Annotated in this window: 46 protein-coding genes, 1 tRNA gene and 1 riboswitch (1 of these 48 running past the window's edge); of the genes, 26 read left to right on the top strand and 21 right to left on the bottom strand. The window is 69.0% G+C overall.

Going from position 1 to position 57,671, the window contains the following annotated elements:
* The 5 genes from VFV19_19240 to VFV19_19220 all read left to right on the top strand — a co-directional run.
* Positions 1–1,965, top strand: the 3' portion of a protein-coding gene (locus VFV19_19240; protein ID HEX4826443.1) for a PEP/pyruvate-binding domain-containing protein. 342 nt of this gene lie to the left of the window's left edge; the window shows 1,965 of its 2,307 coding nt (coding positions 343–2,307); the start codon falls outside the window, past its left edge; it ends in the stop codon at positions 1,963–1,965.
* A 6-nt stretch (positions 1,966–1,971) separates the two neighbouring features.
* The gene (locus VFV19_19235) at positions 1,972–4,635 is read left to right on the top strand and encodes a protein kinase (protein ID HEX4826442.1); all 2,664 of its coding nucleotides are present in this window, start codon (positions 1,972–1,974) and stop codon (positions 4,633–4,635) included.
* 110 nt (positions 4,636–4,745) lie between these two features.
* The gene (locus tag VFV19_19230; protein ID HEX4826441.1) at positions 4,746–4,970 is read left to right on the top strand and encodes a hypothetical protein; all 225 of its coding nucleotides are present in this window, start codon (positions 4,746–4,748) and stop codon (positions 4,968–4,970) included.
* Positions 4,971–5,013: 43 nt separating this feature from the next.
* Positions 5,014–6,153 (top strand): radical SAM protein, encoded by a 1,140-nt coding sequence (locus tag VFV19_19225; protein ID HEX4826440.1) that lies wholly within the window; start codon positions 5,014–5,016, stop codon positions 6,151–6,153.
* 133 nt (positions 6,154–6,286) lie between these two features.
* Complete coding sequence (locus VFV19_19220) at positions 6,287–7,807, top strand: M64 family metallopeptidase (protein ID HEX4826439.1); 1,521 nt, start codon at positions 6,287–6,289, stop codon at positions 7,805–7,807.
* Between the two features lie 9 nt (positions 7,808–7,816).
* On the opposite strand, the gene VFV19_19215 is transcribed toward VFV19_19220, so the two are convergent.
* From VFV19_19215 to VFV19_19195, 5 genes are all read right to left on the bottom strand, one after another.
* Entirely contained in the window at positions 7,817–9,064 is a 1,248-nt protein-coding gene (locus VFV19_19215; protein ID HEX4826438.1) for a Glu/Leu/Phe/Val dehydrogenase, read from the bottom strand.
* A gap of 109 nt (positions 9,065–9,173) precedes the next feature.
* Positions 9,174–10,136, bottom strand: coding sequence for a Gfo/Idh/MocA family oxidoreductase (locus VFV19_19210; protein HEX4826437.1), 963 nt, complete (start codon positions 10,134–10,136; stop codon positions 9,174–9,176).
* Positions 10,133–11,143 carry a rhomboid family intramembrane serine protease gene (locus VFV19_19205; GenBank protein ID HEX4826436.1) on the bottom strand — a complete coding sequence of 337 codons (1,011 nt, stop codon included), beginning with the start codon at positions 11,141–11,143 and terminating at the stop codon, positions 10,133–10,135. The genes VFV19_19210 and VFV19_19205 overlap by 4 nt, the downstream gene beginning before the upstream one ends.
* Positions 11,144–13,174, bottom strand: a complete 2,031-nt coding sequence (locus VFV19_19200; GenBank protein ID HEX4826435.1) for a 3-hydroxyacyl-CoA dehydrogenase/enoyl-CoA hydratase family protein — start codon at positions 13,172–13,174, stop codon at positions 11,144–11,146.
* A gap of 31 nt (positions 13,175–13,205) precedes the next feature.
* Positions 13,206–13,541 carry a hypothetical protein gene (locus VFV19_19195; protein ID HEX4826434.1) on the bottom strand — a complete coding sequence of 112 codons (336 nt, stop codon included), beginning with the start codon at positions 13,539–13,541 and terminating at the stop codon, positions 13,206–13,208.
* Between the two features lie 24 nt (positions 13,542–13,565).
* Here VFV19_19195 and VFV19_19190 point away from each other — a divergent pair, with 24 nt between their 5' ends.
* From VFV19_19190 to VFV19_19180, 3 genes are read left to right on the top strand one after another with little or no spacing between them, the layout of a single operon-like run.
* Positions 13,566–14,423 carry a 3-hydroxyacyl-CoA dehydrogenase family protein gene (locus VFV19_19190; protein HEX4826433.1) on the top strand — a complete coding sequence of 286 codons (858 nt, stop codon included), beginning with the start codon at positions 13,566–13,568 and terminating at the stop codon, positions 14,421–14,423.
* Positions 14,416–15,294: an amidohydrolase family protein gene (locus VFV19_19185; GenBank protein HEX4826432.1), complete on the top strand. Its 879-nt coding sequence runs from the start codon at positions 14,416–14,418 to the stop codon at positions 15,292–15,294. Before VFV19_19190 ends, VFV19_19185 begins: the two co-directional genes overlap by 8 nt.
* A 26-nt stretch (positions 15,295–15,320) precedes the next feature.
* A complete protein-coding gene (locus VFV19_19180) occupies positions 15,321–15,713 on the top strand; it encodes a hypothetical protein (protein ID HEX4826431.1) in 393 nt (130 codons plus the stop codon).
* A gap of 4 nt (positions 15,714–15,717) precedes the next feature.
* On the opposite strand, the gene VFV19_19175 is transcribed toward VFV19_19180, so the two are convergent.
* From VFV19_19175 to VFV19_19165, 3 genes are read right to left on the bottom strand one after another with little or no spacing between them, the layout of a single operon-like run.
* Entirely contained in the window at positions 15,718–16,194 is a 477-nt protein-coding gene (locus VFV19_19175; GenBank protein ID HEX4826430.1) for a GNAT family N-acetyltransferase, read from the bottom strand.
* Positions 16,191–17,627, bottom strand: a complete 1,437-nt coding sequence (locus VFV19_19170; GenBank protein HEX4826429.1) for an NAD(P)(+) transhydrogenase (Re/Si-specific) subunit beta — start codon at positions 17,625–17,627, stop codon at positions 16,191–16,193. Before VFV19_19170 ends, VFV19_19175 begins: the two co-directional genes overlap by 4 nt.
* A gap of 3 nt (positions 17,628–17,630) precedes the next feature.
* The gene (locus VFV19_19165; protein HEX4826428.1) at positions 17,631–19,235 is read right to left on the bottom strand and encodes a Re/Si-specific NAD(P)(+) transhydrogenase subunit alpha; all 1,605 of its coding nucleotides are present in this window, start codon (positions 19,233–19,235) and stop codon (positions 17,631–17,633) included.
* Positions 19,236–19,339: 104 nt separating this feature from the next.
* Here VFV19_19165 and VFV19_19160 point away from each other — a divergent pair, with 104 nt between their 5' ends.
* Genes VFV19_19160 through VFV19_19140 form a run of 5 tightly spaced genes read left to right on the top strand, consistent with a single transcriptional unit; the run spans position 19,340 to position 25,379 of the window.
* Entirely contained in the window at positions 19,340–20,233 is an 894-nt protein-coding gene (locus tag VFV19_19160) for a TIGR01777 family oxidoreductase (GenBank protein ID HEX4826427.1), read from the top strand.
* On the top strand, positions 20,230–21,573 hold the full coding sequence (locus VFV19_19155; protein ID HEX4826426.1) for a pitrilysin family protein: 1,344 nt from the start codon (positions 20,230–20,232) through the stop codon (positions 21,571–21,573). Before VFV19_19160 ends, VFV19_19155 begins: the two co-directional genes overlap by 4 nt.
* Positions 21,549–22,799, top strand: a complete 1,251-nt coding sequence (locus VFV19_19150) for an insulinase family protein (GenBank protein ID HEX4826425.1) — start codon at positions 21,549–21,551, stop codon at positions 22,797–22,799. The genes VFV19_19155 and VFV19_19150 overlap by 25 nt, the downstream gene beginning before the upstream one ends.
* A gap of 4 nt (positions 22,800–22,803) precedes the next feature.
* Complete coding sequence (locus tag VFV19_19145; protein HEX4826424.1) at positions 22,804–24,849, top strand: urocanate hydratase; 2,046 nt, start codon at positions 22,804–22,806, stop codon at positions 24,847–24,849.
* Positions 24,846–25,379 (top strand): superoxide dismutase family protein, encoded by a 534-nt coding sequence (locus VFV19_19140; GenBank protein HEX4826423.1) that lies wholly within the window; start codon positions 24,846–24,848, stop codon positions 25,377–25,379. The genes VFV19_19145 and VFV19_19140 overlap by 4 nt, the downstream gene beginning before the upstream one ends.
* Here VFV19_19140 and VFV19_19135 read toward each other — a convergent pair.
* From VFV19_19135 to VFV19_19110, 6 genes are all read right to left on the bottom strand, one after another.
* A complete protein-coding gene (locus VFV19_19135; protein ID HEX4826422.1) occupies positions 25,366–25,959 on the bottom strand; it encodes a sortase in 594 nt (197 codons plus the stop codon). The genes VFV19_19140 and VFV19_19135 overlap by 14 nt on opposite strands.
* Positions 25,956–27,854, bottom strand: coding sequence for a VIT domain-containing protein (locus tag VFV19_19130; protein ID HEX4826421.1), 1,899 nt, complete (start codon positions 27,852–27,854; stop codon positions 25,956–25,958). The genes VFV19_19135 and VFV19_19130 overlap by 4 nt, the downstream gene beginning before the upstream one ends.
* 4 nt (positions 27,855–27,858) lie before the next feature.
* Positions 27,859–28,731 carry a tetratricopeptide repeat protein gene (locus tag VFV19_19125; protein ID HEX4826420.1) on the bottom strand — a complete coding sequence of 291 codons (873 nt, stop codon included), beginning with the start codon at positions 28,729–28,731 and terminating at the stop codon, positions 27,859–27,861.
* 151 nt (positions 28,732–28,882) lie between these two features.
* Positions 28,883–30,241 (bottom strand): sigma-54 dependent transcriptional regulator, encoded by a 1,359-nt coding sequence (locus VFV19_19120; GenBank protein ID HEX4826419.1) that lies wholly within the window; start codon positions 30,239–30,241, stop codon positions 28,883–28,885.
* 10 nt (positions 30,242–30,251) lie between these two features.
* Complete coding sequence (locus tag VFV19_19115) at positions 30,252–31,784, bottom strand: ATP-binding protein (GenBank protein ID HEX4826418.1); 1,533 nt, start codon at positions 31,782–31,784, stop codon at positions 30,252–30,254.
* On the bottom strand, positions 31,781–32,599 hold the full coding sequence (locus VFV19_19110; protein ID HEX4826417.1) for an SDR family oxidoreductase: 819 nt from the start codon (positions 32,597–32,599) through the stop codon (positions 31,781–31,783). Before VFV19_19110 ends, VFV19_19115 begins: the two co-directional genes overlap by 4 nt.
* A 116-nt stretch (positions 32,600–32,715) precedes the next feature.
* Here VFV19_19110 and VFV19_19105 point away from each other — a divergent pair, with 116 nt between their 5' ends.
* From VFV19_19105 to VFV19_19090, 4 genes are all read left to right on the top strand, one after another.
* Positions 32,716–33,837, top strand: coding sequence for a PDZ domain-containing protein (locus VFV19_19105; GenBank protein ID HEX4826416.1), 1,122 nt, complete (start codon positions 32,716–32,718; stop codon positions 33,835–33,837).
* 156 nt (positions 33,838–33,993) lie between these two features.
* Positions 33,994–35,205, top strand: a complete 1,212-nt coding sequence (locus VFV19_19100; protein ID HEX4826415.1) for a pyridoxal phosphate-dependent aminotransferase — start codon at positions 33,994–33,996, stop codon at positions 35,203–35,205.
* The gene (locus tag VFV19_19095; GenBank protein HEX4826414.1) at positions 35,202–37,553 is read left to right on the top strand and encodes a hypothetical protein; all 2,352 of its coding nucleotides are present in this window, start codon (positions 35,202–35,204) and stop codon (positions 37,551–37,553) included. Before VFV19_19100 ends, VFV19_19095 begins: the two co-directional genes overlap by 4 nt.
* A gap of 24 nt (positions 37,554–37,577) precedes the next feature.
* Positions 37,578–38,711: an HEXXH motif-containing putative peptide modification protein gene (locus VFV19_19090; GenBank protein ID HEX4826413.1), complete on the top strand. Its 1,134-nt coding sequence runs from the start codon at positions 37,578–37,580 to the stop codon at positions 38,709–38,711.
* Here VFV19_19090 and VFV19_19085 read toward each other — a convergent pair.
* Positions 38,668–39,591 carry a M23 family metallopeptidase gene (locus VFV19_19085; protein HEX4826412.1) on the bottom strand — a complete coding sequence of 308 codons (924 nt, stop codon included), beginning with the start codon at positions 39,589–39,591 and terminating at the stop codon, positions 38,668–38,670. The two genes, VFV19_19090 and VFV19_19085, sit on opposite strands and share 44 nt — an antisense overlap.
* A gap of 15 nt (positions 39,592–39,606) precedes the next feature.
* Between VFV19_19085 and VFV19_19080 the strand changes: the two genes are divergently transcribed.
* The 3 genes from VFV19_19080 to VFV19_19070 are packed head-to-tail and all read left to right on the top strand — an operon-like array spanning position 39,607 to position 42,560.
* Positions 39,607–40,533 (top strand): thioredoxin fold domain-containing protein, encoded by a 927-nt coding sequence (locus tag VFV19_19080; GenBank protein HEX4826411.1) that lies wholly within the window; start codon positions 39,607–39,609, stop codon positions 40,531–40,533.
* A gap of 37 nt (positions 40,534–40,570) precedes the next feature.
* Positions 40,571–41,638 (top strand): alanine--glyoxylate aminotransferase family protein, encoded by a 1,068-nt coding sequence (locus VFV19_19075; protein ID HEX4826410.1) that lies wholly within the window; start codon positions 40,571–40,573, stop codon positions 41,636–41,638.
* 1 nt (position 41,639) lies between these two features.
* Complete coding sequence (locus VFV19_19070; GenBank protein ID HEX4826409.1) at positions 41,640–42,560, top strand: hydroxyacid dehydrogenase; 921 nt, start codon at positions 41,640–41,642, stop codon at positions 42,558–42,560.
* A gap of 21 nt (positions 42,561–42,581) precedes the next feature.
* On the opposite strand, the gene VFV19_19065 is transcribed toward VFV19_19070, so the two are convergent.
* Entirely contained in the window at positions 42,582–44,318 is a 1,737-nt protein-coding gene (locus VFV19_19065; protein ID HEX4826408.1) for a tetratricopeptide repeat protein, read from the bottom strand.
* Between the two features lie 53 nt (positions 44,319–44,371).
* Between VFV19_19065 and VFV19_19060 the strand changes: the two genes are divergently transcribed.
* Entirely contained in the window at positions 44,372–45,496 is a 1,125-nt protein-coding gene (locus VFV19_19060) for a DNA topoisomerase IV subunit A (protein ID HEX4826407.1), read from the top strand.
* Between the two features lie 70 nt (positions 45,497–45,566).
* On the opposite strand, the gene VFV19_19055 is transcribed toward VFV19_19060, so the two are convergent.
* From VFV19_19055 to VFV19_19045, 3 genes are read right to left on the bottom strand one after another with little or no spacing between them, the layout of a single operon-like run.
* Complete coding sequence (locus VFV19_19055) at positions 45,567–46,127, bottom strand: YqgE/AlgH family protein (protein ID HEX4826406.1); 561 nt, start codon at positions 46,125–46,127, stop codon at positions 45,567–45,569.
* 4 nt (positions 46,128–46,131) lie between these two features.
* Positions 46,132–47,520: a hypothetical protein gene (locus VFV19_19050; GenBank protein ID HEX4826405.1), complete on the bottom strand. Its 1,389-nt coding sequence runs from the start codon at positions 47,518–47,520 to the stop codon at positions 46,132–46,134.
* A gap of 6 nt (positions 47,521–47,526) precedes the next feature.
* Positions 47,527–49,770 carry a TonB-dependent receptor gene (locus VFV19_19045; protein ID HEX4826404.1) on the bottom strand — a complete coding sequence of 748 codons (2,244 nt, stop codon included), beginning with the start codon at positions 49,768–49,770 and terminating at the stop codon, positions 47,527–47,529.
* 71 nt (positions 49,771–49,841) lie between these two features.
* Positions 49,842–49,938, bottom strand: a riboswitch (TPP riboswitch).
* A 121-nt stretch (positions 49,939–50,059) separates the two neighbouring features.
* Here VFV19_19045 and VFV19_19040 point away from each other — a divergent pair.
* From VFV19_19040 to VFV19_19030, 3 genes are all read left to right on the top strand, one after another.
* Positions 50,060–50,134: transfer RNA gene (locus VFV19_19040), tRNA-Cys, on the top strand.
* A gap of 22 nt (positions 50,135–50,156) precedes the next feature.
* The gene (locus VFV19_19035; GenBank protein HEX4826403.1) at positions 50,157–51,257 is read left to right on the top strand and encodes a hypothetical protein; all 1,101 of its coding nucleotides are present in this window, start codon (positions 50,157–50,159) and stop codon (positions 51,255–51,257) included.
* 244 nt (positions 51,258–51,501) lie between these two features.
* Complete coding sequence (locus VFV19_19030) at positions 51,502–53,514, top strand: fibronectin type III domain-containing protein (protein HEX4826402.1); 2,013 nt, start codon at positions 51,502–51,504, stop codon at positions 53,512–53,514.
* A gap of 78 nt (positions 53,515–53,592) precedes the next feature.
* Here the strand turns inward: VFV19_19030 and glgP are convergent, their stop codons facing one another.
* A complete protein-coding gene (gene glgP / locus VFV19_19025) occupies positions 53,593–55,779 on the bottom strand; it encodes an alpha-glucan family phosphorylase (protein ID HEX4826401.1) in 2,187 nt (728 codons plus the stop codon).
* Positions 55,780–55,869: 90 nt separating this feature from the next.
* Between glgP and VFV19_19020 the strand changes: the two genes are divergently transcribed.
* Both VFV19_19020 and efp read left to right on the top strand, forming a co-directional pair.
* Positions 55,870–56,634, top strand: a complete 765-nt coding sequence (locus tag VFV19_19020) for a 3'-5' exonuclease (GenBank protein HEX4826400.1) — start codon at positions 55,870–55,872, stop codon at positions 56,632–56,634.
* 3 nt (positions 56,635–56,637) lie between these two features.
* The gene (gene efp, locus VFV19_19015) at positions 56,638–57,210 is read left to right on the top strand and encodes an elongation factor P (GenBank protein ID HEX4826399.1); all 573 of its coding nucleotides are present in this window, start codon (positions 56,638–56,640) and stop codon (positions 57,208–57,210) included.
* Here the strand turns inward: efp and VFV19_19010 are convergent.
* On the bottom strand, positions 57,191–57,671 hold a 481-nt coding region (locus tag VFV19_19010; GenBank protein HEX4826398.1), incomplete at its 5' end, for a tRNA (adenine(22)-N(1))-methyltransferase TrmK. The genes efp and VFV19_19010 overlap by 20 nt on opposite strands.

Raw genomic sequence — 57,671 nt, 5'->3', positions numbered from 1 at the left:
AGCCTGGAGACGATCGCGAACCTCCCTGGCGTGTCGTTCGAGGTCCTCGCCGAGGCGCTGCGGCGGTTCTGCCGCCTGCCGCGCGGCGACGAGCGCCTGGCGCCGGCGCGCACGACCCAGCTCCGCGTCGCCCTGATCCGCAACTTCATCAGCGACCAGCTCGAATTCATCGGTGTCGCGAAGAACTACCTCCGCGTGACCGATTTCGAGTGGATCCTCGATCGCATTATCGGGTCTTCGAAGGGGCAAGGGCGCATCGGCGGCAAGGCCGCCGGACTGTACCTCGGCTATCGCATCCTCCAGGGCGAGCGGGAGGAGCACGGCCGGGATCCGATCGCCCAGGTCCACCTGCCCGAGTCGTGGTTCGTCCGGTCCGATCTCATCGAGACGGTGATCCGCATGAACCGGCTGGACGAGTGGCAGAGCCAGAAGTACAAGCCGACGGAGGAGATCAGGAACGAGTACCCGCTCATCCGGCAGATCTTCCAGAACGCGGAGTTTCCCGAAGAGCTGGTCCAGCGCCTCGATCGCGTCCTCGAGACCGTCGGCCACCATCCGCTCATCGTGCGCAGCTCGAGCCTCCTGGAAGACCGGTTCGGCGCGGCGTTCTCGGGGATGTACGCGAGTGTCTTCCTCGGGAACCAGGGGACGCGGACCGAGCGGTTGAAAGCGCTCCTCGCGGCCGTTGCCGAGGTCTTCGCGTCCACCCTCGCGCCGAACCCGCTCAGCTATCGCCGCCGCCACAACCTCATCGACTACAACGAGGACATGGCGATCCTGATCCAAAAGGTCGTCGGGCGGCCGCACGGCCGCTACTTCTTCCCCGACGTCGCCGGTGTGGGCTTCTCGCGGAACGAGTACCGCTGGTCGCCGCGCCTGAAGTCCGAGGACGGGCTCGCGCGGGTCGTCTACGGCCTCGGCACTCGCGCCGTCGACCGCACCGGCAACGACTACTCGCGTCTCGTCGCGCTCGGAGCGCCGATGCTCCGGCCGGAGGTCACACCGGAGCGCCAGGCGCGCTACGCGCAGCGGATGGTCGACGTCATCGACCTCGCCGCGGATCGCTTCACGACCGTGCCGCTGACGAGCGTCCTCGAGGAGGGCGCGGAGCCGCCGGGCCTCGACCAGGTCGCGTCGATCCGCACCGAGGACGGGCTCGTCGAGCCGACCGGCAGCCTCGCGGGCACGCCGGCGTCGCGCATTTGCCTGACCTTCGACCGCCTGCTCGCGCGGACGCGGTTCGCCGCGATCATGCGCGACCGCATGCGCCGCCTGGAAGACGCGTACGGCACGCCGGTCAACGTCGAGTTCGCGCAGGTCGAGGACCGCTTCTACCTCCTCCAGTGCCGGCCGCTCGTCCAGGTCGCCGAGGAGGAGGCCCGGCTCCCGCGCGGGATCCCGCGCGAGCGCGTCGTCTTCTCGTCGCGCGGCCTCGTCCGCTCGGGCGAGGTCCCCCGCATCGACACCGTCGTCTACGTCGATCCGCGCGCCTACGATGCCGCCGGCTTCGAGAAGCGCGCGGCGATCGGCCGCGCCGTGGCGCGCGTCAACGATGCGCTCGAGGGACGGACGTTTCTCCTCATGGGCCCCGGGCGATGGGGCACGAACGATCCCCAGCTCGGCGTCCGCGTCCACTACGCCGACATCAACCACTGCGCCGTGCTCATCGAGATCGCCCACCGAAAGGGCGAGTACGTGCCCGAGGTCTCGTACGGCACGCACTTCTTCCAGGACCTTGTCGAGGACGGGATCTACTACCTCGCCCTCCACCCGGACGAAGGCGCCGACACGCTGCGCGAGAGCTTCTTCCTCGACGCGCCGAACGCGCTCGCCTCGGTGTCGCCGCAAGACGCCGATCTCGCGCGCGGCCTCCACGTCGTCCACACCGCGGACGCGGCGCCCGGGCGCGTCCTCCGGCTCGCGATGGACGGCGAGGCGGGGGAAGCGATGTGCTGGCTGGAGTAGGATCGGCTGCAGGAGGTCTCTCATCTGACCGCTGACGGCGGGAACGACCCCCGGCTCCCTCGGCCGGGCGATCGCGTCCAGCACTACGAGGTCCTGTCGGAGATCGGCTCCGGCGGGATGGGAATCGTTTTCCACGCGCGTGACGTCCGGCTCGGCAGGGACGCGGCGCTCAAGTGCCCGTGGCCGCACCTCGCTTCCGACCCGGTCAGCCGTCATCGGTTCCTCCGCGAGTCGAAGGCGGCGTCTCGCATTACGCATCCGACGATCGTCCCCGTCTTCGAGGTCTTCGAAGAGCGCGACCTGCCATGGATCGCGATGGAGTGGGTCGACGGCGCCACGCTGACGGATGTGTTGTCCGGCGGCGAGCCGCTTCCGGTCGACGAGATCATCGTGCACGCCGAGGATCTCACCGACGCGCTGCGAGCGGCGCACGCGAAGGGCGTCCTGCATCGCGACATCAAGCCCGGCAACGTTCTTATCGGCAAGGATGGCCGGGCTCGGCTAACCGACTTTGGGCTAGCTCGGTTTTTCAGCGCGGAGGGGGAGGCGAGCCAGCAATCGACGAACAGCTCGCAGCTCACGAAGGAAGGAAAGATCGTCGGCACCATCGCGTACATGTCGCCCGAGCAGCTCCTCGGCGCGGAGCCGGACCCGCGCACCGACATCTTCGCGTTAGGAGTGATTCTCTACGAGATGTGCACGGCCAAGGCGGCCTTCTCGCCGACGCCGCAGTGGGACGTCTATCAAGCGGTCCAGCGCAAGGAGCCGGTCGCGATCGGACGGCTCAACTACGCGGTGCCTCGTGCGCTCGAGCGGATCATCCGCAAAGCGATCGCAAGGCGTCCGGAAGAGCGCTACCAGGACGCCCGAGACATGCTCGCCGACGTGCGGGCCCTGAAGCGGCGCCGAGCATCGGGTGATTTCGATCCCGAGGAGGAATTCGGTTCGCGTCGACGGGCGTCATGGACCGTGATCTTGGCGTCCAGTGGAGCGCTGGCGCTCGCGGTGGCGGCGTGGATCGCGTGGCATCGTGGCGACCCTGCGCCCGTGGTTCTCGGGACGCCGCGCCAGATCACGTCAGCGCCGGGGACGGAGCACGATCCGGCGATCTCGCCCGACGGAACGCTCATCGCCTACGCCTCGGACGAGGGCGGCGGCTCACACATTTGGCTCATCGATGCCCACGGTGGTAACCCGCTGCGTCTCACCGGCGATCCCGCCGCCGACCGACGCCCAACATGGTTTCCGGACGGCTCCGCTCTGGCTTTCGTCTCTGATCGCGGCGGACGTGACGCCGTGTGGAAAGTCCCAGCGCTCGGGGGGTCGCCAACCCTCGTCGTCCCTGATGCCGACGGACCGGCGGTCTCACCCGACGGAAGAAGGATCGCGTTCATGCGGACGCCCGCGAACGGCGACCCGCGCATCTACCTCGCGCCGGTCGCGGCGCCGGAGGCGGCCAGTCCGCTCACCAAGGATGGCGTCGGGCAATGGGGGCAATTTGACCCTGCATGGTCGCCAGACGCCACGAGGATCGTGTTCGCCGATTCCGCGCACATCTGGATCGCGGACCCGACGGCGCACACGGCGCGCCAATTGACAGATGGCGTCGTGGCCGACACACGTCCTGCGTTCTCCTCCGACGGAACGCACGTTTACTTCGGATCGATGCGCGACGGCACGCTTGCGCTCTGGCGTGTTTCCGCGAACGGCGGTTCCCCGGAGAGACTGACCTACGGCACCGGACCCGAAACGACTCCCACGATCGACCGTGCCGGAAGGCGCATGGCTTTCACGAGCTTCAACAGCGACGCAGACGTCGGACTGCGTAACATGATTACCGGCTCGCAAGTCCGGCTGAGCTCTCCCGCGTATGAAACCGCACCCGCGATCGCTCCCGATGGCACTCGCGTTTATTTCTGCTCAGGCCGTTGGGGCGGTGTCATGGGCCTTGCCGCTCAATCGATCGCCGATGGGAAGCCGACCGGTCCCGTCGAGCGGCTGACCGAATGGAACGCCGCGCTTCCGCGCGTCTCGCCCGATGGGCGATGGCTTGCGTTCTGGAGGATCGTCGACGGCCAGCGCGACATTTGGCTGATGTCGTCGCGCGGCGGAGAGGCCATTCGCTTCACGGATGACCCGGCTGCGGACATCCAGCCCGCGTGGTCGCCGGACGGTGCCAAGCTCGCGTTCGTCTCGGAGCGCGGGGGAACTCCGCACATCTGGGTCGAAGCGGTGGCAGAAGGGCGGGCGATCGGTACGGCAAGCCGCGTCACATCCGGCCCCGACTTCGACTCATCACCCGAATGGTCGCCCGACGGACGGTCGATCTCGTTCGTGCGGAAAATCGACGGGATCGGTGAAATCTTCGTCGTGCAGATCGACGGAAGAGCTCTGCGCAGGGTCACCCACGGTGCGGACGCCCAGCGGCTGCGCTGGCTCGCCCCGCCCTCCGGGCTCTTCGCGTCCGGCGTCTGGGGTGGCTCGACGTTCGACGTTCGCAGGGTCGACCTTGGCACTGGACGCGCGGCAGCCCTCTCGCCACCCCTGACGGGTACAGATCCATCGAGCGCCCTCTTCGATTTGGATCGCAACGGGCGTATGCTCGTGAGCATGATCTCCGAGACGCGTGGGGACGTCTGGATCCTCGAGGCGCCGCCAGGAACCTTCTGACGTCGTTCGCATCGACCAAGGATTCGCTACCACCGTTAAGAGGTTTTTCAACCGAATCCGCGCTTCTGCGCGGCCGGGTGTGTGGCCCGCTTGGGCCATGGAGGACTGTCATGGAGAAACAAGCGAAGAAGAAAGCCGCGCGGCCTGGCACCACGAGACGCAGCGGGTCATCCGCGTCGAAGAAGAAGGCCAAGCATCTGAAGAGAGTGTTGAAGGAAGCAGCGGCAATGCTCAAGGGGGTTTCGAAACAGCTCGAATCAAACAAGTCGGGTGACTCTCTCGGCGGTCCGATGCGCTGGGTCGGCGGAGACTGTCCGCCGCCGATCAAGGACTGATACGGCAACGCCGATGCAGGGTCCGCACCCCAGCATTTCGCGCGTGAAAACGGTCGACGTGATTCTCACGTCGCGCTGCGACCTGAAGTGTGGGTATTGCTTCCAGGACGACAAGAAGGCCAAGAGCATGGAATGGGAGACCGCACAGGCGGCGCTCGACCTCGCACTCGGGTCGTCCGAGCCTCGCGTCCAAATCGTGTTCTTCGGCGGCGAGCCGATGCTCGAGTTCGACACGATTCGGCGTGCCGTCGACTACCTGAAGGCGCGGCGCAAACCCACCCAGCGCGTGCAACTGTCCCTTCTGACCAACGGCATGTCGATGACATCCGAGGCGATCGAGTTTCTGAGCTCCAACGCGTTCGACGTCCAGCTCAGCTTCGACGGTGTGCCGCAGATGCAGATCTTTCGCGGGAAGGGAACGCATCGAGTCCTGGACGCGCTCCTCGACGAGATGCGCGAGCGCGCCGGACCCTGGTACGAGGATCACGTGAGCATCGCGATGACTCTCGTGCCACGGACGATTCCTTGGTTCGCCGATTCGGTCGAGTACTTTCTCGCGAAGGACGTGCCGGAGCTGGGCGTCTCGGCGAAGGTGACGCCCGATCCGTACTTCAAGCCGGAAATGATCGAGGATCTTCGCGCCCAGTTCCGACGTGTCTTCCGTGCTTCGGTGAGGCACTACGCGAGAACCGGCCGCGTGCCTCTGGTCGCCTTTCGGAAGTCCGGTCGGGCCAGGCGCGTTCCGCGGCCCAAGCGGATCACCATGTGCGGCGTGATGCGCGGCGAGCGGCTCGCGGTCGACGTCGACGGTCAGACGAACGGCTGTCTCATGTTCGCGGAGTCGTATCAGTCGTTTCCGTCCCCCGGACTTCGCGAGCGATTGGCCCCGCTGCGCCTCGGCGATGTCCGGACGCCCGAAGTTTCCCAGCGGCTCCCGATGTTCCCCGACGCGGTTCGTGCCGCGGGTCTCTTTCACGACAAGCAGTCGAAACGTTCGACCTACGGAAAGTGTGCCGAGTGCCGGTACCTCGCGCGATGCTCCCTTTGCCCGATGTCGATCGGTTATGCCAACGGCGGTTCCGACCTCACGACCGTGCCGGATTTTCTCTGCGCGTACAACCTCGTCTCGCTCTCGTATCGCGATCGTTTTCCTTTGTCCCGACCTCCGTGGGAGGGTCAGTGACATGGCTTCCAATCCGATTCTCGCGCTCTTGGTGAGTGAAGGCGATCCCGCGTTCAGTCTCTTGGCGGCGGCACGAGCGGAACGGGCACCGGGCGGAGTGCAGCCGCGATCTCCACGGGTCACGGATGCGAACTTGGCCGCGCTGTCCGCAGGCGTGAAGGAGCTCGTGGCAGCGGTCATCGACGTCGCTGGCAACGTGATCGCCAGCTATGGCTTCAGCCCGCGCGACGCCATCTACCACGAGTCACCGCGTGACGATATGCCGGACGCCCTGCAGAGGTGGTATGGCCCTGTCGCGAGCGAATTCCGGAAGCTCTACATTCCGGTTCCTCCCGGTGGCCGATTCGTGCTGCTCTTCCGAGCCCTGGTTAGGGGCGGCGGTGTCCTTGCGAAGTTCGTTCAGAGAACCCCCGTCATGTTCGGTCACCTCGAATACGGCGCTGGGCCGCCTCCGGCGGCGCCTCCCCCGATCGTACTCGGCGGCCTTGGCGTGATGCCGGGCCTCGTTCCGCTCGAATTCAGGCCAAATACTCCGCCGCCGGCGCTCGCCGTCACGATCGGCACTCCTGCGCCGCATGGCCACGTCAAGAACGTCCAGTCGCTCGACCCAGGTCGGAAGCCGAAGTCGTCATTCGACGTCGTGATCATGGGGGACGGATTCCACACGAACCAAGACCTCCGCGAATTCGACACGCTGGCCAACGCGCTCGTACACGGCTTGCGTGACATGCAGCCGTTTCGCAGCCGAGCAAGTACTCTCAGCTTTCACAAGATCACGGTCGTTTCCGATGAGTCCGGAATCACCGACGAGACGCCGACGGGCGTCGGAAAGCGGAACACCTACTTCTATTTCAAGACTGACACGAAAACTCGGTACGTCATCGGGACGCCGTACCCGCAGATTGTTATGGACGTCGCGGGCAAGATCGCGCCATGGACCCATATCGATCTCGTCGTCGTCATTTGCAACTTGAATCTCGATACAGCGCACGCGTGGCGCGACCAACGAATCGTCGCATGCTCGAAATCGCACAAGGAGAGCGTCCATCGGTTCCTCGTCACGGCGGCGCACGAGATGGGACATGTCGTCGCGGGCCTTGCCGACGAGTACATCTGCTGCGACGCCTACGACAAGGTCACGCCGATCCCGAACTTGGCGACGAAGGAGGACCGCGCGGCCAAGACCGAACCTTGGCGCGCCATCGCAGCACGGTCGGATTTCATCGACAACAACCCGAAGAATGACTTCAAGGTCGTTCAGCTTTACGGCGATCCCGATCCGCCGGACGATCAGCTTCTCTCGCTCGGGGCGTTCTGGGGTTGCGAATTCACGAGCGTCGAGGACCACACCAAGTCGTGCCTCGGGAATGCCGACCAGCGCGGCGCCGACTTCTACCGGCCGATGGGTCGCTGCCGGATGCGCGACATGGTGTCAGACTATTGTCCCGCATGTGCGGCGGCGATGGCAGAGGCCCTCGATAGTCCGCGACTCCTCGTGGTCGAGGGAAAGAAATTCCACGCTGCCAAGGCGAAAACACATCGGTCGAAGTCGGCGAAGAAGAAGTCCAAACCGAAGATGGTAAAGCGGCGGGCACAGAAAAAGGGGCCGAAGAGATCTCCGGCCCCCAAGAAGCACAAAGCCAAGACGAAGTAACCGGGACGATCAGGCCCAGCCCCTCAACCTCACCGCCTCCGCCACCCGGCTCACCGAGACGAGGTACGCCGCGAGCCGGTTGTGGACGTTGTACCGGCGCGCCATGTCGTGGACGGCGTGGAACGCGGCGGTCATCTTGGTGTCGAGGCGCTTGTGCACCTCGCCTTCCTCCCAGTAGTACTGGTAGGCGTTCTGCACCATCTCGAAGTAGGAGACGGTCACGCCACCGGCGTTGCAGAGGAAGTCGGGGATCACGTAGACGTTCGCGGCGTGCAGGATGACGTCCGCTTCCGGGGTCGTCGGTCCGTTCGCCAGCTCGGCCTGGATCTTGGCCTTGATGCGGCCGGCGTTCTCGGACGTGATGACGTTCTCGAGGGCGGAAGGGAACAGGACCGTCACGTTCAGCTCGAGAAGGGCCTCGTTCGTGATCGGCTTGCTGCCGGGGAAGCCGACGACGGAGCCGGTCTGCTCCTTGAACTTCTGGACCTCGGTCGCGTCGAGGCCGTCCATGTTGACGATGCCGCCGCGCGAGTCGGAGACGGCGACGATCTTGAGGCCGAGCATCTCCTGGCCGAGCTTGTGCGCGAACGAGCCCGCGTTGCCGTAGCCCTGGATCGCCGCGCTCGCGCCCTTGAGCTCGATCTTGAGCGCCTTCGCAGCCTCACGGACGCAGAAGATGCCGCCGCGCGCCGTCGCGTCGCCGCGGCCCTTCGAGCCGCCGAGGGCGAGCGGCTTGCCGGTGATGACGCCGAACTCGTTGTGGCCCTTCATGAACGAGTACTCGTCCATCATCCACGCCATGATCTGCGGCGTCGTGTAGACGTCGGGCGCGGGAACGTCCTCGAACAGGCCGATCATCCGCCCGATCTGCCGGACGTAGGCGCGCGAGAGCCGCTCGAGCTCGGCCGGGGACATCTCCTTCGGGTTGCAAATGATGCCGCCCTTGCCGCCGCCGAGCGGGATGTCGACGACGGAGGTCTTCCACGTCATCCAGGCCGCGAGCGCGCGGACCGTGTCGACCGTCTCGTCCGGGTGGAACCGGATCCCGCCCTTCGTTGGGCCGCGCGAGTCGTTGTACTGGACGCGGAACCCGTGGAACACCTTCGTGGTGCCGTCGTCCATCTTGACCGGCAGCGTAACGTGCATCTCGCGCACCGGCCAGCGCAAGAACTCGTGGATCGCGGGATCCAGCTTCAGGATCCTTGCCGCCTCGTCGAGCTGGCGCTGAGCGATGTGGAACGGGTTGTGATCGGTCATCGGACGCTCTCCAATTGCGGCCATAGCGCGTTCTCCTCAGACGATAGCGGAGCGTCTCATCCGCTTGGTGGTCTGAGATGATCCACCCCGCCGCGAAGGACCGTCAAGATCAATCCCGCCCAATCCGGGCGGGAATCGAAGCATACGCGAGATCGCACGCGCGCACTGCGGCGGCGCCGTCCCGGGCGGTCACGGGCATCGGCGCGTCCTCCCGCAGACAGCGCACGAACGCGGCGAGCATCGCGGCCACCGTCGGGACCGGAGGCCAGACCCCGAGCGGCAGGACCGTCCGGCCCTCGATGCGGGCCAGTTCCCGGTGGACGAAGTCGGCGCGGACTTGCGCCTGCTCGCCCACGATCTCGATCCGGCCGCTCCTGCCGCCGGTGGTGCGTGCATTGTCGACGGTCGCGAGGAGGCCGCCGGGCTCGAGCGTGACGACGGCGGCGAGCTCGTCCTCGGTGTCCCGGGTCACGACGCGCCGTGACGCGCCCGTGACCGAGACGATCTCCGCGCCGGTCAGGAACCGCAGGAGGTCGAACGAATGAACGGCGGTGTTGAGGATCGTTCCGCCCCTCCCCGGTGTGTCGATCCACGAGCGTCCCGCCGGCTCGAAGCGCTGGCTGAGGGCGAGCATGCGGAGGCGGCCGATCCGGCGTGCTTCGTCGCGCACGGCGGCGATCAGCGGATCGAAGCGCAGCGTGTGCGCGACCATGAGCGGCGTTCCCGTCCGCTCCGCGGCGAGGGCGATGCGCTCGGCCGAGGCGGCATCGGGCGCCAGCGGCTTCTCGACGAGGACCGGACGGCCCGCCTCGAGGCACGCGATCGCCACCGGCGGATGCAGGTCGGGCGGGAGGGCGATCGCGACCGCGTCGAGCCCCGGAAGAGTCGCCAGCTCGTGCGGGTCGTGCGCGAAGGCGACGGCGTTCTGGAGCGCGAAGAGCGATCCCTCGCGGCGGTCGCTCCTGGAGACGGCGCCGAGCGCGGCGCCCGGAACGTCGCCGGCGAGCAGGTGATCGGCGTAGCGGCGGCCGTGGATCCCGAGCCCCGCGAGGCCGATCCGGAGCGGCCTCAATGGAAAAAGCGAGGGGGCAGAAGCCCGACGTCCCGCACCCCGAGCTTCGACATGAAGTAAAACGACGCGAGCACTGCGGCGATCGAGAGCCACGCGAGAATGATCCAGACGCCTTCCGTCGCGCGGCTGCGGAACGAGCCCGACGGAACGATCAAGGCGAGCGCGCACCCCGCGAGGAATCCACCGAGGTGGTTGAGCCAGTCGATGCCGGGCAGGAAGCTCATGCCCACCATGAGAACCGTGTTCTGAAGCATCACGGATTTGAGACGCGAGCCGTAGGCACCGCCGAGGCGCCAGCCGTGGACCAGAAGAAGGCCGAGGAGGCCGCACAGGGCGCCGGAAGCGCCGACGGTTTGGACCGGGCGAACGAGCTGGCTCATCGCGCTGCCGGCGATGCCGGTCACGACGTAGATGGTCGCGAGGCGCTCGGTCCCGAATTCCTCCTCGACGAGCGGGCCGAGCCTGACGAGCGCTAGGGAATTGAACAGGAAGTGGAGCAGGCCTCCGTGGAGGAAGACCGGCGTGATGATCCGCCACCACTCGTGAAACTGAGTCGTCAGAGGGCTGAGGCCGGAGCCGTAGAGAACGAGCGTCGGGAGGTCGAAGCGCAAGAGCCGGGTGAACGGCGGGCCGGGGTCGTATCCGTCGGCCGTGAAGGGACGGAGGAGACAGAGGGCGAACATCAGCGTGTTCGCGAGCAGGATCGCGGCGGTCGTCGCGGTCGCTCCGGGGATCAAGTTCTCGATGACGCGGGTGATCCCGGGCGCGCGCACGTCGGCGAGCGTCGCCCCGCACTCGGTGCAGCGGCGCACGTGCCGCGGGACGAGCGCTCGGCACGACGGGCACATCTTGTAGGCGACCTGGGTGGAGCGGACGACCATCTCGGCCTTGAGGCCGGACTCGCCCAGCTCGCGCCGCCGCCGGTTCCACTTCCACCGCAGGCGGGTGCCGTTGAGGCCGAGCGCGTCGAACGCCCGCGCGAGCAGCTCGACGAGTTGATCGAGCAACTAACGCCCCTGGAAGACCGGCGCCTTCTTCCCCAGCGTCGACAGTCCCTCGTACGCGTCCTTGGTCGAGAAGATCTCCTCGAGATGGGCGAGCTCGAGCGCGAGACCGTCCTCGAGCGGGAGCGAGGCCCCGCTCTCGATGAGCTTGCCGGCGAGGCGGAGGGCGATCGGCGCCTTGAAGCCGACACGCTTCATCGCCTTGCCGAGCGCCTCGTCGCCGCCGGTATCGGCCTTGCCGAGGCGGAGCGTCTCGGCGTCGTTCCCGGCGAAGAACGCCTCGAGTGCGAGGTGGCGCGCCGACAGCGACGCCTTCGGCGAAGGCGAAGCCCCGCGGACGATCGCCTGGCGGCAGGCGGCGTCGAGCTCCTCGTGGGGGACGACGGCGTCGACGAAACCGATCGCGGCCGCCTCGTCCGCGGTGAGCGTGTGGCCGGACATGACGAGCCAGCGCGTGAGACCGATCCCGATGCGCCGCGTCGGGCGCTGCGTCCCGCCGAGGCCGGGGTAGATCCCGATCCCCGTCTCGGGGAACGCGAAGCTCGCCCGCGGCGTCGCGATGAGGGTGTCGCACGCGCACGCCAGCTCGAGCCCGCCGCCGAGCGCGAGCCCATGGAGGCGCGCGACGACCGGCTTGGGACAGGCGTCGATGTCATGGAGGAGCGCATGCCCGGCGCGCGTGAAGTCGACGATGCGCTTGAGATCGCCCGACTCCATGTTGCGCACGAAGAAGCGGATGTCGGCGCCGGCGATGAACGCCTTGCCGGCTCCCGCGATGACGATGCCCTTGACCTTCGGATCGGCAGCGGCCGCCTGGAACGCCTCGTGGAGCTGCGCCACGACCTTCTCGTTGAGCGCGTTCATCGCGTCGGGCCGGTTGACGGTCAGCGTCGCGACGCCGTCCTTCACCTCGCTCTTGACGAGCTGGAAGGTGAACGGCGTGCGCGAGCGCCACTGGAGCGAGAGCATGCCGGGGACGGCCACCCCCCACGCGCCCCCGAACTGGCCGACGAGATCGCCGGCCTCCATGATGCCGAACTTGTTGATCATCTCGAACGGCCCGCGCGGCCACCGGAGGCCGACGCGCGCGCCGATGTCGGTGTCCTCGATCGTGCCGACCTCCTCGTCGACGAGCGACGTCGCGACGAGGAACGTCACCGCGAGAAGGCGAGCGGAGACGGCGTCGGCTTTCGAAGGATCGGCCGTCCCGGAAAGGTCCCACAGCTTCCCGGACGCGACCTGCGACTTCAACAGCGCGGCCGGCTCGTAAAGAGGACCGAACGCGCGGCCCAGCGTCTCCGCGGCGTGAAGCGCGATCGGCACGCCGGTGACGTTCATCAGCTCGAACGGGCCCATGCCGACGCCGAACGTCGTCTTCGCCGCCGCCTCGATCGTCGGGATGTCGCCGGCTCCTTCCTCGAGCAGGCGCACGGCCTCGTTGAGCCACGGCACGAAGAACCGGTTGACGATGAACCCCGACGCGTCGGCGGAGCGGATCGGCGTCTTGCCCATCATCTCTTGCGCGGTCCACGCCAGGTCGAACGCCTCGGGCGACGTCGCCTCGCCGGCGATCACCTCGACGAGGCGGTTCTTCGCGGGGTGGTAGAAGTAGTGGAGCCCGAGGATCCGCTCGGGATGCTTCATCCCGCGCGCGAGGTCGCTCACCGCGAACGACGACGTGTTCGTCGCGAGGAGCGCATCGGGCCGGCACACCTCCTCGAGCCGCGTGAAGACCGAGCGCTTCACCTCGAGGTCCTCGAACACCGCCTCGATCACGAGATCGATGTCGGCGAGACGCGACCAGTCGGACGTGCCCGAGATCCGCTCGCGAATCGCCTTCGCGTCGTCGGGACGGAACACCTTGCGCTCGACTCCCTGCTTGAGCGTCTCGTCGATGATGCCGAGGCCTCGCGTGACCTTGGCGTCGTCGAGATCGACGAGCACGACGGGGAATCCCTCGGTCGCGGCCTTCTGGGCGATGCCGCTCCCCATGTTGCCGGCGCCGATGACGGCGATCTGACGGATCTTCTTCATGGAAATGAACCCTCGAGCCGAAGACCGCAGTCTAGCGCACGGACGCGATCGCGACGACGACGCCCACGAAGAGCAAGACCGCCGCCGCCCATCCGGTCGGACGGGGCTTGCCGGAAAGCCCCGCGAGCCACGCCGCGAATCCCGAGACGAGAAGTGCGATCGCGACGAACGCCCCGTAGGCCGGCAAGGTCGCCGCGCCGACCGCACCGACCGGCGCACCGACCGCGGCCATCCAGCCACCGCGCCTCGCGGTGCGCTTGGCCTCGACGAGGCGCCCTTCCGCTTCGAGCCGCCCGGCGCTCAGAACCATCGCCACGCCGAAGGCGAGCAGGAGAAGGTGCGCGAGGAAGGCGCCGAGGTCTTTCACCGGGCCGTACGTTACACTCCGCAGATGGAGATCAAGACAATCGCCGTCATCGGCGCCGGAACGATGGGACGCGGCATCGCGCAGGCCGCTGCGGCGGCCGGCTACGACGTCAAGATCGTGGATGCGGACGCGCAAGCGCTGGCGCGCGGCCTGAACGCAATCCGCGATGCGCTTCAAACGCTCGTCGACAAGGGCAAGATCGAAACGGCCGAGCGCGACCGCATCGCCGAGCGCATCGCGCCGGCAGGAACGCTCGCCGAAGGCGCCGACGGCTCCGACCTCGTCGTCGAGGCCGCGCCCGAGTCGCTCGATCTCAAGACGAAGATCTTCGGCGAGATGGACAAGGCCGCACCGAAGGGCGCGATCCTCGCGAGCAACACGTCGTCCCTTCCCATCGGCAAGCTCGCCGCCGCGACGAAGCGCCCCGATCGCGTCGTCGGCATGCACTTCTTCAATCCCGTCCCCGTCATGGCGCTCCTCGAAGTCGTGCGCGCGGAGCCGACCTCCGACGCCACGGTCAATTCCGCCGTCGAGGTCGGCCGCAAGATGGGAAAGGACCCGATCGTCGTGCGCGATACGCCCGGCTTCGCGACGAGCCGCCTCGGCGTCCTCCTCGGTCTCGAGGCGATACGGATGCTCGAGCAGGAGGTCGGCACCGCCGAGGACATCGACAAGGCGATGACGCTCGGCTATCGCCACCCCATGGGGCCGCTCCGCCTCACCGATCTCGTTGGTCTCGACGTGCGCCTCGCGATCGCGGAGCACCTCCATCGCGAGCTGAAGTCCGACGCGTTCCGCGTCCCCGACCTCATGCGGCGGATGGTGGCGGAGGGCAAGCTCGGCAAGAAGTCGGGGCAGGGGTTCTACCGTTGGGATGCGTGACGCCGTGATCGACGGCTACCGCGTCTGTGATGTCCACGTCCACATTCAACCGTGGGAGATGCATCCTCCCTCGGTCGCCGCGGCGATGGAGCACGGCAGGGGCGACCTCGGCCTCATCGCGTCGTTCATGGCGAAACCCAAGGCGTTTCTCGAGCACATGGACCGCTCCGGCATCGAGCGCGCGGCGATCATCAACTACGTCGCGCCGGACGTCATGGGGTTTACAGCAGAGGTCAACGATTGGTGCGCACGCTGGTGCGGCGAAGCGCCCGATCGTCTCATCGCGTTCGGCTCTGTGAACCCCCGCTTCACTGACGATCCCGCGGGCGAGACCGAGCGCGTGCTCGATCTCGGCATCCGCGCGCTCAAGATCCATCCACCGCACCAGCTTTTCCAGGTGAACGCCTATCGCACCGGCGGCGAAGGCTCAGGCATCGGCGATGTCTGGCGTGTCGCGCAGGAACGTTCGGTGCCGGTCATGATCCACACCGGGACGTCGATCTTTCCCGGCGCACGCAACACCTACGCGGACCCGTTGCCCGCCGACGACGTCGGCGTCGACTTCCCGAAGCTGAAAGTCATCCTCGCGCACGCGGGGCGTCCATTGCACGGCCGCACTGCGATGTTCCTCGTACGGCGGCATCCCAACTTCATGCTCGACCTATCGGGAATACCGCCGAAGCGGATGCTCGACTACGTGCCGCGCCTTACTGACCTCGCCGGTCGTTGTTTGTGGGGATCCGACTGGCCGAGCCCGGGCGTCGAGGATCTGCGAAGGAACGTCATCGATTTTCTCGCGCTCGATCTTCCCGATGACGCTCGGCGCGCCATTCTTTGGGAGAATTCGGCGCGGGTCTTCGACAGCCGGTGATCGCCGCAACCAGATACGTCGCCATCGTGGCCATGCTCGTCGCGCTCATTCCGAAGCTTCCTGCTTCACCGCTCCCGGAGTTCAAAGTGGGACAGTGTTGGGCTCTGAGGGCTGACCCTAAGTACCGCGGCGCAGAGCTCGTGGTGGTCAAGATCGACCCCGAACCGGTGCTCGGCGAGGTCATCTTCGTGGATATTGAGAACCTGCATGGCCAAGAGGAAAGCCCCTCGACGCTCAGCTTCATCCCTGTCTCGCGGAGCGCGCTGCGGATGAGCGTCGATCGCGTCACGAGACAGCTGCCGAACGCGCCCATCTACTTGGAGTCCCAGTACCGGCGGTGGAAGACCACCTACGTCGAGGGGAAGCGCTTCGTCGTGACGGAACCGCTCGAGGAGCTCCTCAAGAAAGCGTGGCCGTGATGCGCTACTCCGCCAACTCCTCGAGCGCCTCACCCGCCAACCGGAACACCGTCCACTCGCTCATCGGCTCCGCTCCCAGCTTCTTGTAGAAGCCGATCGCGGGCTCGTTCCAGTCGAGGACGGCCCATTCGAGGCGGCCGTAGCCGCGCTGGTGCGCGATGCGGGCCAGCGTGCGGAGGAGCGCGCGGCCGATGCCGTGGCCGCGGTAGGAGGGGCGCACGAAGAGGTCCTCGAGGTAGAGGCCCTGCTTGCCGAGGAAGGTCGAGTAGTTGGGGAAGAAGAGCGCGAAGCCGGCGGGCTCGCCGTTCCAGTGCGCGAGCACGACCTCGGCGCCGGGGTGGTCGCCGAAGAGCGTCTTGGCAAGGTCGTCCTCCGTCGCGACGACGACGTGGGCGAGCTTCTCGTACTCGGCCAGCTCCTTGATGAAGGCGAGGATCAGCGGGACGTCGCGCGGAGCGGCCGCAACGATCGTGAGGCTCAACTCTGGCCTTGCACCGCGGCGAGGAGCTTCGTCACGCTCTGCTTGGCGTCGCCGAAGAGCATGAGCGTGTTGTCGCGGTAGCAGAGGGGGTTGTCGATACCGGCGTAGCCGGCGGCGAGGCTGCGCTTGAGCATGACGACGCGGCCGGCCTTCCAGACCTGGAGGACCGGCATGCCGTAGATCGGGCTGCCGGGATCGTCCAAGGCCGCGGGGTTCACGATGTCGTTGGCGCCGATGACGAGCACGACGTCGGTCTCGGGAAGGTCCTCGTTGATCTCGTCCATCTCCTTGACGATGTCGTACGAGACACCGGCTTCGGCGAGGAGGACGTTCATGTGTCCCGGGAGGCGGCCTGCCACCGGGTGGATCGCGTAGCGGACGGTGACGCCCTTCTCGGCGAGCGCGTCCGAGATCTGGCGGACCGCGTGCTGCGCCTGGGCCACTGCCATGCCGTATCCGGGAACGATGACGACCGACTTGGAGCTGGTCAGCAGCTCGGCGACGTCCGGTACGTTGGTCTCATGAGCGGTGCCGCCGGTTCCGGCGGCGACGGCCGCTGCAGGCGCATGAACCTCGGCGCCGAAGCCGCCGAAGATGACGTTCCAGATCGAACGGTTCATCGCGACGCACATGATGTAGCTGAGGATCGCGCCCGAGGCGCCGACGAGCGCACCGGTGATGATCAGGAGGTCGTTCGAGAGCATGAAACCGGCGGCGGCCGCGGCCCACCCGGAGTAGCTGTTGAGCATCGACACGACGACGGGCATGTCGCCGCCGCCGATCGCCGCCACGAGGTGGATGCCGAGGAGGAGCGCGAGCGCGGTGATGCCGAGGAGCGGCATCATCGCCTTCGACGGATCGTGCGTCGTGAGCATCATCGCCGTCAGGAGGACGCAGCCGGTCACGAGCGCCAGGTTGAGGAGATGCCGGCCGGGGAGGAGGAGCGGCTTCCCGCCGATGCTGCCTCTGAGCTTGAGGAAGGCGACGATGGAGCCCGAGAACGTCACCGCGCCGACGAGGACGCCGATCGCGATCTCGAGCTCGTGCGCGGTCGCGACGGCGGCTTCGCCGCCGGCGCGCATCTTCGTGACGATGCCGACGAGGACGGCGGCGAGGCCGACGAAGCTGTGGAGGATCGCGACGAGCTCGGGCATCTGCGTCATCGCGACGCGCGCCGCGAGGACGGCGCCGATGACGCAGCCCACGCCGATCGCGGCGGCGAGGAGCGCAGCCGTGCTCGGTGAGGGGAGCGCAGGCGCGCCGCTTCCCGGGATGTAGAGCGCCATGAGCGTGACGACGACCGCGAGCAGCATCCCGATGCTGCCGAGCATGTTGCCGCGCCGGCTGCTCTCCGGCTGGCTGAGCCCCTTCAAGCTGAGGATGAAGAGGAAGCTGGCGACGATGTAGGCGACGTTCGGAAGCGTGGCGGTCATCGTCTACCTCCGGAACATCTTGAGCATGCGCGAGGTGACGAGGAACCCGCCCGCGATGTTGATGGAGGCGACGAGGACCGCGACCGCGGCGAGCAGGCTGCCGGTCCCGACCGTGGGGCCCGCCGTCAGCAGCATGCCGCCGATGACGATGATCCCGCTGATCGCGTTCGTGACCGACATGAGCGGCGTGTGGAGCGCGGGCGTCACATTCCAGACGACGTGCCATCCGACGACGCACGCGAGGAGGAAGACGGTGAGGTGGGGGATGAGATCGCCCGGTGCGTAGAGGCCGAGAAGCGCGAGCAGGACCGCCGCGACGAGGGCGAGGATGCGGCCCGCCCACGGCGAGCTGGGCTTCGCCGCCGCCGGGGCGTGCGCGGTCGCGGCGGGCGTGGCGGCCTTCGGCTGCGGTGCTGCGGCGCGGACCTCCTGCTTCGGCGGGGGCCAGAGCAGCTCGCCGCTCTTGAGGACGATCATCCCGCGCTGGACCTCATCGTGGAGGTCGATCTCGAAGCGCCCCTCGTGGGTCATGTCCTCGAGCAGGTTGACGATGTTGTTGGCGTAGAGCTCGCTCGCCTGGCGCGAGAGGCGGCTCGCGAGGTCGGTCGCGCCGATGATCGTGACGCCGTAGCGCTCGACGACGCGGTCGCGTTCCGTGAGGGCGCAGTTACCGCCCTGCTCGGCGGCGAGGTCCACGATGACCGATCCGGTCTTCATCGCGACGACGGCGCCCGAGGTGATGAGCTGAGGCGCCGGCTTTCCGGGGATGAGCGCGGTCGTGATCACGATGTCGGCGTCCTTCGCGTGACCGGCGAGGAACTCCTGCTCGGCGGCGAGGAAGGCGTCGCTCATCTGCTTCGCGTAGCCGCCTTCGCCCTCGCCCTTCTCCGACATCTGGAAGGTGATGAACTGGGCGCCGAGGCTCTCGACCTGCTCTCTCACCGCCTCGCGCGTGTCGAACGCCTTGACGATCGCGCCGAGCGACTTCGCCGTGCCGACCGCCGCGAGCCCGGCGACGCCTGCGCCGACGATGAGAACGGTCGCGGGGCGGATCCGCCCGGCTGCCGTGATCTGCCCGCCGAGGAAGCGGCCGTAGTACGAAGACGCCTCGATGACCGCGCGGTACCCGGCGACGTTCGCCATCGCGGAGAGCGCGTCGAGCTTCTGCGCGCGGCTGATGCGCGGCACGGCGTCCATCGCGAGGACGGTCGCCTTGCGGCGCGCGAGCTGCGCGACGAGGTCCTTGTTCTGCGCCGGCCAGATGAACGAGATGAGACCGACGCCTTCACGCAGGCGCTCGATTTCGTCCGGCTCGGGCGCGCGGACCTTGAGGATGAGATCGGCCTTCGCCCACACCGTCGACGCGTCGGGAACGACGGTCGCGCCGACTTCTTCGTAGGCCTGGTCGGTGAACGCGGACTCGACCCCCGCGCCGGTCTCGACGAGGACGTCGAAGCCGAGCTTGATGAGCCGCACGGCGGCGCGCGGCACGCAGGCGACGCGGCGCTCGCCCGGATGGCGCTCCTTCGGGACGCCGATCTTGAGGCGCGGTGTCGGGGCGGTGGATGTCGGAGCGGGCTTCGCCGCGGTCTCGACGGCATCGGGCACGAGCGGGCCTCCCTGCGATCGTATCGGCCGCGCATGGTAGACGATGCACCGCGGTCGCGGCCACGCGCGTCCCGGGGCAGCGCGGTTACGATATGTCGAGGAGGATGAGGAACTTGCGTGTGGCGCTCACAGGGGCCTCCGGACTGGTCGGGTCCGCTTTGGCCTCGTTCTTCGCCGCTCGCGGCGATGCCGTGGTCCGGCTCGTGCGCCGTCCCGCCGCCGGGGCGAACGAGGTCGCGTGGGATCCGGATGCGGGCCGGATCGACGGCGCGAAGCTCGAGCGGCTCGATGCGGTCGTCCATCTCGCCGGTGCGTCGATCGCGAAACGCTGGACCGCGCGGCGGCGCGCGGCGATCCTGAATTCGCGCGTCGAGGGGACGCGCCTCCTGGTGCGGACGCTGGCTTCGCTGACATCGAAGCCGGCGGTCTTCGTCTCGGCGTCGGCGATCGGTTACTACGGCGACAGCGCGGCACCGGTGGACGAGTCCTCGCCGCCGGGTGCGGGGTTTCTCGCGGAGGTCGTGCGCGCGTGGGAGGCGGAGACGGCGCCGGCGCCGGCTGCCGGGATCCGTACCGCCGTCACGCGCTTCGGCATCATCCTGGCGGAAGAGGGCGGCGCGCTCGCCAAGATGCTCCCCGCGTTCCGGCTCGGCCTCGGCGGCCCGATCGGAAGCGGTCGCCAGGGCTTCTCGTGGATCGAGCTCGACGACATCGTGCGCGCGATCGATCACGTCGTCGGCGATGCGGCGATTGCGGGCCCGGTCAACCTCGTGGCGCCGGAGCCCGTGCCGCAGCGTGTCTTCGCCGAGGCGCTCGGCCGTGCCCTTCATCGCCCCGCGCGCCTGCCGCTCCCGGCCGCCGCCGTGCGTATCCTCTTCGGCGCGATGGGAGAGGAGACGCTTCTCGGCGGCGCATTCGTGAGGCCCGCCGTGCTCCTGCGCAGCGGCTTCGTCTGGAACGCGCCGCGCCTCGACGCGGCCCTCGCGGGGCTGCGATGATCGGAGCCCTTCTCCTCGCGGCGGCCGCCGCGGCGGCCCCGAGGCTCCATCCGGTCGAGACGACCCTCGAAAACGGCCTCGTCGTCACGATCGTTCCCGATCCGACTATGCCACTCGTCGCGACGCAGGTCTGGTACCACGTCGGCGCGGCGAACGAGGGGAAGGCGGAGCGCGGTCTCGCGCACCTCTTCGAGCACCTCATGTTCGGCGCGACCGCGACCTACGCGCGCGGCGACTACTCGCGCTTCGTCGCGTCGGTCGGCGGCGACGAGAACGCGTACACGACTCCGGACGAAACGGTCTACGTCGCCGAGGTGCCGCCCGCCGCCTTTGCCGAGGTGTTGAAGCGCGAGGCCGACCGGATGCGCGGGCTCGTCCTCTCGCAGGCGAACCTCGACAACGAGAAGCGGATCGTCGTCGAGGAGCTGCGCCTGCGCACCGAGAACGATCCCGTGGCGCGCCTGCTCGTCAAGGCGCAGGAAGCGCTCCTCGGCGATCACCCCTACGCCTACGATCCCTCCGGATCGAAAGAAGACGTGCAGGCCGCGACCGTCGACACCTGCCGCGCCTTCTACGATCGCTATTACCACCCGAACCACGCGCAGGTCGTCGTCGCCGGCCCTGTCGACGCCGCCGCGGCGCTCGAGACGATCCGCGCGGCGTTCGGTCCGCTGCCGGCCGGAGGTGCCGCCCCCGACGAAATCCCCGAGCTGCTCCATCACAAGTTCCCGAGCGCGCTCGACCTCAAGGAGGACATCCCCCCGGTCGAGGTCGCGCTCGTCGGCGTCCCGCTCCCCGCGGCCGACGCTCCCGACGCGCCCGCGGTCGAGGTCCTCGTCGCGATGCTGACCGGCCTCGCCGTCGATCCCGTCCGTGACGAGATCGTCTCGCAGCGCAAGAAGGCGCTCGAGGCGGGGATCCAGAGCCTCGCGCTCCGGCGCGGCGGAGGCCTCGTCTTCTTCTCCGCGAGCCTGCCGTACCGGCGGAAGAAGACCGCAGAGCGGCTCCTCGACGACGCCGTCGCGAAGCTCGGCAAGCTCGCGTGGCTCGACGAGGGGACGCTCCGAGCGGCGAAGGCGAAGCTCCTCCTCGCGCGCGCCCGCGACGGTTACCGTGCCGAGAACGTCGCGCAGGAAGCCGGGCAGGCGCTCTGGTGGGAGGGATCGACCGCGCGCGCCTTCGATCGCAGCGCCCGTCTCGAAGCGGTCTCGCGCGAGGACGTCGCCGCTGCATGGCGGCGGTACGTCGAGAGCGCTCCCAAGATCCGCGTCTACGTGAAGCCCGAGCACGTTCCCGTTCTCGTGAGGATGTTCGGATGGCTCTACCCGCTCTTCTCCTAGCGGCGGCGCTCGCGCCGTTCACGCTCGGTGACGGCACCGAGGGGGTCCTCGTCGAGGACCATCGCGAGCCGGTCGTCACGATCGTCGTCGAGCTGCCGGCGGGACGCTTCTCGCCGTGGGCGGCGAAGCACCACGCGGTCGAGGCGTTCGAGCTCATGGACCGCGACCCGCAGCGCGCGCTCGGGAGGAGGGCCGACGCGCTCGCGGTCGCCCTCTCGCTCGACGTCGGCGCCCGCGCATCGACGCTGCGGGTGACCTGCCTCAAGGCGAACCTCGACCAGGCGGTCGCGCTCGTCCGCGATGTGCTCGCGAACCCGTCCTACGACAAGGACGAGCTGGTGCGCGCGAAACGCGAGCAGGAGATCCTCTGGCGCGGGCGCACGACCGACGTCGGCTTCCGCGTCCGCCAGGCGGCGGCCCGCGCTCTCTACGCCGAGGGGGATCCACGATTGATCCCCTACGAGAAGCCGCAGGCGATCGAGACCGATCCCGCCGCGCTCGCGCAGACGCGCGATGCGCTCCTGCGCCTTCCCGGCCGGATCGTCGGCGTCGCCGGCGACGTCACGGCCGAGGAGGCGTTACGCCTCGCCGCCGGTCTTCTTCCACCTCCCGTTCACGAGGCGCCGGAGGATCTCGCGCCGCGTTATCTCCCACTGCGCGAGGCGCCGCCGGCGGCCTCGAGCGACGTCAAGGTGCGCCGTCTCACGCAGGTCTACTTCCTCGACGCGAGGGACTCGATCCCCTGGGACGATGTACGACGGGCCGCGTTCCGCATCGCCGACCACGTCCTGGCCGGCCACTTCTACGCGCGCCTGTGGGTCGCACTTCGCCACGAGGCCGGAGACACCTACGGCGTCGCCACGGTCGACGAAGGCGGCCCGAAGACCGGCCTCTACGGCGCCGCCACGTACACGCGCGTCGCGAACTCCGCCGCGATCGAGGCGAAGCTCCGTGCCGCGATGGAGAAATTCGCGAAGGAGGGGATCACCGAGGCGGAGCGCGCCGACGCCGCCGGCTACCTCCTCGGCCACCGCGCCTTCGACCGGCAGGCGCCGGAGCAGATCCTGTCGCGCTTCCTGAGCGAGCGGCGGGCGGGCCTCGCCCCCGGCGCCCTGGACGCGATCGACGATCGCGCCGCGGCGCTCCCGCTCGACGAGGTCAACGCGTTCATCCGCGCGTACTATGACCCGGCCAAGTTCACGATGATCCGTGCCGTGCCGGAGTAGCGCTATGATCGAGGGAATGGGCACGGGAACCGCGCGCTCTTTCGCCGAGCAGGTCGCCCTGGGAATTCCGGACGATCTTCCCGAGCGGCCGCACGACGACCCGGCGGTCAACCGCGCGCCGCGTCGCAAACAGGTGCTCACCGCCCCCGAGAAGCGCCTCGCGCTCGCGAACGCGCTCCGCTACCTGCCGCGCCGCCTCCACGCCGCGGCGGCTCCCGAGCTCGCGGCCGAGCTTCGGGAAGACGGCCGCATCACGATGCGCCGCTGGCGGCCGCACTACGCGATGCACGCGCGCCCGATCGACGCTTATCCGGCGAAGAGCCGTCAGGCGGCGGCGATCATGCTCATGGTGCAGAACAACCTCGACCCGGCGGTCGCGCAGCACCCGTACGAGCTCATCACCTACGGTGGCAACGGCGCCGTCTTCCAGAACTGGGCGCAGTATCGCCTCGCGATGAAGTACCTGTCGGAGATGACCGACGAGCAGACGCTCGTCCTCTACTCGGGCCACCCGCTCGGCCTCTTCCCGTCGCATCCGGAGGCGCCGCGCGTCGTCGTCACGAACGGGATGGTGATCCCCAACCACTCGCGCCCGGAGGACTACGAGCGCTTGAACGCGCTCGGCGTGACGAGCTACGGGCAGATGACCGCCGGAAGCTTCATGTACATCGGGCCGCAGGGGATCGTCCACGGCACGACGATCACGCTCCTCAACGCAGGGCGGAAGTACCTCGGTACCGGCGAGGCCGGCCTCGCGGGTCGAACGTACGTGACGTCGGGCCTCGGCGGGATGAGCGGCGCGCAGGCGAAGGCGGCGGTCATCGCCGGTGCGGTCGGCGTCGTCGCCGAGGTGAACCCGAAGGCCGTGAAGATCCGCCACGACCAGGGCTGGGTCATGGAGGTCGAGCGCGATCTCGACACGCTCCTCAAGCGCGTCGAGAAGGCGAGACGTGCCAAGGAAGCCGTCTCGATCGCCTACGTTGGCAACGTCGTCGATCTCTGGGAGCGTCTCGTCAAGGAGAACGTCGCGGTCGACCTCGGCTCGGACCAGACATCGCTCCACAATCCTCTCGGCGGCGGTTACTACCCGGCCGGGATGAGCTTCGACGACGCGCAGGAGCTGATGCGTACGGATGCTCCGGCGTTCGAGCGCGCGGTCAAGGCGTCGCTCGTCCGCCACGTCGATGCGGTGAACGCGCTCGCCCAGCGCGGCATGCGCTTCTGGGACTACGGCAACGCGTTTCTCCTGGAGGCGTCGCGCGCTGGCGCGGCGGTCACGAAGGCCGACGGCAGCTTCGTCTACCCGAGTTACGTGGAAGACATCATGGGACCGATGTGCTTCGACTACGGCTTCGGCCCATTCCGCTGGATCTGCACGAGCGGGAACGAGAACGACCTCGCCACGACCGACGCGATCGCCGCGGAAGTCTTGTCGGCGATGGCGGCCGAGGCACCGCCGGAGATCCGCCAGCAAACGCTCGACAACCTTCGCTGGATCAAGCAGGCCGCGGAGAATCGCCTCGTCGTCGGAAGCCAGGCGCGCATCCTCTACGCCGACGCTGAAGGACGGCGGCGCCTCGCCGTTGCCTTCAACGATGCCGTCGGTAAGGGCCGCGTGAAGGCACCCGTCGTCCTCGGCCGCGACCATCACGACGTCTCGGGAACCGACTCGCCGTACCGCGAGACCGCCGACATCCGCGATGGATCGAATCTCACGGCGGACATGGCGGTCCACAACGTCATCGGCGACGCGTTCCGCGGCGCGACGTGGGTCTCACTCCACAACGGCGGCGGCGTCGGGTGGGGCGAGGTCGTCAACGGCGGCTTCGGAATGGTGCTCGATGGAACGCCGCAGGCGAAACGCCGCATCGAGAGCATGGTCCCGTGGGACGTCAACAACGGGATCGCGCGCCGCGCGTGGGCGCGCCACGACGGAGCCGAATCCACGATCCGCCGCGCGATGGCGGACGATCCGCGCTTGAAGGTCACGATGCCCGAGCACGCCGACGACACGATCGTCGATGCGGCGCTCCGAGGAGACACTCCATGAAGACTCTCGTCACGTCGATGGTCGTCGCGCTCGTCCTCTCCGGAAGCGCGGCGCTCGCCAAGGAGAAGCACCACGAAGGCGGGAAGGCCGATGCCACCGCGAAACTCGAATCGAAGAGCGACTCGAAGGCGATGGGAACGGTGACCTTCAAGTCCGAGGGCGGCAAGGTCCACATGAAGGTCGAGATGACCGGCCTCACGCCCGGCGAGCACGCAATCCACATCCACGAGAAGGGGGACTGCTCGGCGCCCGACGCGTCTTCGGCCGGCGGCCACTGGAACCCGACGACCGAGAACCACGGCAAGTGGGGGACGGCGCCGTTCCATCACGGCGACATCGGCAACCTCACCGCCGACGCGAGCGGCAAGGCGACGCTCACCTTCTCGACCGACCTCTGGACGATCGGCGACGGAAAGCCGTCCGACATCGTCGGCAAGGCGGTCGTCGTCCACCTGAAGGAAGACGACTTCAAGACGCAGCCCTCCGGGAATGCGGGTGGGCGCGTCGCCTGCGGGGTCATCTCGAAGTAAGAGGGGACAGCTTCCGAAACTCCGCAGTGCGAGTTTCGGAAGCTGTCCCCTCTGGCTCGCAGTGAACGACGTACCGCCACGGTGAGTGCAGCAGCCCATCGAACGGCCAGCAAGTGACGAGCGAGAGACCGTCGCCGCGAAGCGCAGTGTCGTAGCGCACAATCTCGGCACCGACGACGTGATAACGCACCTGCCGCTCGTGCGACGTCACCGTCAGCTCATCCCCAACCTTTACGTCTTCGAGGAACGCCGCCCACGAGTCGCGATGGCCGGCGACGATCGAGAGTCCCGTGCCGCTGACACGTCCGAGGCCGAAGGCGAGCGCCGAGCCGCTCGCGTTCGAGAGGATCGGACGCGACACGCCGAGGCGCGGAACGTCGAGCCGCGCGACCGGGACCATGTCGGCCCACGACCACGGCTTCCGAGGCACGCCGTCCTCGAGCGTCGCGTCGAGGGCGCGGCCGATGAGGACCTCACCGACCGCGCCCTTCGCGTGAACCCATCCGGCTCGCGCCAACAGGAATCCGCCGGGAAGCAGCAAGAGGATCCCGACGATCGCGGCGCGCGCCGGGCGCCTCACGAGCGGGCGCTCCGCAGAATGATGGCCCCTGCTGCGGTCGCGACGAGACCGATGAGGAGGAGCAGCGGCTCGAGCGTGCCGCCCTGCGGCAGCAGGCCGTCCTCATCGGGAGTCGAATCCTGGTGCGCCTCGTCGGCGACGACGACGAAGCTCGTGTAAGGCGAGAGGATCGTGAATCGCTTCGAGAGCGCGATGACGTCCGCCTTGACCGTCGCCGGGTCGGCGCCATGCATGCGCGCGCACTCGAGCGACGCGATCTTCGCCCGCGCCCAGCGGGTCGCGATCCCCGCGCCCTCGACGGCGGGATGCAGCGCGACTTCCATCGTGACCGGACCCTTGGGCGCGCGGCCCCAGACGCGCAGTTTGGGGAGAGGCTTCGAAGGATCGAGCTTCGCCGTCACGACGAGCGGCCGGCCGAGGTAGAGGTCGGGCACGGGGGTCGGCGAGGACTCGAGCGGCGTGGCGCCCTCCCACTCGACGGCGACGTCGGTGAGCACCGCCCGCTCCGTGCGTGCGAGGAGCGCGAGCGTCTTGTCGCGCACCTCTTCACGTGAGCCGACGGACTCGAACGTGCCGCGCCCCGCGCCCGCGAGCTCCTTCATGAGCCAGCGGTTCGGCGCGGGACCGATCCCGATGATGTGGAGGCGCGTGCCGCCGAGATGGCTCTCGACCTCGGTCATCGCCTGCTCCTCGTTCTCCACCGCGCCGTCGGTCATGAGGACGACGCGGCGCAAGGACGCGGGGTCGCCGTTCTCGGAGAGCGCCAAGGCGTGGATGAGCGCCGGCACGATCTCGGTGCCGCTGCCGGCCTCGAGGGTGTCGACCCACCGTTTCGCCTTGGCGATCTCGAACGGCGACGCGGGGAGGAACCGCTCGGAGTACGCCTCGTTCTCGCTGTCGAACTTGATCAGCGTGAACGTGTCGCCGGGGCGGAGACGGTCGAGGGCGACGGCAAGGGCCGCCTTCGCCTGCTCGATCGAGGGGCCGGCCATCGATCCCGAGACGTCGACGACGAAGACGGTCTGCGTCGGCAGGCCGCCGGGCGCGCGGTCGTCGATCGAGGGCGGGACGACGAGCGCCAGCGCGTAGAGTCCGTCGTCGCGCTTCTCGACGAGCCCGCCGGCGATCGGGTCCTGTCCGGTCCTCGGCCGCCAGCGGAGGACGAAGTCGCGGTCACTCGCGATTCCCGAACCGGCCGCCTTGACCTCGATCGTAGCGCCGCGCGTCGCGGTCTCGATCGTGTGCGAAGGCGAGCGCAGCGTGTCGACCGCGACCCCTGCGTCGAGGCGCGCGGCGATCGAGAGCGATGCGGGCGGTGCTCCACTTTCAGCCGGTTCCATCCCCCCGGGCGCATAGCGCGCGGTGATCGTCGTCGGGAAGACGGTCTCGAACCAGCCGTCGGTGAACGACGCTTCGTCGATCGTGCCCAGCTCGACCGCGACCTCTCCGTGCGGCGGGACGTTCGCGACGCTGGTGCGGAAGACGTTCGGCCGGTGCTGCTCGATGAGGCCGGCGCCCTGACCGGCCGCCTTCGCCTGCTCGAACGTCTTCTTCGCCTCTTCCTTCTCCTGGATCTCGCCCTTGTAGCGGCGGCCGCCGACGACGAGCGTGACCGCGTCGACCGCGGCGCCCTCGGGCAGCGGGAAGACGTAGACGGCATCGAGGGTCTCGGCGGTCGGGTTCTGGAAGGTCTGGCGGAGGTGGCCGCGGACGATCGGGCCGGAGACGTCGAGCGCGACTTCCATGCGCGCGAGCGGCATCGGGACGAGCTGCCCATTCAACTTCGCGAGGAGCGCGCCGGTGCCGGGCTCGTCGTCCTGTTGCGCTTGCGCGGCCGCCCCGGTGGCGAGCACCGAGGCGGCCGCGAGGATCGCGAGGGTCATGCGGGGCCGCACGGCGTCACTTCTCGGCGGCCGGGTTGCCGGCCGCCTGGAGCACCGCGTTCGAATCGGTCGTGTCCTTTGCACCGAGGCGCACGAGCGACTTCATTCCCTTACCGCCCATGTCGCCGGCATCGACGGCGGCCTGGTACTCGAGCTTGGCTTCGTCCATGCGGCCGGTGCGCTCGTAGGCGACGCCGAGGTTGTTGCGGACGTAGGCGACGTGCGGCAGGCGCGCCTTCGCGACCTCGAGCGGCGCGACCGCGTCCTGCGGGCGGCCGATCTGGATCAGGAGAAGGCCGAGCGAGTTCGCCACATAACCGTTGTCCGCATCGAGGTCGTGCGCGGTCTTCAGGGCTTCGAGCGCCTCGTCGCGGCGACCGAGCTCCATGAGCGCGCGGCCCTTCTGGTGGAGGGCGTCGGCCGAGGTCGGATCGATGCCGAGCGCCTTCTCGGCGGCGTCGAGCGCGCCCGAGCGGTCACTCCGCTCGTTGCGGACGCGCGCGAGGTTGATCCAGCCCTTGAGGCTCGACGGATTCTTCGTGACGGAAGCGACGAGCGCCGTCTCGGCACCGGCGAGATCGCCCGACTTGAAGCGCGCGAGGCCGAGGAGGTAGCTGCGGTACGGGTCGCCGTGGCCGTCGGCGGCGACGGTGAGCGACGTCGCGGCGCCGGTGAAGTCGCCGCTCTCGTAGCGGGTCACGCCGTCCTTCCACGCGGTCTTCGGGTCGATCGTGGGGGTCGATGGTGTGAACGGCAGCTGCGTGGTCGTGAGCGAGGCCGGAACCGCGACGCCCGGCAGATCGATCTTCGGGGGCGTCGACTTGTCTTGACTCCCGCAAGCGGAGAGGACGAGGCATCCGGTGATGATCGATCCGAGCGCGGCTCTCATGACGTCCTTCTTTCGGCCCGGGGAATCTCCGTCGGGAGGCCGGGCTGCCGGGGTACATGGCGAAGGACGTGCCATGGAAAGAGCGCGGAGTGACTGAGGAATCAGATCGCGAGGACAGGTGGATGTGGTGGGCGGGACACGCGCGCCGTGTCTAGTCCTCGACGCGCTTCTCGATGCCGAGCGCCTTGAGCTTCTTGTAGAGGTGGCTGCGCTCGAGGCCGAGGTCGTCGGCGGTCTTCGTCATCCGCCAGTGGTTCTTCTCGAGCGCGGCGAGGACGATCGCGCGCTCGTGGCGGACGAGCTGGTCGGCGAGGCGGCCGCCCTCGGCCGTGGGCGCCGTGTCGGTGACGACGTGCGCGACCGGCAGCTCGAGGTCGTCCTCGCGGACGACGTCGTCTTGCACGAGGATCGCGGCGCGCTCCATGACGTTCTTCAGCTCGCGGACGTTTCCGGGCCACGCGTGGCGGGTCAGCGCGGCCTCGGCCGGCGCGTCGAGGCGCTTCGCGCGAACGCGGTTGTCGCGGCACGCGGCGGCGAGGAAGCGCGCCGCCAGGGGAACGATGTCGGCGGACCGCGCGCGCAGGGGCGGCAAGGGCACCGGCACGACGGCGAGACGGTAATAGAGATCGCGCCGGAAGCGGCCGGCCTCGACTTCCTTCGCGAGGTCCCGGTTCGTCGCGGCCACGACGCGCACGTCGACGCGCTCGGGGGCGCGCCCGCCGATCGTCTCGACGTCGCCGGTTTCGAGCGAGCGCAGGAGCTTCGGCTGAAGCTGAATCGGCGTCTCGCCGATCTCGTCCAGGAAGAGCGTGCCGCCGTCGGCCTGCTGGAACTTCCCGCGGCGTGCTTCGGTGGCGCCGGTGAAGGCGCCCTTCATGTGGCCGTACAGCTCGCTCTCGAACAGGGTTTCCGGGATTGCCGCGCAGTTGAGGACGACGAAAGGCTTGCGCGCCCGCGGGCTGCCGGCGTGGATCGCGCGCGCGGCCAGCTCCTTCCCCGTCCCGTTCTCGCCGAGCAGGAGGACCGTGGCCGCGGTCGGCGCGACGCGCGCGAGCGTCTGGCGGAGGGCGCGCGTCGCCTCGGCGTCGCCCAAGATCTCGCCCGTTGTCCCGGTCGCCTCGGTGAGCCGGCGGTTCTCGGTCTCGAGGCGGCCGCGGTCGAGCGCGTTCCCGATCGCGACCAGGATCCTCTCGACCGAAGGCGGCTTCTCGATGAAGTCGAAGGCGCCGAGCTTGACCGCGCACACCGCCCGCTCGATCGATCCGTGGGCCGTGAGGACGATCGCCGGAACAGCGAGACCACGCTCCCGCATCGCTGCGAGCACACCGAGGCCGTCGAGCTTCGGCATCTGCACGTCGAGGAGGACGAGATCGATCTCGCCCTGCTCGAGGGCTTCGAGCGCCAGGGCGCCGTCACCGGCCTCCGACGTGCGGTAGCCCTCGAGCCGGAGCGCGCGCGCGAGCGTCGCCCGGATGTTCTTCTCGTCGTCGGCGATGAGCACGTGAGGCATCGGCGGAATCCTACGCGCGATCGGCGGGAAGGAGGATCGTGATCGCGGCGCCGCGCCCGGGGGCGCCCTCGGCGCGGATCGTCCCTCCGTGATCGGTGACGATGCGATACGCGATCGCCATCCCGAGCCCGGTTCCCCCGTGGTCGCCACGGGTCGTGAAGTAGGGCTCGAAGACGCGCCGCAGCGCCTCGGCGTCGAATCCCGAGCCGGTGTCGCGGAATTCGATGGCGAGATCGGATCCGGTCCGGCGCATCGCGACCGCAAGCTCGCGGCGGCTCGACCGCTCCATCGCGTCGAGCGCGTTCGCCACGACGTTCTTGAAGACGCGCCCGAGCTGCTCCACGTCGGCGTGGATCGTCTTGGGGGCGTCGTCGGCCTGGACGGAGAGGTGCACGCCCATCGACTCGATCCGCCCCGAGAAGAGCACGAGCGTCTGCTCCAGGACCGCCTTGGGATCGCACGGACCGATTCGCGGCTGCGGGAGGCGCGCGAACTGCGCGAACTCGTCGACGAGAGTCTTGAGCGCCCCGACCTCCTCGAGGATCGTCGCGGTCTCCTCCTCGAGCGCGCGGTCGAACGTCTCCGGCGACTTCTCCCGGACGCGCCTCAGGTTCTCGACCGCGAGCTGGATCGGGGAGAGCGGGTTCTTGATCTCGTGCGCCAGGCGCCGCGCGATCTCCTCCCACGCGGCGGCGCGCTCGGCGGCGAGGCGCTGCCGCTCGCTCGCCGAGAGCGCGTCGAGCATCTGGTCGAACGCGAGCGTGAGGCGGCGCGTTTCGTCCTGCTCTGGAAGGAGCGTGATCGGCCGCGACCGCTCCTCCGAGATCTTCTCCGCGCGGACCGCGAGCCGCCGGATCGGGCTCGCGATCCGTGAAGCCAGGAGCGCGCCGACCAGGAGGGCGAGGATGACCGCGATCGACGCGACGCCGGCGAACGAGCCGAGGAGGTCGCGGCGCAGGCTCTTCGCGTCCGCGGGGACGACCGTGAGGCAGAGCGCGTGTCCCCGGTCGATCGGAACCGCGACCTCGTCGCCGGTGCAGGTCGCGGCGAAGCGGGCGCCGGCGTCGGCCAGCTCGCCGGCCTTCGCGGCGAAATCGTCGCCGAGGCTGCGGGAGACGACGAGCGTGAGGGTCTCGTGCTCGGTCTTCACCGGACGGCGCTCGATGAGGACGAGCGTCTCCACGGTCCCCGCCTCGGCGAGCGTGACGTCCGCGTCTCCCAGGATCGAGACCGCGGTGAATCCATGCCGCTCGGCGAGGCGCACGGCGACCGGCTTCGCGATCGCCTCGGGCCCGCGCACGAGCGCCGCCAGGTCTTCGGGTTCGGCGCCGAGCTCGCGCGCGGCCCGGTCGGCCTCGGTCGCGAGCGAGCGCCGCTCGTCGTTCAGGAGCACCGCCGCCAGCTTGAGCGCGCGGTCGCGCCGGTGCGCGGTCTCCTCGTCGGCCCGCTTCCTGGATTGCGCGAGCGGAACCGCGATGACGACCGCCATCGGGACGAGCGCCGCCACCACGAGTGCGCCGACGATGCGCGTCTGCAGGGTCAACGCCGGCGCCTCACGGAAGGGACCGGCTCGTCGTCGCCGAGGATGCCGCGCCCGAGCCACGCGCCGCCGTCCATCGTCAAGCATTCTCCGGTCACGTACGACGCGGCGTCCGAGACGAGCCAGGCGGCGGCCTCGGCGACCTCCTCTCGCGTCGCGAAGCGCTTCAGGGGAATCGAGCGCTTCACGCGCTCCTCCAGCTCGGACGAGGGCCAGAGGCGGTCGGCCGCGCCCTTCGACTCGAACGGGCCCGGTGCGATCGCGACGACACGGATCCCGTGACGCGCCCACTCGACGGCCAGCGTGCGCGTCATCGCGAGCACCCCCGCCTTCGCGCAGGCGGAGTGGATCGTTCCGGGGCCCCCGGTCCACGCGTAGGTGGCGACGACGTTGAGAACGACTCCCCGCCGGCCGCGCGCGATCATCGACCGCCCGGCGGCGCGCGTGGCGTTGAACGTCCCGTTGAGGACGATGTCGACGACGTTCGCGAACGCCTTCTCGGGGAGCGCCTCGGCGGGGCGCACGAAGTTGCCGGCCGCGTTGTTGACGAGGATGTCGATCCCGCCCTCCGTCTCGTCGACCTCGCGGACGAGGCGGCGGACCGCGTGGGCATCGCGCACGTCGCAGACGTGGGCGGCGACCTTCGCCCCGGCCGCGGCCAGCACCCGCCGCCCTTCCTCGAGATGCTCCGGAGAGCGGCTCGCGATCACGGCCGCCGCGCCGCGCCGGGCGAGGGAGGACGCCACCGCCAGACCGAGGCCGGTGCCACCTCCTGTGATCAGGGCGACCCGGCCGTGAAGCGAAAGTGCGTCGGACATGGATTTCTCCTGGGACCGCATCCTACCCGCGGGATCGACTTTTCCGGGGGCCGTGCGTAGTAAGGGTTGTCCGGTCGCGATCCGGCCGGGCCGAATAAGTGAAGGAGACGCGGGTGATGAGAGACGAGACGATGAGCCGTTCGTGGAAGGCCGCGGTGCTGGCTTCGGTGGCCGGAATGGGTGTCCTGGCGTTCGGGCTGTTCCTGGCGATCGGCAAGGACACGCTCGCGGACGACGAGAGCGGCAAAGTCAAGGTCTACGAGTCGAACGGCGACGACGGCGTCAAGGTGATCCGCGTCGTGTCGGGCGACGGCCCGGAGGCCCAAGCGGAGATGGCGTACGAGGATGCGCTGAGCGGCGACGAGGGCAAGGGCGGCTACCTCGGGATCGACAGCCGCGAGTACACGAAGAGCGACGACGGCGGCGCGTACGTCCAGATGGTCATCGACGGCTCGCCCGCGGACAAGGCCGGCGTCAAGGAGGGCGACGTCATCGTCGGGTTCAACGGCGAAGTCGTCCGGGGCCCCGGCAAGCTCACCGAGAAGATCCACGCGGCGAAGCCGGGCGACAAGATCAAGCTCGACGTGAAGCGCGACGGCAAGCCGGTCTCGCTCCAGGTCACGATAGGCGATCGGCCCAAGCCGATGGTCTGGAGCTGGAACGGGAAGACGACCGATTGGGGCGCCCTGAGCGAGGACCAGCAGAAGGCGGTGGAGAAGAGCCTGAAGGAACTCGACAAGACGATGCCCCAGCTCCGCCAGATGGGGAAGTTCAAGGTCGGTCCCGGTGGGCGCCACTACCTCCTCGGCTTCAACAACAAGCCGCTCCTCGGCGTCGAGATGGTCGAGACGACCCCGGAGCTTCGCGAGACGCTCGGCGGCACGAAGGACTCCGGCGTCCTCATCGGCAAGGTGCTCCCCGGCAGCGCCGCGGAGAAAGCCGGCCTACGCGTGGGTGATCTCGTCCTCTCGATCGACGGCACGAAGGTCGCCGACTCGGGCGATCTCATGGACGCGATCCGAGACCGCGAGGGGAAGACGATCGACATGGACGTCGTGCGAGACCACAAGTCGATGCATTTCAAGGCGAACCTGCCGAAGACCGACGAGCAGGAAGACCCGCCAACGGGCCCCCGGGCCTCGAGGCTGGCGCCCCTGAGCCGAAAGGGCCTGGGCCTGGGCGTGGGCCACGGTCTGGGAACGCTCACGACCGCGCTTCGAGGGCTTCTCAGCGTCTGATCCCAGAGGGGACAGCTTCCGAAACTCGAACGGATTCGGGGAGGCTACCGGCCTCTCCGAGTCCGTTTGCGTTTCGGAAGCTGTCCCCTCTCGGTTGCCCGCCCGTTCCCCCTTTCACTACAATCGCGCGCTACGCGCTTTCGTGAGGAGGGAACGATGCTTTCCACGCTGTCCATCTCGAAGAGGTCCCGCGAGCTCGGCACGGAGAACGCCTTCGTCGTCCTGGGCGAGGTGGCGAAGCTTCAGGCCGAGGGCAAGAGCATCGTCTCCTTCTGCATCGGCCAGCCGGACTTTCCCACCCCCGATCACATCCGCCTCGCCGGGATCAAGGCGATCACCGAGGGGAAGACCGGCTACACGCCCTCTCCCGGCATCCCCGAGCTGCGCGAGGCGGTCGCGAAGGCGTTCACGCGGACGCGCGGCGTGACGGTGACCCCCGACGAGGTCGTCTGCGGCTGCGGCGGCAAGCCGTTCATCGGCTACACGATCCTCTCGGTCATCGATCCGGGCGAAGGGCACGAGGTCGTCTATCCGAACCCCGGCTTCCCGATCTACGAGGCGCAGATCAAGGCGCACGGCGGCGTTCCGGTTCCCTTGCCGCTCCGCGAGGCGCGCGGCTTCAACTTCGACCTCGACGAGCTGAAGAAGAAGATCAACGCGAAGACGCGCCTCCTCATCCTCTGCAGCCCGGGTAACCCGACGGGGAACCTGCTCTCGGAGAACGAGCTCAAGGAGATCGCCAAGATCTGCTCCCAGTACGAGAACCTCTGGATCTACTCCGACGAGGTCTACTCGGGGCTGGTGTACGACGGCGTCTTCAAGTCGATCGCGGCGATGCCGGGGATGAAGGAGCGGACGATCATCGCCGACTCCGCGTCGAAGACGTACTCGATGACCGGCTGGCGCATCGGCTACGCGGCGAACGGCGCGCTGGCGCCGGTCTTCACCCGCTGGGTGACGAACACCGACTCGTGCCCGCCGCACCCGAATCAGTGGGCGGCGGTCGAGGCCCTGAACGCTTCGCAGGCGACCTCCGAAAGCATGCGCGACGTCTTCCTCGAGCGGCGCGATCGCATCGTGAAGGGGTTGAACGCGCTGACGGGCTTCACCTGCCAGTCGCCGGGCGGCGCCTTCTACGTCTGGCCGAACGTCACCGAGGCGTGCAAGCGCGTCGGCGCCGCGTCGAGCGAGGAGTTCCGGAAACGCCTCCTCCATGAGGCCGGCGTCGCGGTCCTCGCCGACATCCACTTCGGCACGCCGGTGCAGGGCGAAGGGCAGCACATCCGGTTCTCCTACGCGTCGTCGTTCCAGGCGATCGACGACGGCCTCTCGCGGATCGCCGACTTCATGAAGAAGGCGGCACGGTGAGCCGGGCCGCGGAAGCGCCGAAGGCCATCGACACGCTCTTCGCCAAGGCGCAAGGCGAGTTCGCGCAGTGGGAGGTCGTCAAAGACCTCGTCGACGAGTCGATCGACCTGATGTTGAACTACCGCCAGTCGGGGCACCCCGGCGGCTCGCGATCGAAGGTCCACATGCTCCTCTCGACGATGCTGTCGGGGGCGATGCGCTTCGATCTCCTGCGGCCGTGGCGCCCGTACGGCGACCGGTTCGTGCTCTCCGCCGGCCATACGGTGCCGCTCATCTACGCGACCCTCGCGACGCTGAACGAGATCGCGCGGCGTCACGGCGCCGCCTTCCCCGACGGCGGCAGGTGGGCGCTGACCTACAAGGATCTCGTCAACTTGCGCCGCCGCGGCGGCTTGCCGGGCCACGCCGAGATGGAGGGCAAGACCCTCTTCCTGAAGTGGAACACCGGCCCCTCGGGGCACGGGATGCCGCCGGCGGCCGGCGAGGCGCTCGCGCTCAAGCTCGCGGGCGCGTCGGAGGTGAAGGTCTTCGTCGTCGAAGGTGAGGGCGGGCTCACGCCGGGCGCGTCTCACGAGACGAAGAACTCCGCGTGGGGGCTCGGGCTCTCGAACCTCGTGTTCCTCGTCGACTGGAACGACTTCGGGATCGACGACAACCCGTGCTCGTCGGTCGTCCACGGCACGCCGGTAGATTGGTTCGCCCCGTACGGATGGCGGGTCGTCGGCACCGAGCAGGGATCGGACTGGGGCGAGATCTGCCGCGCGATCCTCGAGGGCGTGCGCGGCGACAACCCGGGCGCCACACCGACGATGGTCTGGGGCAAGACGCGGAAGGGCCGCGGCTACGGGAAGTACGACAACAAGTCGCACGGAACGCCGTGGCCGATGCACGCGCCCGAGTTCTGGGCGAACCGCAAGGCGTTCATGGAGAAATACGGGATCGAGTATCAGGGCGTCGATCAGCCCGCTCCGGCCGACGCGAAGGAGCGGAACGCGCAGGCCGCGGCGAACCTCGCGCTCGCGTTCTCGATCCTCGATGCGCGCTCCGAGGTCGTCGAGACCGTCGGCCGCCGTCTCACCGAGGCTGCCGACGCCGTGCCCGACAAGATCTCGAGCGTCTGGCTCGGCGGCGCCGCGACCGGCGTCTTCTCCGATGGGGCGATCTACGACTACAAGAGCTACCCGGCGTCGCTCTACAAGAAGGCCGGCGAGAAGCACCCCAACCGCGCCGCGCTCGCGACCTGGGGCGCGTGGGTCAACACCTACGCCAAGAAGCACTACGGACGGCCGCTCTTCATCGCGTGCTCGGCGGACCTGGCGGACTCGACGAACATCGCGGGCTTCGCGAAGGACTTCGAGGGCGAAAAGGGCTGGGGCTGGTACGAGCGCGACAAGAACCCTCGGGGCGCGCTGCTCCCGCAGCAGATCACCGAGTTCACGAACGCGGGGCTCATGGTCGGCCTCGCTTCGGTCAACCTGGCGCCGGAGCCGCGCGACTCGTTCGAAGGGTTCTGGGGCGCGTGCTCGACCTACGGCTCGTTCTCGTACCTGAAATACGGCTCGATGCGCCTGTTCTCGCAGCTCGCGCAGGACTGCGAGCTGAAGCTGGGCAAGGTGCTCTGGGTCGCCGGCCACTCGGGCCCCGAGACCGCGGAAGACTCGCGTACGCACTTCGGCATCTTCGAGACGTACGTGACGCAGCTCTTCCCCGAGGGGCACGTCATCGACCTCCACCCGTGGGAGCACAACGAGGTTCCCGTGGTGCTCGGCGCCGCGCTCGCGCAGAAGGCGCCGATCGTCGCCCTGCACCTCACGCGGCCCGCGGTGACGATCCCCGACCGCGCGGCGCTCGGGCTCGGCTCGCACCTCGACGCCGCGCGCGGCGCCTACGTCCTGCGTGAGGCGAAGCCCGGCACGCCGTGCGCGGGAACGGTATTCGTCCAGGGGACGATGACGACGGCGAACCTCGTCGCATCGCTTCCCGAGATCGACAAGGGAGGCTGGAACGTCCGCATCGTCGCCGTCATCAGCCCGCAGCTCTTCGCGCTCCAGGACGAGGCGTACCGGCAGAGGGTCGCCGGCGACGCCGCGCGCTGGGACGCGATGGTCATCACGAACCGCAGCCTCAAGACGATGCGCGACTGGATCGCGAACCCCGTCGTCGCCGCGTACTCGCTCTCGTCGGACTGGGACAACCGCTGGCGCACCGGCGGCACCGTCGACGAGGTCGTCGACGAGGCGCACCTCGGCCCCACGCACATCGTCGAGGCGATTCGCCGCTTCGCCGTGGAGCGGCCGGAGCGCCTGAAGAAGCTTCGCGACGTGGTGGCCGCGATCCCGGGACAGTAACCGAGTTTTTCTTACACACGCCACGTGAGCCTCGACGCCATCGGCAAACTCGTCCCTGAGGACGACGGCACCGATGACGCACTCCGCGAAGCGCTCGCACGCGACGCGGCGAAGCGTCTCGGTACTGCCCTCGCCGCGTGGAGACGGATCGAAGGCCGGGCTCCCGCGCGTGCCTCGTTTGCCGGGATCGAGCCGGCGTCGGGGCGGTTCCGCACCTGGCTTGCGGAGGTCGAGGACCTGCTCGCGATCGCGGCGGCCGCGCGGGGCCGCGACCGCTCGCGCCTCGTGGATCTCGTCGCCGACGCCGGGCTCCTCGCGCGGCTGGCGCCGAAGGGGCGTATCCCGCCGGATTTCCGGAAGCGTGCCGAGCGAGCCGTCCGCGCGAACCTCGGGAAGCTCTCGAAAATTCCTCATGGATCGTCGGAGATGGAGATCGGCGGCCTTCTCGTCGAGCGCGGGCTCGCGATCGTCGATTCCGGGCCCGACCCGGCGTTCGCGCGCCGGGTGGCGAAGGCGATGGCCCTGCTCGACGCCGCGTTTCCCGCCGGCGCCGCGATGGTCCGCGCGCGCACCTGGAGGGTCGTTCCGGTGACCGCGTGGGCGACGGTGTCATATTCGTCCGCGCGGCAGCCCGGGATCGCCTACATCAACGTCAACAGCAGTCCCGCGATCCGCCTCGCCGAGGACCTCGTCCACGAGACGACCCACATCCGCGTCCACGAGATCGAGGCGGTGGGCCCGCTCGTCTCGGCGAAAGCCGAGGATCTACGCTTCTACTCGCCGTGGCGGCGAGAATGGCGGCCGCTCCGGGGAATGGTCCACGCCGTCTGCACCTTCACCGCAGGCGCGATGTACTTCGAGGCGGTCCTCTCTTCGAAGTTGAAGCTCGCCCCGCCGCGCCGCCGTTGGCTCGCGCGGCGCCTCCTCGAGGAGCGGGCGAGCGTCGCGATGGTGATGCCGGCTCTTCGTGAAGCCGGCCGCAAGGGCTGGCTCACACCGGCGGGGCGGCGTCTCGTCGCGGCCGCCGAGCGGGAGCATCGCGCGCTCGCTCGTGCGGCCACGAGACGTCGCGCGTCGCTCAACCGAGCGGATCTCGAGGCGCTCGACCGGCTGGTTACCCGCCTGGAGTCGCGGCCGGTGCGGTGGAGCTGGGACTGACGCTCCCGAAGAGCGCCGGATCGAGGAGGCCGCGCGGGTCGAAGATCGTGCCGCCGACGCGCGCCCCCCAGTGAAGATGCGGTCCGGTCACGCGCCCGGTCGCGCCCGAGAGGCCGACGCTCTCCCCGGCGCGGATCGAGGCGCCCGCCTTCGCGGCGATCTTCGACAGGTGACCGTAGATCGTGAAGAGGCCGCCGCCGTGATCGATGACGACGGTGCCGCCGGAGTAGTAGAGATCCTGCGCGAGCGCGACCTTGCCCGGGCCGGCGGCGAGGACCGGCGTGCCGGTGCCGGCGTGGAGATCGATCCCCGGATGCGGCGCCCGCGCCTCGCCGTTGAAGAAGCGCTTCGTCCCGAACTCCGAGGTCGGGTCGCCGGGAACCGGACGGACGAACGGCGCGCCGGGCGGGGGAAGCGCCGTGCGGCGCGCGTAGATCGCATCGAGCGTCTTCTTCTCCCGCGCGATGCGTGCCTCGACCGACTTGGGCGGGTTCACGAACTTCTCCTCGACCGTGAGGCGCTGCTCCGGGAAGCTCTTCGCCTCGACCGTGAGCGCGCGCGTGGCCGACGCCTTCCCGGCTTCGACCCGGTAGGTGATCTCCCCGGGCGCCGCGTCGAGCGGGATGACCGCCCAGCCGACCCATGTGGCCTTGTCCTTGGAAACGAAGGCGACGGGAGCCGTTCCGAACGTCCCGTGGACCTCCTTCGTGCCTGGCGCGGCCGTCACCTCGATCCTGACGATCTCGCCGGGGGCGTAGGCTCGGGCGAAGGTGTGAGGTGACACCCCGGGGTCGGACAGCGTCGCGGCACCGGCGAGCACGAACGCCGCGCCCTTGCGCCAAGCGCCGAGGCACGGTACAAACGGACGTCGGCTGCTCACGGAAAGGACGTTAGCATGGCGTTCGGCTCCCTCTTCGGCGCGATCGCATTCGGCATCCTCGGCCCGTTCCTGGGGATCGGGTTCCTGCTCAGCAGAAACCCGCCGGCGATGCTCAAGGGCGCCTCCCTGATCGTCCTCGGCGTCTCGGTCGCCGGCGGCCTCCTGATCGGCCGCCCCTGGGCCCGCTGGCTCGGGGTCCTCGTCGGTGCGTGGTTCGCGTGGATCGGCGCGGGCGCGTTCCTGGCGCGCGGGTCGGTCTTCCCGCTCCTCGTCATGCTCGCCTCGGGCGTGGCCGCCGTCTTCCTCTTCGTCCCGTTCACCGGGCGCGTGAAGCGCGACCCCGCATCGTCGCCGGGTCCGGCGCCGCGCCCCTCGACGGCGAGCCGCGTGCTGCTCGGCGCCGCTTGCGCCGCCATCGCAGGGTTCGTCGGCGCCTTCGGCTGGGCGGCTGCCCGCACGCCGGCGCCGGCGCCGATCGCCGTCGGCAGCGTGCCCGGCTCTCCCTCGTCGCCCGCAACGGCCGGCACGGAGCCGGTGCCCGCGCCGTCGCCGGCCGGGGGTTTGAGCTGGCGCGATTTCGCGTCGGGGATCAAGGAAGCGAAGTCGGGGCGCAAGCTCATCGTCGCCGACTTCTACGCGACGTGGTGCGGGCCCTGCAAGCTCATGGAGAAGCGAACGTTCCACGACCCGCGGGTCATGGATCGCCTGCGCGATGTCGTGCCCGTGCGCGTCGATGCCGAAGAGACGGTCGACCGCGGCGGCTTGAAGGGCGTCGATCTCGCCCTTCGCTACGGGATCGAGGTCTATCCGACGATCGTCGTCGTCGATGGGACCGGTCATGAGGTCGCGCGCAACACCGGCGTCATGAGCCCCGACGAGTTCCTCTCGTGGCTCGACGCGGTCATCGAGCGCGCGCAAGGCGGCGTCGCGGCCAAGTCGTAGCCTCGGTGCTACAGTGCGCCCCCTTTCGGGGGAGCCGATGCCGCACAAGCGCCTGTTCATTCCGGGGCCGACGGAGGTCCGCACCGAGAACCTCGCCGCGCTCGCGAAGCCGCAGATCGGCCATCGCGGCGACGAGTTCAAGGATCTCTACGGACGTGTGATTCCGAAGCTCCAGCAGCTTCTCGAGACGAAGGATCCGGTCTTCCTCTTCACCTGCTCCTCGACCGGCGTGTGGGAGGCCGCGATCCGCAACTGCGTGCGCGAGCGGGTGCTCTGCTGCATGCAGGGCGCCTTCTCCGACCGCTGGCTCAAGGTCGCCACGTCGAACGGCAAGACCGCGGTTCCCTTGCAGGTGCCGTGGGGGAAGGCGATCACCGCCGAGATGATCGACCGCGAGCTCGCCAAGGGCGGCTTCGACGCGATCACCGTCGTCCACAACGAGACCTCGACCGGGGTGCTGAACCGCCTCGACGAGATCGCGGCGGTCCTCCGCAAGTACCCGGACGTCAGCTTCCTCGTCGACGCCGTCTCCTCGATGGCGGGCTCGAGAATCCCGGTCGACGAGTGGCGGATCGACGTCTGTCTCGCCGGCCTCCAGAAAGCGTTCGCGCTGCCGGCGGGGCTCACCGTCGCGTCGGTCTCGTCGCGCGCGCTCGACAAGGCGAAGACGATCCCGAATCGCGGCTACTACTTCGACTTCCTCGACATGCTCAAGTACCACGAGCGGCAGCAGACGCCCGCGACCCCCGCGATCCCGCAGATCCAGGCGCTCGACGCGCAGCTCGACGACATCCTCGCCGAGACCCCGGCCGCCCGTTACGCGCGGCACGAGGGGCTCGCGCGGATCGTCCGGGACTGGGCGCTGCGGCACTTCGCCGTCTTCGCCGAAGAGGGCTACGAGTCGCCGACGCTCACCTGCATCACGAACACGCGGGGGATCTCGGTCGCCGGCCTCAACAAGGAGCTCGGTAAGCAGTGGGCCGCCATCTCGAACGGGTACGGCGACCTCAAAGAGAAGACCTTCCGCATCGCCCACATGGGCGACACACAGGAGTGGGAAATCCGTGGCCTCCTCGCCGTCATCGATCGGATTCTCCGGCACTAACGTGGGCGCAGGTCCGAAGCGCGTCCTCATCTGCGACGCCGTCGCCGCCGACGCGATCGAACGCATGCGCGCCGGCGGGCTGACGGTCGACGAGAAGATCGGCATGAACGCCGATCAGCTCGAAGAGGCGATCGGCGAGTACGACGCCGTCGTCGTCCGCTCCGCGACGAAGATCCAGGCGCGGCACGTCGCCGCCGCGAAGCGCATGAAGGTCATCGTGCGCGGCGGTGTCGGCGTCGACAACATCGACGTCGCGGCCGCCGAGGCCGAAGGGATCCGCGTCCTGAACACGCCCGGCGCCTCGTCGGCGTCGGTCGCCGAGCTGGCGCTCGCCCTCATGTTCGCGCTCGCGCGGCAGGTCCCGCGCGCCGACGCTTCGATGAAGGGCGGCGCCTGGGACAAGAAGACGTTCGCGAAGGGGATGGAGCTCGAAGGCAAGACCCTCGGCATCCTCGGCGTCGGACGCATCGGCCGCTCGCTCGCGCGCAAGGCCGCCGGCATCGGCATGGTCGTCATCGGCGCCGACCCGGCGCTCGGCAAGACGGGGACGATCGAAGGGTTGACGCTCCTGTCTCCCGACGAGGTCTACGCGCGCGCCGAGCTGATCTCGCTCCACATGCCGCGCGTCGCCGGCACGCCGGCCGCCATCGGACGCGAGCAGCTCGCGCAGATGAAGAACGGCGTCTTCCTCGTCAACTGCGCCCGCGGCGGCGTCGTCGACGAGGCGGCGCTCTTCGAGGCCCTCGAGTCGGGCAAGGTCGCAGGCGCCGCGCTCGACGTCTTCGAGACGGAGCCGCCGAAGGACCTGAAGCTCATCCAGCACCCGCGCGTCATCGCGACCCCGCACGTCGGCGCATCGACGGTCGAGGCGCAAGCGCGCGTCGGCATGGAAGTCGCGGAGATCCTGCTCGCGGAGTTCTAGCGCGGGCGGGGTCGATTTGCCTTACTTCCCGACAAGCCGGAGCAGCGGCGGATCGACGGCCAGGCCGCGGGTTCGCATCTGGAGCACGATGGCGCGCGCTTCCTCGGCGCGACCGAGCTTGAGCAAAGTCCCCGCGAGGTTGTCCCCGGCATCCGCATCGGTAGGGGAGAGCCGGAACGCCTCTCCAAACGACTGTGCCGCGCCTTGGAGGTCATTGGCGCGAAACTGGAGCACCCCGAGATCGAAGTGCGCCTCGCCGATCTCCGGCGCGAGCCGGATCGCCTCGCGCGTCTCGGCGGCCGCTTCGTCGAAACGCCCCGCGCGCGCCATCGCCTTGCCGAGATCGAGGTGCGAGTAGGGGGTGTCGGGCGCCATCGAGATCGCGCGCCGGTACGTCGCCACCGCGTCGTCGAGACGTCCGGTCTCGCGAAGCGCGGTGCCGAGGTCCGAGAGCGACATCGCATCCTGCGCCCGCGCGAGCGCGCGCTCGGACAAGGGAAACCACAGGAACGAGAGCGATGCGATGCACACGGCGGTCACGATCGCGGCCGGAGCTCTCCGTCGCAGCGCGACCGCTCCAGCGCCGCCGACGATCGCCAGCGCCGGAACCATCGGCATCCGGTAACGCGATGCGACGAAGAAGATGAGGAGAGTGGCGAAAGTGGTCCCGATCGTGAGGAGGGCGGGATGCGCCGCGCGCTGCCGCCACGCGGGACCGATGCCGGCAACGGCGAGCGCGATAAGTACGGCAAACGGCACCAACACGACGAAACGCAGCGGGTTGGCGTCGAGCCGCGGCGAATATTCGAGAGGCTGCTCGGTGCTCGCGACCGCGAGCAGCGCCTTCCGCCCGACGAGCCACGCGGCGTGGGGGATGTCGGACGCGAGGAACTTCACCCCCTCGCGAAGCCAGTGCGAGGACACCTCGGCGGCGCCAAGGTCGCGACCCTCGGCGGCGGAGGCGAGCGCCGCCGACTCCGCGCGCTGCGCAGCGATCGCGCCGGAGAATCCCTCGGGTGTCGAGTACACGCCGGTGGCGACCGGGTTGTTTCCCTGCCAGAACGTCACGCCGCCGTTGTCGGTGACGAGGATCCACGACCCTGACGCACGCCGGTTGTGGATCGCGACCGGCAAGATGAGGAGTGCGGCGCAGCCGAGGCAAAGGGCGGCGCGTACGACGCGCTGCCGTCCGAAGGCGATCCAGGCGATCGTCGCCGCGAGGAGGAGGAGCGAAGCGGCGTTCGCGACGACGAGCACGCCGAGCGCGACGCCGGCGGGAATCCACGTGCGCGGACGGTCGGAGGCGTCGGCCCGTTGAACGAGGACGATGACGACCGCGACGAGACAGACGACGAGCGCCGTCGGGAGGAGCTTCGTCTCGAAGAACGCGAGAACTCCGCACCCGGCGAGCAGCCACGCCGCCCATGCGCCGGCCTCCTCGCCGAAGGCGCGCGCTGCGGCCTTTCCGACGAGCCAGACCGACGTGACCCCGAGCGCCACTTGGAGGAGGATCATCGCGAACGGACTCGCGCCGAAGAGCCTGTAGGCTTCCGCGAGGAGATACGGATAGACCGGTGCCTGCGAGAACGGTCCCGGCTCGAAGACCTGTCCCGCGACGATCGCCTTCGCCCACGCGTCGTAGCGCGCGGCATCGTGCATGAGATGAACCGCGAGCGGATCGGTCATCCACGCGACGATCGCGTAAGCCGTGTGCGTGACCGCGGCGAAGATCGTGGCGAGGGTGCGCGCTCGCGGCATGGCGCGATCCTACCAGTGGTATCCTGCCCTCCCGCCTGGTTCAGGAGCCGCCCGTGAAATCACCGCAATCCGAGAAAGCCCGTCTCGACCGCGTCACGCTCCAAGCGATCGCCGACGTCGCCTCCGGGATCGAGACCAAGATCGAGAAGCACGGGAAGCCGGAAGTCGCCTTTCCGGTGCGCTCGCTCTCGAACGTCCGCTACGACCCGAAGAAGGGTTACTTCGAGATCGGCAAAGGAAAATCGACGCGCACGCTCACGGTGAACACCGCAAAGACCTTTGCGCAGACGTTGAAGATGATGGCCTTGTCGAAGGAGATGGTGGACACGAACGACTTCGCCACGAAGCGAGACGCGTACTACCAATCGAAGAACTGGGGCGAGGCGAAGTTCGACGAGCAGGGCGAGTCGGACATGGTCATGGACGACATCGAGGCGATGTTCTCGTCTGAAGGGGTCAGCCGCGAGCAGCTCCGCTACATTCCCGACGAGCATGGCGGCGCGATCGCGGGCGAGCTGATCGTCAACGACACCGACCTCGAGACCGGCAAGGTCGAGCGGATCGACTGCACGAAGTTCGGCTCCGGCGCCTACTCCATCCCGTCGCTGGTGGAACATCTCACGTTCGAGACCAAGGCGAAGTTCATCCTCTGCATCGAGACCGGCGGCATGTTCCAGCGCCTCCAGAGCCACAAGTTCTGGCAGAAGTCGCACTGCATCCTCGTCTCGATGGCGGGCGTGCCGACGCGCGCGACGCGGCGATTCGTGCGGCGACTTTCGGACCAGTGCAAGATCCCCGTCTACGCCTTCGTCGATTGCGACCCGTACGGGATCTCGAACATCTACCGCACGCTCAAGGTCGGCTCGGGGAACGCGGCGCACATCAACCGCTTCTTCTGCGTGCCCCAGGCGAGTTTCCTCGGCGTCACGCCGTCGGACATCGTCGACTACAAGCTGCCGACGCACCCGCTCAAGGACGTCGACGTCAAGCGCGCCAAGGATGCACTGAAGAACGACCCGTTCTTCAAGATCCACCGCCCGTGGGCGCAGGCGATCGAGCAGCTCATCAAGATGGGTGTCCGCGCCGAGCAGCAGGCCCTCGCCCGCTGGGGCCTGAACTACGTCATCGACGAGTACTTGCCGCAGAAGCTCAAGGCGACGGCGAAGTTCCTGCCGTGAGGAAAAGAGGGGACAGGCACCAATTTTCAAAGCGCTTCGCTTTGGAAATTGGTGCCTGTCCCCTCTTTTCCTAGTCCGCCTCGCCCGGCACGATCAGGTTCGGGTCCAATCCGTTCGCGCGCAGGATCGCGATCCAGACTTCGTCCGGATGCATGTCGAAGACGAGGCTCGGATCGACGTTGGCGACGATCCACGAGCCCTCGCTGAGCTCGCGCTCGAGCTGGCCCGGGCCCCAGCCGGCGTAGCCGGAGTAGCACTGGAAGCGGATCCCTTCGCCGCCGCAGAGGCGCGTCAAGGTCTTCGTCGACGCGCTGACCTGGAGGCCTTCCAGGACCTGGCGGCCCTCCGGATCGTTCACCGACGTGTCGTAGAGGACGAGGCCTTGCTCCGGCTGGACGGGACCGCCGACGCGCACGTGCTTCTCCGGATCGCCGGCGTAGCGGATGTCGTGGTCCTTGCAGAGGTCCCGCAGCAGGATCGGCGACTCGCGGTTCACGACGAGGCCGAGCGCTCCTTCGTCGTTCTGCTGGAGGAGGAGGACGACCGACTGGCGGAAGTTCGGGTCGAGGAGCTGCGGCACCGCGATCAAGAACCCCGGGGCCAGCGTGCGCCCGTCCTGTTCGGCTTCCATCCTCTCAGTATGCCGCGCCGAGGGTCGCGTTGCGAGATCGGAAGACGCCGATCGCTGCGGTGACGCCGGCGGCGGCGAGCCCGGGATAGATCGGCTCGAGGCCGAGCCACGGTCCCGCGGCGAGCCAGAGGCAAGAGACGCCGCCGCCGGCGAGCATGCCCGCGGCCGCCCAGAACGGCGTCGGCCGGAGCGCCGGGAAGAAGACGCCGAGCACCGGTGCGAGGAGGACACACGTTCCGATCGTGCCGTAGTCGTACCAGAGGTTGACGACGGACGACGACGCGAGCGCGAGTGCCGTCGCGAGGGCGGCGCCGGCGACGAGACCGATGCGCTCGCCGGTGACGGTCGCCGCGGCGGAGCGCCCGATGCGCGCGAGGAGATCGCGCGAGAGCGTGATCCCGGCGTTGAAGAGGTACGCGTCGACCGTCGACATGATCGTGGCGATCATCCCGGCGTAGAAGACGCCCAGGAGCCCGACGGGGAGGAGCAGCTCCCCGAGCGCCGGGAAGGCGTCGACGCCGCTCGGGAGGTCCGGCAGGAGCGCGCGCGCGTACATCCCGGTGAAGGTCGTCATGCAGTCGAAGAGCGCGAAGAAGGCGATCGACCAGAGCAGGCCGCGGCGCGCGACGGCGGGAGTTTTCGCCGCGAAGCAGCGCTGGAAGAAGGTCGGCTCGACGAGCGTCTGGAGCGCGATGAAGTACCAGGCGACGACGTAGCCGACGCTCTGCCCGCCGAGCACGGTGAACGAGACGTCGGGAAGGCGCTCGCGGAGGACCGAGAAGCCGCCGCTGTGCACGATCGCGGTCGGAAGGAGGAGCAGGAAGCCGCCGTACATGAGCGTGAACTGGAGGCCCTTCGTCTGGACGACGGAGCGGAACCCGCGGGCGCCGATGTAGAGGAGGCAGAACGCCGAGCAGGCGATGACCGCCACGCTCTGAGGCATCCCAGTCGCGCGCCGCAGGAGGACGCCGAGCATGAGGAGGTAGGGCGCGGGAAGCGAGAGCGCGAGCACCATGAGCGCGCCGATCCTTCCTGCCGTGACGCCGTAGGTGCCGTAGAGGAGGTCGGGCAGGGTCGCGTCGCCGACGAGACGCGCCTTCTCCGCGAAGAGGAGCGCGAAGAGGAGGCAGCCGACGTAGTAAGGGACGCCGAGGACGAGCCAGTTCGAGAGTCCGTGGACGTAGGAGTACTCGCCGACGCCGAGCACGCCGCCGTACCAGGTCGAGACGATCGTGACGACGAACGCCGGCAGCGTGAGGGTCCGGCCGGCGAGGAGGAAGTCCTCTTGCGGCGAGGCCGCGCTCTTCCGCGCCGACCGCACGCCGAGGACGAACGTCGCGGCGAGGTACGCGCCGATGACGGCGACGTCGAGCGCTCCGAGGCGGCCGGTCACGGAAGGTCAGAACCCGAAGGTGAAGCCGAGCATCGCGCTGCGCGTCGCCGACGGGAAGAACTCCGAGTAGAACTGCGTGTACGCCGCGTCGAGCGGGTACGAGTAGCCGAACTGGGCGACCTTCGCGTCGAGAAGGTTGTCGATGCGGAGCCTCACCGTCATCGACCCGGCGGGCCGGTGCCCGAAGCGCGAGAGGTCGACGACCGCCTGCGCCGAGACGAGCGTGTACGGATCGACCTGCTTGTCGACGTATCCCGGCTGATCGCGGTTCTCCGGCGTCTTCCGCTCGTTCTGCGAGTTGTCGAGGTAGATCGTGCCGACGCGGCGGGCCCACATCGACGCGCGGACGATCCCGAAGGTGCGGCCGATCTCGAGGCGCTCGATGTCGCCGGGGAAAAGCGCGATGCGGTTGCCGGAGTAGTCGATCGTGAAGACGTTCCCCGAGCCGTCGGGGGAGAGCACCGTGTCCTTCTGGAGGACGTCGTGACTCACCGCGACGTAGCCGGAGAGGTCGACCTGTCCCGGCAGCCGCCCGCCCGCTTCGACCTCGACCCCTTGATGCACCGACGACCCCGCATTCCGCGTGATCGGGAGGCCGTCGGCGTCGAGCCCGCCGGCATAGACGAACTCGTTGTGGAACTGCATCCGGTAGACGTCCGCCTTGACGTGCGTCGCACCCTTCCGGTAGCCGCCGCCGACCTCGTAGCTCGCGAGGCGCTCCGGCTCCGCGAACGGGTCCGAGTAGCGGTTCTTCGACGGGTCGTAGGACTTGAAGAAGTTCGCGGGAGCGTTCCCGGCGGAGGTGTCCTCGGGGTCCCAGACGTTGTTGAACGGCGGCTCGCTCTCGGTCCGCGACGCCTGGGCGTAGACGTTCCAGCGGTCGCTCACGTTCCAGTTGAAGCCGATGCGCGGCGAGAGGAACTGGTAGGTCGCGTCCCAGGAGACGTTGTTGACCCGGTCGTCGCGCATCGCGAAGTCGTGACGCGTGCCGCGGATCTCGAGACCGAGGGTCGCCTTCTGCGAGAGGCGCAGGTCCTCGCGGACGAAGAGGTTCACGGTGTCCTTGTGGTTCGTGAAGTCGTAGAGCTGCAGATCCCCGGAGATCGGCGCCGACGCGACCGTGCCCTCGGTCACCTGCCCGTCGTGGCGCCCCTGATGGAAGAGCAGCTCGAGCCCCGCGGTGAGGAGGCCGTGCGGGTGGCTCCATTCGACGCGCGGGATCCAGCCGAACTGCTTGTTGTCGAGGGCGCGCTTGAGCCACGCGTTGTCGACCGTCGTCCCCTCCGCGTCCTGCGTCGCCGCGAACTGACGGAAGTAGCCGCTCCCGAGGATGACGTAGACCGTGTTCTTGAGCATGAGGTGGGGCGCGATCCGGCGGTCGTTCATGACCTGGAGCTGCGGTTGGAAGAAGTTGTCGGTCTCGCCCGGCTGGAGGAAGTTCGTCTTCCGGAGGGTGTCGGACGAGAGGTAATCGTGCGGCACGCCGAGGTAGGCGAGCTGCGTCTCCTCCGGCCCGCCGAAGAGCAGGATGCGCCAGACCGAATTCGGGTCGAACCGCTCGAAGGCGATCTCTCCGAACGATTGCTTCGACCACGACGGGTCGCGGTAGCCGTCGCTCTCGACGTGCGCGGCGCGGAACGACCACGACCACGGCGATGAGCCGATCGGCGAGCCGTAGCGGATCGAGCCGCGGTACGTGCCGAACGAGCCCGCGCCCAGCTCGAGCTCGCCGCCCGCGACGGTCGAGAGCGATGCTGTCTCGAGGTTCACCACCCCCCCGACGGCCGGCGATCCGTAGAGCGAGGTTCCCGGGCCGCGCTGGATCTGGATCAGTCCGAGGCTCGTCGCGAAGTCGCCGAGATCGATCGTGTAGACCTGGTGCGTCTCCGGCGTGTTGAGGGGGACGCCGTTGATGTTGACCGCGATCCGGCTCTGGTCGAACCCGCGGATCCGGAGGTAGCTGTACCCGTAGCCGTTCCCGGCATCGCTGTACGAGTAGGCGTTGGTCGTCTCGCCGAGGAGGGTCGAGAGGTCCTGGCCGACGTGGAGCTCCTGGATCGCCGAGGCGTCGAGGTCGGTGAACGACGCCGAGTCGCGGCGGACCTTCGCGACGTCGTCGATGACGACGACCGACTCCTCGCCGGACGAGGGGAGCGGCTGCTCCGGCTCGTCGGCGCGGGTCGCGCGCGGGACGACGAAGGCGGCGGCGAGGAGGAGGGGGGGGATGACGCGGCGGATCGTCCGTTCCATGGCGGCCTCACGGCTCCGTCCGGCGGGATGTCCGGCGGAGGGAACGGGAGGACGGATGTACGGAAGGAGCGTCGTGCATCGTCCCGTTTCCCTACGCTGGTATGACCCAGTTCAGGTTCGAGGGTCTGATCTCAGTCCGGCTCTCGCCGGACACCCCTAACGGAGACGTCCCGCACGCTACGCCCGGCCCCGGGTCCCGTCAAGCACGTCGGTTTGACCCGTCCCGGGGGGTCGGTTATATTCGCGTCCCCTTCGGCCCTGGAAGACCCGTTCCACCGAATAGGACGACGGCGGCGTAGCCAAGTGGTAAGGCAACGGTCTGCAAAACCGTCACTCACCGGTTCAAATCCGGTCGCCGCCTCCACCGTCGCCGCGCGGAACTGAGGATGTTCGACAAGAAACCGAAAGACCCTGCCGCGCCGGCGTTGCTCGACCGGATCGTGAAATCCGGCGCGCACAAGATCGCCATCCTCGGCCTCCACCCGCAGGCCGGCACCCGGACCGTCCTCGCGTCGCTCGTCGAGGAGATCGGCGCCCGCTCGTGGCCGCTCGCCCTCACGTCGTCGCCCCGGCTCCCGCTCGAACAGGAAGAGGGGGCCGAGCGGCTTCCCGTGACGAAGATGCGACTCCCCGAGGGGGCGTGGATCGCGACGTCGGCGCCGTCCGGACCGGCCGAGGGTCAGGCGCGCCTCGATCTCGTCGAATCGACGCCGTGGTCGACGACGCTGGGGCCGGTGTCGATCTACCGCGTCGTCGGGGCCGGCGAGGTCGACCTCCACGGCCCGGGCGAGAGCGACTCGATGAAGACCGTCCTGAAGCGCCTGTCGGAGCTGTCGGGCGGAATGGTCCTCGTCGACGGCGCGTGGGAGCGCCGGGCGTTCGCGGCGCCGGGCGTGACCGACGGCGTCGTCATCGTCTTTGCCGCGGGCTACTCGGCGACGCCGGAGCGCTCCGCCGCGGCGGCCCGCTACCTCGTCGAGACCCTCGGAGCGCCCCCCTGCGACGAGGCGGCGCGCGACGCGTGGGAAGAGACCGCGTCCAAGGGGGCGGCAGCGCTTCTCGACCCGCGGGGCCGCCCGTACGGCGTCCTCCCGCCCGGGATCGACGACCCCGTGCCCGCGCTCAAGACGCCCGAGGGTGCGCCCGCTTCCGCGGTCGTGCTCCCGCACGGGTTGAACGACGAGTTCATGATCCCGCTCGTCCGGTCGGCGATGCGCTGCACGCTCGTCGTGCGCGACGCCACGCGGATCAACGTCGCGCCGGTTTACTACAAGGCGTGGCTCAAGGGCCGCGGCCGGATCCAGGTGGTGCGGCCGCTCCGGATCCTCGCCGCCGTGACGAATCCCTGGAACCCGTCCGGCCCCGACGCCGACCCCGCGGCGTTTCGCGAGATCGTCGCCGGAGCGCTCCCCGACCTGCCGGTGCACGACGTCGTGCTCGAGTCGGGAGGAGACCGCGCGAAGCCCGCCTGGAAGTTCTGGGAGTGACGCGGCGCGGCGCTCGCCGTGCCCTCCTCGTTGTCTGTCGGGATTCTATAGATCCAAATAGTTTCCGTAATCACGATCGGACAAGACCGTAACTCGAAGTGGCTGACGCGCCGGGTCGTGCGCGATGCCGCAATCGTAAGTACTTGAGATAGAAGTTCTTAATCGTGCTGCCGTCCGCGCGTGGCGTGTGGCATGGACCTCGCTGAGGCCGACCCCGGTGGCTGTCGCAATCGGGGGAGGCTCGATGAGATTCTTGATGAAGGCGCTCGCGACGATCGGGAGCGCTATCGCTCTGTTCTACGGAAGTCCGGCGCTCGCCGGCACCGCGTCTCTGGCGTGGAATGCGAACACGGACTCCGACCTCGCCGGCTACAAGGTCTACTACGGCCTGGCGCCGGGTAACTACACGAGCTCCGTCGACGTCGGCAACGTGACGTCGGCGACGATCAGCAATCTCACCGATTGCACGCTCTACTACTTCGGCGTCAAGGCCTACGACACCACCGGCAACGAGAGCACGAGCTACTCGAACGAGGTCAACGGGTGGTCGCGCCCGATCGTCCAGACGGCGACGCCGGCCGCCGCGGAGCAGGGACGGACCCTCGCGGTCACGATCGCCGGGAACGACTTCCGCACCGGCGCCGCGGCGGCGTTCTCGAACGTCGGGATCACCGTGAACTCGACGACCGTCAACGCCTGCGGCCAGGTGACGGTGAACATCACGATCGGCAACACCGCCGCGCCGGGCGCCTCGAACGTCGACATCACCGACAGCGACGGGGTCTTCGGCACCGGCACCGGCATCTTCACCGTCCAGGCGGCGGTCGCGCCGACCGTCTCCTCGACGAGCCCGGCGAACGCCGCCACGGGCATCTCGATCGCCGTCCATCCGACCGTGACCTTCAGCGAGGCGATGCTGCCGACGTCGATCACGTCGTCGACGGTACGCCTGCTCGACAGCACGAGCACGCCGGTCGCGCAGGCCGCCGGCTCGCCGTCCCTTTCGAGCGACGGCCTGACCGCGACGATCACCCCGGCGGCGAACCTGCTGCAGGGCGCCACGTATCGCATCCAGGTCATCGGCGGCGTGTCCGGCGCCCTCGACCTCGCGAACCACGGGCTCGCGGCGACCTACCTCCAGAGCACCGGCTTCGCGACGGTGGCCGACACGACGCCGCCGACGATCACCGCGGTGGCGGCGACGAGCGTCACCGGCACCTCGGCGACGATCACCTGGACGACGAACGAGAACGCCGACAGCCAGGTCTTCTATCGCGAGGTGGGCGACCCGGCCTACCAGCAGACTGCGATCGTCGCGGCGCTCGTGACGAGCCACAGCGTCGGCCTGCAGGGCCTCACGCCGTCGACCAGCTACGAGTACTACGTCCGCAGCGCCGACTCGGCAGGCAACGTGGCGACCTCGACCCCGACGAGCAACTTCTCGACGGCGGCGAACAGCTACAGCTACCTGCGGATGGAGGCGGAGGCCGGCACGATCGTGGCTCCGATGCGCACGGTCGCCTCGGCGTCGGCCGCCTTCCAGTCGTCCTACGTCGACACCCCGGCCGGCACCACGACCGGGACCGCGACCGCGCCCGCCGGGACGGACACCTTCGGCGTCAACGTCCCGACGGCCGGCACCTGGTTCCTGTGGGTCCGCATGTACGCGCCGGACGCGACCTCGGACACGATGTTCGGGTCGATGAACGGCGCCGCGCGCGCCATCATGACGGCCACACCTCTGGCACAGTGGACGTGGATCGCGGGCCCCACCTTCACGCTCACCGCGGGCCTCAATACGCTCGAGATCGCGGGCCGCGAGGCACGGGCGCAGGCCGACCGCATCATCCTGACGAACGACCCGACGTTCGTTCCGACGGAGCAGGCGGTGGGCGACACCACCCCGCCGACCGGCGATACGAGCTTCACCGGCACCGGCGGCATCGGGCAGGTGACGCTGAACTGGACGAACTCGACCAGCACGGACTTCGCCCAGACGATCATCCGCTACCGCACCGACGGCAAGTACCCGGTGAGCCCGTCGGACGGCTTCCCGGTGACCGCGCAATCGGGCGCGCCGGGATCCGCGGACTCGTACGTCCACACCGGCTTGCAGAGCCAGACGACGTACTACTACAGCGCCTTCTCGGTCGACACGGCGGGCAACATCGGCTCGCCGGCGAAGACCTCGGCGACCGTCACCGACACGACGCCTCCGGCGAGCGTGACGAACCTGACGAGGACGGACAAACACTAGTCCACAGTTAACAGTTGACAGTCGACAGTAGGGGACCGCGACGAACGTCGCGGTCCCCTTTTCTTTTGTCTGTGCTTTCTACGGCGCCCAGAGCCTCTCTTCGTCGAGCGACGGATCGTTCTCGCGCATCGCGGGCAGGTAAGCGCGGATCGCGTAGTCGCGGACCATGCGCTCGGTCGAGAAGCGCGGCCCGAGGCGGGCGATCGAGCGCTTCATCTTCGCGATCCACTCGGCCGGCCGGCCGGAAGCGTCGCGACGGTAGAACGCCTCGGCGACCTCGCCGGCGAGGAGGTCGTAGAGCGACGCGGCATCTTCGCGATCCTGCGCCTCGTGGTCTTGGTAGTCCTCGCCGCGCCCGATCGCCCAGCCGAGCGACGGGTCGTGCGCCTCGGCCCACCATCCATCGAGGACGCTCAGGTTGAGCGCGCCGTTCACCGCAGCCTTCATTCCCGACGTGCCGCTCGCCTCGAGCGGGCGCCGCGGCGTGTTGACCCAGACGTCGACGCCCTGGACGAGGAAGCGCGCGACCCGCATGTCGTAGTTCTCGAGCAGGATGACGTGGCCCCAGAGCGCGGGGCTCATGAACGCTTCGAAGATTCGCCGCAGCACCTCTTGCCCCGGCTTGTCGGCGGGGTGCGCCTTCCCGGCGAAGAGGATCTGGACCGGCCGGTCCGCCGACGTGACGATACCGCGCAGGCGCTCCATGTCGCGGAAGAGAAGGTCCGCGCGCTTGTAGGTCGCAAAGCGCCGGGCGAAGCCGAGGGTCAAGGTGTTCGGGTCGAGCAGGGTCTCGACGCGCCTCAGGTCGTCGGGGGAGCGGCCGTGCCGCGCGAGCTGGCCGCGGACGCGCTCGCGGACGAGGCCGATGAGGCGGGCCTTCTGCGCGCGGTGCGCCTCCCACACCTGGTCGTCCGGGATGGCGAGGATGTCGTCGGCGAGGCCGGGGTCGAGGAGGCGCTCGCCGAAGTCGGGGCCGGCGTAGCGGCGCAGCAGCTCACCCATCTCGGGTCCGAGCCACGTCGCCGTGTGCACGCCGTTCGTGATCGCCCCGATACGCTCCTGGGCGTTTTCCGCGTCTCCGAAGAGATGGCGCCACATGCGGTCGGCGACCTGGCCGTGGAGCTTGCTCACCCCGTTGATCCGGGACGACGCGCGGATCGCGAGCACGGTCATGTTGAAGACGTCGCCGGACCCGTCGCGCCCGAGCTCGACGTACCGGTCGAGGTCGGGAACGCTTCCATTGGCCCACGCCTCGGCGTAACGACGGACGAGCGGGAGAGCGAACGTCTCGTTCCCCGCCGGGACCGGCGTGTGGGTCGTGAAGACCGTGCTGCGCTTCGTGCGCGCGAGCGCGTCGTCGAACGAGGCCCCGCCGTCGGCGAGCGCGCGGATGCGCTCGAAGGCGACGAGCGCCGAATGGCCTTCGTTGAGGTGCCAGACCGAAGGGTTGACGCCCTGCGCGCTGAGCGCGCGGGCGCCGCCGACCCCGAGGACGAGCTCCTGGCACAGGCGCATCTCACGGCCGTGGACGTAGAGGATCGAGGTGATCGGGCGGTCGGCCGGATCGTTGTCGAGGACGTCCGAGTCGAGCAGGAGGACTGGAACGCGCCCGACCTGAGCCATCCAGACCTGCAGCGCGATCGACCTGCCGGGCAACTCGACCTCGGTGCGCAGCGGCTTGCCACCGGGACCGGCGACCGGCAGGAGCGGGAGGCGCCGGATGTCGAAGTCGGGGTAGGAATGCTGCTGGAGGCCGTCGGCATCGACCGTCTGCCGGAAGTAGCCGCGGCGGTACATGAGCCCGACGCCGACGAACGGGATGCCGAGGTCGCTGGCCGACTTGCAGTGGTCGCCGGAGAGGATTCCGAGACCGCCGGAGTAGATCCCGAGGCATTCGTGCCACCCGAACTCGGTGGAGAGGTATGCGACCGGGCCGCCGTGGAACGAGGGGTAGTGCTTGCGGAACCACGCCGTGTCGAGGCCGGCGACGTAGCGGTCGAACTCGCCGATGACCGTGTGGTAGTTCGCCATGAAGCTCTCGTTCTGGACGAGCGAGTCCCACAGGTGCGGCTCGACGCCGAGGAGCAGCTCGACGGGGTTGCGCGTGCGGATCCAGCGGGCGGGATCGATCGCGGAGAAGAGGAGGTGAGCTTTCGGCGACCAGGTCCACCAAAGGTTGTAGGCGAGATCGTAGAGACGCGCGACGTCGCGTGGAAGATCGACCTCGGCGCCGGGGAGCGTCTTGATGACGGGATGCGAAGCCATGCAGCGGGGCCTCCGGAGGAGAAAGACCCACGAACTATAGATGCGCCGCGCCCCGGCGGCGACGCCACCGTGGTGTTACCCTCCCGCGCGATGCCGCCGCTCAGCCTCAGCCGTCCGCTGGCGTTCTTCGATTTGGAGACGACCGGCATCGATCCGCGACAGGACAAGATCGTCGAGATCGCGATCGTCCGTCGCGAGCCCGACGGCCGCCGCGAGGCGCGTGTCTGGCGCGTCGATCCCGAGCGCCCGATCCCGAAGGAGGCGACCGCGGTGCACGGGATCCGGGACGAGGACGTCCGCGGGCTGCCGCCGTTTCGCGGGGTCGCGCGCGAGATCGTCGCTCACCTCGGCGACGCCGACCTCGCCGGCTACAACGTGAGGAGGTTCGACGTTCCCCTCCTCGAACGCGAGCTCAAGGAGAGCGGCGTCGATCTCGCGCTCGCGGGCAGGCGCGTCATCGACGCGATGACGATCTTCCACCGGAAAGAGCCGCGCGATCTCTCGGCCGCGGTGAAGTTCTTCCTCGGACGGCCGCACGACGGCGCGCACGGGGCCGAGGCGGACGTCCTCGCCTCGCTCGACGTCCTCGAGGCGCAGCTCGCGCGCTACCCCGATCTTCCGGCGACGGTCGACGAGCTCGAGCAATGGGCCCATCCCAAGGCCGAAGGCGCCGTCGATCGCGAAGGCAAGTTCATCGTGCGCGAGGGCGAGGTCGTCTTCGCGTTCGGGCGACAGAAGGGCAAGCCCCTCCGCGAGGTCGCGCGCGTCCAGCGCGACTACCTCGAATGGATCCTCCGGTCGGACTTCCCCGACGACGCGCGCAAGCTCGTGGAAGCCGCCCTCCGCGGTGATTGACGAATGATCAGCACGACCGACTTCAAGCGGGGCGCCCGCATCCTCCTCGACGGCCAGCCGTACCAGCTCGAGGACTACCAGGTGCAGACCCCGTCGGCGCGCGGCGCCGCGACCCTCGTCCGCTGCAAGCTCCGGAACATCGTCGACGGATCGCTCGTCGACAAGACGTTCAAGTCGGGCGAGAAGTTCGAGGAGCCCGACGTTCAGTTCCGGCAGGTCCAGTTCCTCTACGCCGACGGCGAGGCGTGCCACTTCATGGACCAGGGGAGCTACGAGCAGGTCGCGATCCCGAACGAGCGGATCGAGGACACGGTGCCGTGGCTCACCGACGGCCTCGTCTTGAACGCGGTCTACTGGAACGGCAGCGTCGCCGGGATCAGCCTGCCGCAGTACGTCGAGGCCGAGGTCGACATGGCCGGTGCCGGTGCCAAGGGCGACACCGCGAGCGGCAAGAACCTGAAGGACGCGACGCTCACGAACGGCCTGACGATCCGCGTTCCGCTCTTCGTCGAGTCGGGCGAGAGGGTCCTCGTCGATCCGAGGACCCTCGAGTTCATCAAGCGCGCCGGGAAATAGCCGCCAGCACCCGTTCGGCCCGCCGCAGCTCGGGCCCCTCCGGCCGGAGCGTCTTCCAGCGGTCCGCCTCCGCCGCCCAGCGCCGCCGGAGCGTCTCGCTCCCCGCGCGCACGAGGAGCGGGCCGGCGGCGAGGAGGTCGTCGCGGGTCAGCCCGGGGTAGCGGTAGAGCTCCTCGTCGGGCCCCGGTTCGGCGGCCAGCGTGAGGTGCTGGCGGCCGCGCTCCTCCGTCAGGGTCTCCGCGACCGGGACGAGGCCGCGCTCCGAGAGCCACCGGCGCAGCGCGCGCTCCTCGGTACGCGGCTGGAGGACGAGCCGCCGCGGGAGCGCCGGCGGCGCCGAGAGGATCCGGACGATCGTCCGCCCGCCGACCCCCGCGAGAACGACGGTGTCGATCCGGTCGGCCGGCTCGAGCGCCGCGAGGCCGTCGCCGGCGCGGTAGCGCAGGCGCCGGGACCACGGC

Source organism: Candidatus Polarisedimenticolaceae bacterium (assembly GCA_036275915.1).
In the GTDB taxonomy this organism is placed as follows: Bacteria; Acidobacteriota; Polarisedimenticolia; order Polarisedimenticolales; family DASRJG01; genus DASRJG01.
This window is presented reverse-complemented; position numbering and strand designations above follow the sequence as displayed.

Bases quoted from the DNA above. Each gene is read 5' to 3' on its own strand.
- VFV19_19230 (HEX4826441.1), top strand. From the start codon at position 4,746: ATGGAGAAACAAGCGAAGAAGAAAGCCGCGCGGCCTGGCACCACGAGA.
- VFV19_19215 (HEX4826438.1), bottom strand. From the start codon at position 9,064: ATGACCGATCACAACCCGTTCCACATCGCTCAGCGCCAGCTCGACGAG.
- VFV19_19200 (HEX4826435.1), bottom strand. From the start codon at position 13,174: ATGAAGAAGATCCGTCAGATCGCCGTCATCGGCGCCGGCAACATGGGG.
- VFV19_19190 (HEX4826433.1), top strand. From the start codon at position 13,566: ATGGAGATCAAGACAATCGCCGTCATCGGCGCCGGAACGATGGGACGC.
- VFV19_19185 (HEX4826432.1), top strand. From the start codon at position 14,416: ATGCGTGACGCCGTGATCGACGGCTACCGCGTCTGTGATGTCCACGTC.
- VFV19_19170 (HEX4826429.1), bottom strand. From the start codon at position 17,627: ATGACCGCCACGCTTCCGAACGTCGCCTACATCGTCGCCAGCTTCCTC.
- VFV19_19160 (HEX4826427.1), top strand. From the start codon at position 19,340: ATGAGGAACTTGCGTGTGGCGCTCACAGGGGCCTCCGGACTGGTCGGG.
- VFV19_19155 (HEX4826426.1), top strand. From the start codon at position 20,230: ATGATCGGAGCCCTTCTCCTCGCGGCGGCCGCCGCGGCGGCCCCGAGG.
- VFV19_19150 (HEX4826425.1), top strand. From the start codon at position 21,549: ATGGCTCTACCCGCTCTTCTCCTAGCGGCGGCGCTCGCGCCGTTCACG.
- VFV19_19145 (HEX4826424.1), top strand. From the start codon at position 22,804: ATGATCGAGGGAATGGGCACGGGAACCGCGCGCTCTTTCGCCGAGCAG.
- VFV19_19140 (HEX4826423.1), top strand. From the start codon at position 24,846: ATGAAGACTCTCGTCACGTCGATGGTCGTCGCGCTCGTCCTCTCCGGA.
- VFV19_19125 (HEX4826420.1), bottom strand. From the start codon at position 28,731: ATGAGAGCCGCGCTCGGATCGATCATCACCGGATGCCTCGTCCTCTCC.
- VFV19_19120 (HEX4826419.1), bottom strand. From the start codon at position 30,241: ATGCCTCACGTGCTCATCGCCGACGACGAGAAGAACATCCGGGCGACG.
- VFV19_19110 (HEX4826417.1), bottom strand. From the start codon at position 32,599: ATGTCCGACGCACTTTCGCTTCACGGCCGGGTCGCCCTGATCACAGGA.
- VFV19_19105 (HEX4826416.1), top strand. From the start codon at position 32,716: ATGAGAGACGAGACGATGAGCCGTTCGTGGAAGGCCGCGGTGCTGGCT.
- VFV19_19100 (HEX4826415.1), top strand. From the start codon at position 33,994: ATGCTTTCCACGCTGTCCATCTCGAAGAGGTCCCGCGAGCTCGGCACG.
- VFV19_19080 (HEX4826411.1), top strand. From the start codon at position 39,607: ATGGCGTTCGGCTCCCTCTTCGGCGCGATCGCATTCGGCATCCTCGGC.
- VFV19_19075 (HEX4826410.1), top strand. From the start codon at position 40,571: ATGCCGCACAAGCGCCTGTTCATTCCGGGGCCGACGGAGGTCCGCACC.
- VFV19_19065 (HEX4826408.1), bottom strand. From the start codon at position 44,318: ATGCCGCGAGCGCGCACCCTCGCCACGATCTTCGCCGCGGTCACGCAC.
- VFV19_19055 (HEX4826406.1), bottom strand. From the start codon at position 46,127: ATGGAAGCCGAACAGGACGGGCGCACGCTGGCCCCGGGGTTCTTGATC.
- VFV19_19045 (HEX4826404.1), bottom strand. From the start codon at position 49,770: ATGGAACGGACGATCCGCCGCGTCATCCCCCCCCTCCTCCTCGCCGCC.
- VFV19_19035 (HEX4826403.1), top strand. From the start codon at position 50,157: ATGTTCGACAAGAAACCGAAAGACCCTGCCGCGCCGGCGTTGCTCGAC.
- VFV19_19030 (HEX4826402.1), top strand. From the start codon at position 51,502: ATGAGATTCTTGATGAAGGCGCTCGCGACGATCGGGAGCGCTATCGCT.
- glgP (HEX4826401.1), bottom strand. From the start codon at position 55,779: ATGGCTTCGCATCCCGTCATCAAGACGCTCCCCGGCGCCGAGGTCGAT.
- VFV19_19020 (HEX4826400.1), top strand. From the start codon at position 55,870: ATGCCGCCGCTCAGCCTCAGCCGTCCGCTGGCGTTCTTCGATTTGGAG.
- efp (HEX4826399.1), top strand. From the start codon at position 56,638: ATGATCAGCACGACCGACTTCAAGCGGGGCGCCCGCATCCTCCTCGAC.